This is a genomic window from Azospirillum sp. P4_B5 (assembly GCF_056402275.1).
In genome coordinates, this window is the sequence record NZ_JBFUHT010000031.1 from 1 (window position 1) to 56318 (window position 56318).

Consider the following 56318-nt stretch of genomic DNA (forward strand, 5'->3'; position numbering starts at 1 on the left):
GACCTGGTGGTCATGGCGAGGCTCCCAACACCCGATCCCATTCCGAACTCGGCCGTGAAACGCCTCAGCGCCGATGGTACTGCGTCTTAAGACGTGGGAGAGTAGGTCGCCGCCAGGTCACCACGGCACACGCCAMACCATCCAAGGACGTGGACGGAGCAGGGATCAAACACACTTGACAATCGGCTTCATGAACGGCAAGGCCGGCGCTTTCCCCTGTGGGAGGCGCCGGCTTTTCGTCGTGTCTGGCCGTCGCTGCGGGCCCCCTCCCTAACCCTCCCCCGCCGAAGGCGGGGGAGGGTTAGGGTTGCCGGAGCGGTGGTCGAGTTGGGTCAGGATCGTCTGGGCCTCGGTCAGCAGGGCGTCGCGGACGCGGATGTATTGGTCGAGGGAGGTCCCGGATCGTTGCCGCGCCTGCAAAGCGGCGATCTGGATGTCGAGCGCGTCGAGATCGCGGTCGATGCATTTCAGCGCGTTGCGCGCCCGTTGCTCTTCCTGCGCGTTCATGGCCACTCCTCCCGTGTCTGGTCTGGATTTCCGGCGAATCGCATCCGAACGAGGTACGGCTTTTTGTTTTGATCTCCCTGGCACTGCTTTTGCTGAACGAATTCCGTTCACGAGCGTCCGCTCGGCAAGCTGAGAGGGAGACTACGATGGCGTCACGCGGAATCAATGCCGGTTTGGTGATTACGGTCGCTCAGAGTGCCATCGACTTTCTGTGGTCGCATTGGGACGGCTCGTCCAAATCCGTCCGTTCGGCGCTGATGGCCTCGGAATTCTGGACGCTGCAAGCCTATGGCCGGCATGGCCAGTGGGTGCAGTCGGTCACCCGCGACGCGTTGGTCGAGTTTCTCGGCAATTACATCGACCGGCGCCTGGAGGTCGGCGACAGCGAGGACCGGGCGGTCGCCACCGCGGTTTACCGTCTCACGGGCAAGACGGTGGGTGCGGTCTGAGCGCAGGCTGAGGGCCGGGGTGCATGCTTTTTGTTCGGATGCCCATGGGGTGAGCAGTGCCTCCCATGGGCGTCCGGGAAGCGGATGTCACTCGGGGTCGGACCACAGCTTACCGCCGCTGGCCCAATCGCTCTTCTTCACGTCGTGGAAGATGACATCGACCGCTTCCGGGCTGCAGCCGAGCACCGCGACCGAGGCTTCGGTGAGCGCCTTGGCGTAGGCGCGCTTCTGCTCCGGCGTGCGGCCTTCGAAAAGCTGAACGTTGATCAACGGCATAGTCGTTCCATCCCCTTTGTTGCGGACCGCGGTCCGGAAAGCTCAGCTCCTGTAGTCCGGGCAGCGCCGGTCCAGGCGTCGCAGCAGCGCCGGCCATTCCAGTTCGCCTTCGGGCTCCGGATCGGCGGTGAGCTGCCGGTAGGTCTTGTCGCACAGCTCCGGCGCCGGCGACACCAGTTCCGCGCCGGCCGCCTGCGCGGCGAGCTGCATCCGGCACGCCTTGTCCAGCATGTCCATCAGGCAGAAGGCCTCCGCCACCGTGCGCCCGGTCACCAGACTGCCGTGGTTGTGAAGCAGCATCGCCCGGCAGGAGCCGAGATTGGCGACGAGGCGGACCTTCTCGCTGTCGGTCAGGGCCAGCCCCTCGTAGCGATGGTAGGCGAGGTCGCCATAAAAGCGCAAAGCGTGCTGGGACAGCGGGAGGAGCCCGTCCTTCAGCATCGACACCGCCACCGCCGCCTCGTTGTGGAGGTGCATGACGCAGCGCGCGTCCTCGCGCGCCGCATGGACGGCGCCATGGATGACGAAGCCGGTGGCGTTCACGAGGTGAGGGCTGTCGCCGACGATGGCGCCGTGGATGTCGATCTTGACGAGGTTGGAGGCGGTCACCTCGTCGAAGGTCAGGCCGAAGGGGTTGATGAGGAAGCGCTCCGGCTCCCCCGGAACGGCCAGCGAGATGTGGGTGTAGATCAGATCGTCCCAACCGCGCTCCGCGACTAGGCGGTAGGCGGCGGCGAGATCGACCCGCGCCCGCCACTCGGCGTCACTGATGCCGGTACCGGCGATGCGCGGTCCGGCATGGACGAATGATCCGCGGGTGTCGGTCACGGTCGGCTCCCGGTCTGTGCGATGAGCGGGGGAGCTTCGCATGGCGCGAGGTGGTTGTCCAAGCGTGGTGCTGGGACTATTCCGGATTTTGGAAATCACTGACCCGCCCCGGTTGCGGTCCCTTAGACTGTGGGGCTTTCCGCCGCCGAGTGCACACCGATGACCATGACCGCGCCAGTCTCCACCCCGTCCGACCGCAGCGCGCCGGAGGATGGCCGGATGGAGGACCAAGCGAAGCCCTCCATCCTCGTGGTGGACGACGAGGAGGGGATTTGCAGCTTCCTGTCGCGCGCGCTGGAGCGGCGCGGGTGGCGGGTCGAGGTGGCGGGCAGCGCTGAGGAGGGCGCCCGGACGCTGGAGCGCATCCACGCCGAGGTGATCATCCTAGACGTTGCCCTGCCGGGCCGCTCGGGGCTGGATTGGCTGAAAGAGTTGATGGCCGGCGGCTATGCTGGCGAAGTGATCCTGATCACCGCCTTCGCCGACATGGACACGGCCATCGACGCGCTGCGCTCGGGGGCCGCGGATTTCGTGCTGAAGCCCTTCCGGGTCGAGCAGATCCTGAATTCCATCGACCGCTGCGTCGAGCGCACCCGACTGACCCGCGAGAATTACGTGCTGCGCCGGCAGCTGTCGAAGAAGGACAGCGGGCGGGATGAGATCGTCGGGCGGTCGGACGCCATGGCGCGGCTGCGCTCCCTGGTGCAGCGGGTGGCGCCGACCCCGTCCACCGTGCTGATCCAGGGTGAGTCCGGCGTCGGCAAGGAACTGGTCGCCCGCGCGCGGCACGACCTGTCGCCGCGCGCCGACCGGCCCTTCGTGGCGGTGAACTGCGCGGCGATCTCCGCCGACCTGATCGAGGCGGAGCTGTTCGGCCACGCCCGCGGCGCCTTCACCGGGGCCAAGGATGCGCGCAAGGGCCTGTTCTACTACGCCCACGGCGGCACGCTGTTCCTGGACGAGATCGGCGAGCTGTCGCTGACCCTGCAATCCAAGCTGCTGCGCATTCTGGAGGAGCGGCGCATCCGCCCGGTCGGCAGCGAGCAGGAGGTACCGGTGGACGTCCGCGTGGTCACGGCCACCAACCGCGACCTGAAGGCGGAGGCCGCGGCGGGGCGCTTCCGCCCGGACCTGTTCTACCGGCTGGAGGTGATGACCCTGACCATCCCGCCGCTGCGTCAGCGCGCGGTGGACGTGCCGGAACTGGCCGCGCTGTTCATGCGCTTCCTGCCGGCGCGGCTGGCCGTCCCGCCGCTGACCCTGACGCCGGAGGTGACGCGGGCGCTGATGTGCCATTCCTGGCCCGGCAACGTGCGCGAGCTGCGCAATTTCGTGGAGCGGTCGCTGCTGCTCGGCGAATTCCCGCTCGACGATCTGGACACCGCCAACGCCACGGCGGTGGAGGCGGGACTGGCCGCGGACCCCAGCCTGTGCGCCGCGGCGGTGGCCGGCAACCCGCCCTGCGCCCCCTGTCCGGTCCGCCACGTTCGCATGGACGGCGACAGCGACGTGCTGCCTCTGGCCGAGGTGGAGAAGCGCCACATCCTGACCGTGCTGGCGCGCTGCGACGGCAGCAAGGCGCGCGCCGCCGACCTGCTGGGCGTGTCGCGCAAGACGCTGGACCGCAAGTGCGTGGAATGGGGGGTGTGACGCCCCAATCCCCGGCGCCCCGCTCCAATCCGCCCCGGCCCAACATGCTGAAGCGGCTGGCGGCGGCCTACGCGGAGTCGGTGCGGCTCAAGCTACTGGCGCCGCTGCTGGTCGGCGCGCCGGTTCTGCTGATGATCGTCTGGGCCTGGGGGACGCAGGGCTACGACCAGCTTCTGGTCAACAAGGTCAGCTCCGACCTGGGAACGGCGCGGCAGTTCTTCGACCGGGTGCAGATGTCGCTGCGCAACGGGTTGGAGGGGGTGGTGACCTCCCACCGGTTGGCCCTTTTGTTGGAGCGTGGGGTGCTGGAGCGCGGGACTCCCGCCGACCTGCGCCGGCTGCTCGACGAGGAGGCCGAGGAGCACGGGCTGGACTATCTGCTGCTGCTCGACGCCGGGGGCATGGTGCGGGCGGGCGGGGCCTTCGCCGTCCCGGCGGACCGCAGCGGCTGGTCGGTGGTGCGCGAGGCGCTGCACGGCTACGCGCAGCACGGGCTGGAGGTCTTCGCCCCGGCCGAGTTGGAGGCGCTGAACCCGGCGCTGCGCCGGGTCGCCCACACGCCGCTGGTACCGACCCGCGCCGCCCGGCCCGATCCGCGCAGCGTCGAGGATCGCGGGCTGGTGATCCAGGTTGCCATCCCCATTGGTGGGCCGGACGGGCGGCTGCTCGGGGTGCTGGAAGGCGGGGTGCTGCTGAACGGCAACCAGGGCATCGTCGACCGACTGAACACCATCGTCTATCAGGACGCCTCGCTGCCGCTGGGCAGCCAGGGCACCGCCACGCTGTTCCTGGGCGACACCCGCATCGCCACCAATGTCCGGCTGTTCGAAGGGCAGCGGGCGCTGGGCACCCGGGCGTCGCAGGCGGTGGCGGACAAGGTGCTGGACCGCGGCGAGCCGTGGCTGGGCTCGGCCTTCGTGGTCAACGACACCTATGTGTCGGGCTATCAGCCGCTGGCCGACACCGCCGGGCGGCGCATCGGCATGCTCTATGTCGGGTTCCTGGAATCGCCGCTGCGCGACACGCTGTACAAGGCGCTGGGCGGGCTGTTCCTGCTGTTCCTGCTGGTGTCGGGGCTGGGGACGCTGGTGGGTCTGCGCGGTGCGCGGGCGATTTTCCGCCCGTTGGAGCGCATGGCCGGCGTCATCGCCCGCATCGAGGGGGGCGAGGATTCCGCGCGCATCGGCCCCACCGCCAGCCGGGACGAGCTGGGGCGGCTGGCCCGCGCCTTCGACCATCTGCTGGATTCCGTGGCGGCGCGGCGGTGGGAGCTTCAGCGCTCCGCCGAGGAACTGGACCGCAAGGTGGCGCTGCGCACCGCCGCGCTGGAGGAGGCCAACGCCACCCTGCGCCGCGCCCAGCAGCAGCTGGTGATGAACGAGAAGCTGACCGCCATCGGCGAGCTGACCGCCGGGGTGGCGCACGAGATCAACAACCCGGTCGCGGTGATCCAGGGCAACCTCGACCTGCTGCGCGAGGTGCTTGGCGACGGGATCGAGCCGGTGCGCCAGGAGGTCCGGCTGATCGACGAGCAAACCCGGCGCATCCACGCCATCGTGACGAAGCTGCTGCAATTCGCCCGGCCCGGCGACTTCGCGGGCTACGCCGAGCCGACCGACGTGAACGGCGTGCTGTCCGACTGTCTGGTGCTGACCCGGCACAACCTGAACCGAGCGCGGGTCGTGGTGACGCTGAAGGCCCAGGCGGGAGGCCCGGTGGAGATGAACCGCGGCGAGCTTCAGCAGGTGCTGATCAACCTGATCGTCAACGCCATGCAAGCGATGCCCGTGCCCGAGGGCGGCCGCCTGACGCTGGACAGCCGCGACATCGGCCCGGACGAGCGTCTGCCCGGGGCGGAGCCCTTCGAAGGGGTGCTGGTGGGGGTCGAGGACACCGGCCACGGCATCGCGGCGGGCGATCTGGCCCGCATCTTCGACCCCTTCTTCACCACCAAGAAGCAGACCGGGACGGGGCTCGGCCTGTCGATCAGCTACGCCATCGTCCAGCGCTACGGCGGGCGGATCACGGTGGAGAGCGTTCCGGGGCGCGGCACCCGCTTCACCCTGTGGCTGCGGCGGCAGGCCGTCTATTCCGACCAGCCGACCGCGCCCTTCTTCGCCGCCCAGCGGATCACCGCGGGGGGCTGACCGGTCTTTTCCCCTTACCCCGCAACCGCCAGGAACGGGTTGACGCCGATGCGCCGGTACTCCTCCTCGCCAAGCAGCAGGTCGAGCGCCAGGGTGGCGAGGTCGTCGGCTACCGGGTCGAGGTCCGGCGCCTTCTCCAGGAACAGCAGCTTCAGATAGCTGTGGCAGGCGTCGCAGGTCTCCGCCCGCACCGCGCCGTTGGCCTCCGTGCCGTCCGCCCCTTCGACGAAGCGCTGGGACACGTCCTTGCCATCGCCGCAGGCCACGCAGGACGAGCGCACATGGTGCCAAGCGGTGTGGCAGATCCCGCAATGGAGATAGCGCAGGCCGCCGCTCTCCATGCCGACCTGCAGCACGCCGGCGACCGGCGCGCCGCCGCAGACCGGGCAGGCGGTGGCGGTGGCGTGGGTGGTCACCGATGCCGTGTCGAGCGCCGCGGCGTGGCGCGTCCAGGCGGTCTGGAAGGCCGCGGCGAGGAAGGGCGCGGCGGCGAGGTCGCCGTCCTCCAGCGCATCGCCGGCCCAGCGACCGGCCAGGGCATCCAGGGTGTTGGCGTCGGACGCGGCGAGCGCGGCCAGGGCCTCGCATGCGCCGCCGGGCAGGGTGTCGAGCTTGGTGGCCAGGGCGCGCAGGTCGGCGGCCCACTGCTCCTCCGGCGGCAGCGTGGCGGGGGTGGCGGCCACCGCCGCCTGGGCGTCGGCCAGCGTGGCGACGAAGCGCAGCCAGTCGCCCATGGCGTGCCCCTCCGCCAGCGCGCGCAGGCGCGCCGCCCGCCGGGCGAAGATCGCCACGTCGGGCAGGCGCAGCGGGGCCGGCGACTGGCCCGGGACCAGACCGGCAGCGGCCATGGCGGCGGCAGTCGCTTCGGACATCGCCGCTTCGGAAATCGGGGCGTCGGAGGAGGAGGCGGTCATGGTGGCTTTCCCGGTCACGGATCACGAACGATAAGAAGGGATAGCACAGCGCAAGAACGGTGCCAGGAGCGGAACCCATGTTCCTTCTCCCCTCTGGGGAGAAGGTCAGGATGAGAGGGCGCCCGTAAGGGCGGAGAAGCGCTGCATGATGGATGCGCCTACGGCCTGCGGCCGCCCCCTCACCCGGCCCTTCGGGCCACCCCTCTCCCCAGAGGGGCGAGGGGCTCCATTCACCCCCCGACAGATTGTCCTCCACACAAAGGTTGGGGACATTTTGTCCATCGCCGGCTGGACAAAATGTCCCTCGGTGGGGTGCGGGCATGGCCGGTCCGTCCGTCCGCCCCAGCAAATACCCTTCATTCCGCCCGTGGCTCCGGCTGGCACGGAATCTGCCCTTTGGGGGATGCGTCGTTCCGGCCGGGTCAACCCCGGACGGCGCGCGCGCCACCGGTTCCAGGCGCTCAAGCGCCGGGCCGGCATATCCGCACACCAGGGCCGACACCAGGGAGGTTTCATGCCCATCACACCCATGCAGGTATCACGGCGGCAGTTCTTGAAGGTCACGGCGGGCGGTCTCGCCGCCTCCAGCATGGGAGTTCTGGGCTTCCTGCCGTCCGAGGCGCTGGCCGAGGTGCGCCAGTTCCGCCTCGCCCGCGCCAAGGAGATCCGCAACACCTGCCCCTACTGTTCGGTCGGCTGCGGCCTGCTGATGTACAGCCTGGGCGACGGTGCCAAGAACGCCAAGGCCGAGATCATCCACATCGAGGGCGACCCCGACCACCCCGTCAGCCGCGGCTCGCTCTGCCCGAAGGGCGCCGGTCTGCTGGACTTCATCCACAGCCCGAACCGCCTGAAACACCCCGAGGTCCGCGAGGCCGGCTCCAACAGCTGGAAGCGCATCTCCTGGCATGAGGCGATCGAGCGCATCGCCCGCCACATCAAGGACGACCGCGACGCCAACTTCGTCACCAAGACCGCCGACGGCGTGACGGTGAACCGCTGGCTGTCCACGGCGATGCTGACCGCGTCCGCCTCCTCCAACGAGACGGGCATCCTGACGCAGAAGGTCATGCGCTCGCTGGGCATCGTCGGCACCGACGCGCAGGCCCGCGTCTGCCACGGCCCGACCGTGTCGGCGCTGGCCTCGACCTTCGGGCGCGGGGCGATGACCAACAGCTGGGTGGACATCTCCAACGCCGACTTCATCCTGATCATGGGCGGCAACCCGGCGGAGGCGCACCCGGTCGGCTTCAAGTGGGCGGTCGAGGCCAAGAAGCGCGGCGCGCGCATCGTGGTCGTCGACCCGCGCTACAACCGCTCCGCCGCGGTGGCCGACGAATACATGCCGATCCGCGCCGGCTCCGACATCGTGTTCCTGGGCGGCGTCATCAACTGGCTGGCCGCCAACGACAAGATCCAGTGGGAGTATGTCCGCGCCTACACCAACGCCGCCTACATCGTGAAGGAAGGCTACGGATTCGAGGACGGGCTGTTCAGCGGCTACGACGCGGCCAAGGGCCAGTACGACCGCTCGTCCTGGAACTACGAGGTCGAGGCGGACGGGAACACGGCGAAGACCGACCCGACGCTCCAGCATCCGCGCTGCGTGTGGAACCTGATGAAGGCCCACTACGCGCGCTACACGCCGGAGCTGGTGACCGACCTGACCGGCACGCCGAAGGACGCCTTCCTGCGCGTCTGCCAGCATCTCGGCTCCACGGCGGTGCGCGACCGGGTCGGAACGATCCTCTACGCGCTGGGCTGGACGCAGCACACGGTGGGCGCCCAGAACATCCGCACCATGGCGATGATCCAGCTCCTGCTGGGCAACATCGGCATGCCGGGCGGTGGCGTGAACGCGCTGCGCGGCCACTCCAACATCCAGGGCCTGTCCGACCTCGGCCTGCTGTCCACCAACCTGCCGGGCTATCTGACCCTGCCGTCGGAGAAGGCGCACCCGACCTTCGCCGACTACATCGCCAAGACCGCGCCGAAGGCGCAGGCGCCGGGCCAGCTCAACTTCTGGGCCAACACGCCGAAATTCTTCGTCAGCTTGCTGAAATGGTTCTGGGGCGACAAGGCGACGGCGGAGAACGACTGGGGCTACGACTGGCTGCCCAAGTGGGACAAGATGTACGACGTGCTGCAGGTCATGGACCTGATGCACAACGGCAAGGTCAACGGCTTCATCGTCCAGGGCTTCAACCCGCTGACCTCCTTCCCCGACGCGCGCAAGACGGCGGCGGACTTCGCCAAGCTGAAATACATGGTGGTGATCGACCCGATCGCCACGGAGACCGCTTCCTTCTGGCAGAACCACGGCGAGGTCAACGAGGTCGACACCGCGTCGATCAAGACCGAGGTGTTCCGCCTGCCCTCGACCTGCTTCGCCGAGGAGGACGGGGCAATCGTCAACTCCTCGCGCTGGCTGCAGTGGCACTGGAAGGGCGCCAACCCGCCGGGCGAGGCGAAGACCGACCAGGAGATCCTGGCCGAGCTGTTCATGGCCGTCCGCACCCTCTACGCCAAGGAGGGCGGCACCGCTCCGGAGCCGATCCTCAACCTCTCCTGGCCCTACAAGAACCCGCTGGAGCCGACGCCGGAGGAGCTGGCGAAGGAGCTGAACGGCCGCGCGCTGGCCGACATCCCTGACCCCAAGGATCCCACCAAGTTCCTCGCCCGCAAGGGAGAGCAGCTTCCCAACTTCGCCCTGCTGCGCGACGACGGCACGACGATGAGCGCCTGCTGGATCTTCGCCGGCAGCTGGACGCAGGCGGGCAATCAGATGGCCCGGCGCGACAACACCGACGCCGGCCTGGGCAACACGCCGGGCTGGGCCTGGGCGTGGCCGGCCAACCGCCGCATCATCTACAACCGCGCCTCCTGCGACCCGTCGGGCAAGCCCTGGGACCCCAAGCGCACCCTGATCGCGTGGAACGGCACCGCCTGGGCGGGCGCCGACGTGCCGGACTTCAAGGTGGATTCGCCGCCGGCCGACGGCATGAACCCCTTCATCATGAACCCGGAGGGCGTCGGGCGGCTGTTCTGCACCGACAAGCTGGTGGACGGCCCCTTCCCCGAGCATTACGAGCCGATGGAAACCCCGCTCGGCACCAACCCGCTGCACCCGAAGGTGGTCAGCAGCCCGGCGGTGCGCATCTTCAAGGCCGACCGCGAGCGTCTGGGCACCCATGACCAGTTCCCCTACGTCGGCACCACCTACCGCCTGACCGAGCATTTCCAGTTCTGGACCAAGAGCGTGCGGCTGAACGCCATCGCCCAGCCGGAGCAGTTCGTGGAGATCGGCGAGACGCTGGCGGCGGAGAAGGGGATCCAGGCCGGCGACTGGGTCCAGGTCTCCTCCAAGCGCGGCCACATCAAGGCCAAGGCGGTGGTGACCAAGCGCATCAAGGCCCTGAAGGTGGCGGGCCGCACCGTCCACCAGATCGGCATCCCCCTGCACTGGGGCTGGGAGACGGTGGCCAAGAAGGGCTTCCTGTCCAACACGCTGCCGCCCGCCGTCGGCGACTGCAACACCCAGACCCCGGAATACAAGGCGTTCCTCGTGAACGTCGAGAAGATCGGAGTGGCGTAAGTCATGGCACTGCAATCCCTCGATATCCTGCGCCGGTCCGCCACCCCGACGCCGCAGGCCCGCAACCCGCAGGAGGTGGCGAAGCTGATCGACACCACGGTCTGCATCGGCTGCAAGGCCTGCCAAGTCGCCTGCTCGGAATGGAACGAGCTGCGCGCCGAGGTCGGCACCTGCGTCGGCGTATACGACAACCCGACCGACCTGTCCTCGCAGGCCTGGACGGTCATGCGCTTCAACGAGGTGGAGGAGAAGGGCAAGCTGGAGTGGCTGATCCGCAAGGACGGCTGCATGCACTGCGCCGACCCCGGCTGCCTGAAGGCCTGCCCGTCGCCGGGCGCCATCGTGCAGTTCAAGAACGGCATCGTGGACTTCCACCAGGAGAACTGCATCGGCTGCGGCTACTGCATCTCCGGCTGCCCGTTCAACGTGCCGCACCTCAGCCCAGCCGACAGCAAGGCCTACAAGTGCAACCTGTGCTCCGACCGCGTCGCGGTGGGGCAGGAACCGGCCTGCGTCAAGACCTGCCCGACCGGCGCCATCCAGTTCGGCAGCAAGGAGGACATGATCGAGGTCGCGGCGACCCGCATCACCGACCTCCAGTCGCGCGGCTACGACCAGGCGGGCCTCTACGACCCCGCCGGGGTGGGCGGCACCCACGTCATGTACGTGCTGCATCATGCCGACAAGCCGGCGCTCTACTCCGGCCTGCCGGACAACCCGTCGATCAGCGCCGTCGTCGGCGTGTGGAAGGGCATGCTGAAGCCTCTGGCGACGCTGGGCGTCGCCGCCGCCGGCCTGTTCGGCTTCTTCCATTACATCACGGTCGGCCCGAACCGCGCCGATGACGAGGACGAGGCGGATCACGGCACGCCGCCGGTCCCGCCCGCCCAAGGAACCAAGCATAAGGAACGGGAGAACGCGCTGTGAAGACGTCGGAAAAGCTGATCCAACGCTACTGCGCCGCGGAGCGCATCAACCACTGGATGGTGGCGGTCTGCTTCGTTCTGCTGGCCATCTCCGGGCTGGCCTTCTTCTACCCGGCCTTCTTCTGGCTGACCGGCGTGTTCGGCACGCCGCAGCTCGCCCGCATCGTCCATCCCTTCGTCGGGGTGGTGATGGTCCTGGCCTTCGCCCGCCAGTTCTTCCGCTACGCCCAGCACAACCTCATCAACAAGGAGGATGTGACGTGGATGATGTCGGTGAGGGAGGTGATGAAGGGCAACGAGGTCGGCGACATCGGCCGCTACAACGGCGGCCAGAAGGGCATGTTCTGGGTCATGGTGCTGTGCATGATCCTGCTGCTGGTGTCGGGGGTGATCGCGTGGCGGCCCTATTTCGCGGGCTATTTCCCGATCCCGGTCATCCGCGTCGCGCTTCTGGTCCACGCCGCCAGCGCGCTGGTGCTGATCGCCAGCATCATCGTCCATGTCTACGCCGCGTTGTGGGTGCAGGGCACGATCCGCGCGATGGTCGAGGGCGTGGTCACCCACGCCTGGGCGCGCAAGCACCATCCGCGCTGGTTCCGTCAGGTGACCGGCAAGGAAACCGGGCATTCGTGACCGGCAAGTCCCTCTCCCCGGCGGGGCGAGGGCCAATCGCCCCGTCCGCCGCTTCTCCTCCACCGAGCAGGACACCGCCATGAGCCTCGCCACGGATTTCGCAGTGCCGTCCACCACCCACCGGATGACCGTCCTGCGGCTGGGTCCGGATGCCGCCCAGCTCTGCGACGACGCGGTGGTGGTGGAGGTGCCCGTCGCCATCGCCTACAACGGCATCGTCCATGCGGTGATGCTGACGACCCCCGACGACCTGGAGGAGTTCGGCCTCGGCTTCTCCCTGACGGAGGGGATCATTGCCGACGCGGAGGAGCTGGAAAGCCTGCGGGTGGTGGAGGGCTGCGACGGGATCGAGGTGCGCATGGAGATCCCGATGGAGCGCTTCATGGTGCTGAAGGGCAAGCGGCGCAGCATCGCCGGGCGGTCGGGCTGCGGCGTCTGCGGGGTGGAGAGCCTCCAGGCCATCGCCCGGTCAGGCCGCCCCGTTCCCTCGGGCGGGCGGCTGTCGGTCGGCGCGGTGGAGCGGGCGCTGGCCCGTTTCGCCGAGCGGCAGACCCTGCACCGCGCCACCGGGGCGGCCCACGGCGTCGCCTGGGTGGACGCGGCGGGGGAGATCCTGGCGGTGCGCGAGGATGTCGGCCGCCACAACGCGCTGGACAAGCTGATCGGCTGGCTGGTGCGCACGGGCGTGGACCGGCGGGGCGGCTTCGTCCTGACCTCCAGCCGCGCCAGCTACGAGCTGGTGCAGAAGGCCGCCCGGCTGGGCATCAGCGGGCTGGTCGCCATCTCCGCCCCCACCGGCATGGCCGTGCGCATGGCGGAGAGCTGCGGCGTGTCGCTGGCCGGCTTCGCCCGCGGCAACCGGCTGGTCGTCTACAGCCACGGCGACCGCTGGGTGTAGGCGGTTTCGGGACGGACGTCACGCAAAGGGGCGGCTTACTTCCCCTCGCCCTTTTCCCCACCCTTTTCCTCGCCCTCGCGCAGCCGCTCCAGGACTTGGCGCAGATCGCCGGGGTGGAGGGGCTTGTGCAGGAAGGAGCAGCCGCGGCGCTGGCCTTCCAGAAGCGCGCTCTGGGCCGTCTCGCCGCTGAGAACCACGGCCGGAATCTCCCGCCCGTACAGACGGCGCACCCGGTCGATCACGTCGAAGCCGGAAACCTTCCCAGGCAGCCGCAGGTCGGTCAGGATGACCGACGGCGGATCCGGCAGGGCGTCCAGCACCGCGAAGACCTCCCGCATGTCGCCCGCGGCGGCAACCGTGCAGCCCCAGCTTTCCAGGATCATCTGAAGGCCGGTCAGCACCATCGCCTCGTCGTCCACGGTCAGCACCGTCATCCCGGTCAGGGGTGGTGCCGTCGCGGTGGAGGGCGGCGGGGAAACGTGGCTGCACGGCGGCTCGGCAAGCGGGCTCGCGGCTTCCAGCGAGACGGAGAAGACGGTGCCGCGCCCGATGCGCGACCGCACCTCCACCTGAAGACCCAGAAGCTCCGCCAGCCGGCGCACGATGGCGAGGCCGAGGCCCAGCCCGCGGGTCGGATCGCGGTTGGGGTTCTGGAGCTGGTGGAACTCGTCGAAGATGGCGGTCAGCTGCTCTTCCGGGATGCCGAAGCCGGTGTCCCACACGTCGACGCGCCAGCGGTTGCCGCGCCGCCGCATGGCGAGCAGGAGGCCGCCGTGCCGGGTGTAGCGGATGGCGTTGGTCAGCAGGTTGCGCATCACCCGCCCGAACAGCACCGGGTCGGTTTCCACCGTGCCGGGGCACAGGCGGGCGCGCAGGCGCAGGCCCTTCTCCTCGCTCTGAGGACGGAACTCCTCCACGAGTTGGCCCAGAAGCTCGTCCAGGGCGACCGGCTGGGGGTCCGGCGTCACCGTGCCGGCGTCCAGCGTGGAGATGTCGAGCAGCGCGTTCAGCAGCCGCTCGCCCGCCGTCATGGCGTTGCCCAGCATCTCGGCGGTGCTCAAAGCCTTCTCATCGGTGATCTGGCTGCACAGCGCGTCGAGGAACAGGCGCATCGCCTGGAAGGGTTGGCGCAGGTCATGGCTGGCCGAGGCCAGGAAGCGGGAGCGCGCGGCGGTGGTCCGTTCGATCTCCGCGCGCATCGCCCGCTCCATACGGGCAACGACCCGGTCGTCGGGGGCCGCCTGGGTGGCCAGGGCCAGCACGGCAACCGTCTGTCCGCCCTCGATCAGCGGCACGCCCTGGAACGTCGCGGGATCGGCGTCGCCCACGGGCAGAAGCCCGATGCCGACCGGCTCCTCGGTGTCGCCGGAGAACAGTGGATCGACGGCGCCCAGCACCGCCGGCCAGACCGGTCCGAACCACGCCGGGGCCGGCAGCCCGCCCGCCGCCGGCTCCTTGCCGAGGAGGGCGCAGAGCGCGTCGTTGGCGAAGAGGGTGGCGGCGTGCGGCGGCCCGGTCAGCACGAAGGCCGGCAGCGCGGCGGCGCGGCAGATGCGCAGCGCGTTCTCCACGCACTCCGTCTCCGCTGGCGCGGCGTCGATGCTGGTGCTGTTCCTGTGCCGAGGCGTCACGTCGGTCTCTCTAACCGCTGGAGCTGAAGGTATAGCACCTTAACCTTTGGTGCACTGGGGATGAAAGCGCCTGAAAGCCCTATACGCTCCTATGCGGAAGGCATTGGGGGGGACAGGCGGGTGAGATGATCCTCCACCATGTATTTCCGGCGGAGCAGGGCCATCAGGCGGATCTTCAGGATGTCCATCGGCTGCGACTTGCCCACGAAGTCGTCGGCGCCGGCGGTCAGGCTGGCGGTCAGGCGGTCGTCGCCCTCCTGGCTGGTCAGGATGACGATCTGGAAGAACAGGCCGCGGCGCCGGCGGAAGCGGTCGAACCGCTCGCAGAGCTGGGTGCCGCTGGTGCCGGGCATCACGAGATCGAGGATCACGCAGTCCAGCCCGCCGTCTTCCAGCGCCGCCACCGCCTCGTCGGCGTTGCGCGCGGCGACGACGTGGCAGCCGTCCTCCTCCAGCTCGGCGCGCAGGAACTCGCGGTAGGTCGCGCTGTCGTCCACCACCAGGATGCGCGCCCGCTGCAGGATGTCGGACACGGTCGGTGGGGCGTTGCGCCGGTCGAGCAGCGCCATGGCCTGCTGCACCACGCCCTGGGAATCGGCGGGGTCCACCCGCTGCACGTCGGCGGGAACGCCGGCCTCCGTCGCCCGCTCCGCCGACCCCAGCAGCATCGCCGGGGCCGGGCAGCGCCGCCGCAGTTCCGTCAGGGTGCGGGCGGCCTCGCCGTCGGCCTCCACCATCAGCAGGTCGAAGGGACGGCGCGACAGCTCCGCGACGGCGGGTTCCACCGTTTCGACGCAGCTCGCCTCGATGCCCTGCTCCTCCAGCATCAGCTTCAGGAGAAGTCCCTGCGTCTGCGAGGCGATGACGATCAGCGCCCTGGGTCCACTCATGAGGGCTCCACTCCCGTCGAAACCAGTTCCAGCAAACGGGCCGCCACCTTGTCGATGGGCAGCTCCTCGGTAACGCCTCCCAGCCGGACCGCAGTCCCCGGCATGCTGTGGATGACCGCGGTGGAGGCGTGCTCTGCGATGGTGTAGGCGCCGGCCCGGCGCATGGCGGTGAGGCCGCGCGCCCCGTCCTCCCCCATGCCGGTCAGCAGCACGCCGATGGCGGCGGCGCCGAAGGCCGAGGCCAGGGAGGAGAACAGCACGTCCCCGGACGGCCTCTGGCCGCACACCGGATCGCCGTGGATGAGCCGCATCCCGCCGGGCTCGGCGGTCAGATGAAGCTCGCCGGGGGCGACATAGACGTGGCCGGGCCGGTGCTGTGTGTCGGAGGCCAGGGCCACCGGCAGCGGCGTGACCGACCCCAGCCAGGAGGCGAAGCCGGCCACGAAGGGGGCGCCGATGTGCTGCACGACGAAGACCGGCAGGGGGAAGTTGGTCGGCAGCCCGCGCAGCAGCTTCACCAGCGCCGCCGGTCCGCCCGTCGAGGCGGTGATCCCCAGAGCGCGGAACTGCCGCTTCGCCGTGGACGGCGGCAGGGGCGGGGGCGTCGGGACGGCGGCGCCCTTGCCGCGGCCGCCGTCGCCACGGGTTCCCTCGTCGCCGTTGCGCGGCCGCCCGCGCTGCCGGATCACCTTCACCTGGCTCATGATGGTGAGCTGCGTGCAGAGATGCCGGGCGACGGTCTGGTAGTCGGCGCGGGCCATGCTGCCGGGCTTCTCCACCACCGCCAGCGCCCCGGCCTGGAGCGCCCGCATGGGGATGTCCAGGTCGCGCACGTCGGAGGCGACGACGACGATGGGCACGGGATGGTCGCGCATCAGCCGCTGCGTCACCGCGAAGCCGTCAATGCCCGGCAGGCGGATGTCCAGAGACACCACGTCCGGCCGCAGCGAGTCGACCATGCGCAGCGCCTGTTCGCCGGACGCGGCGATGCCGGCCAGCTCCAGCCGCGGGTCCTCGCCGATGACGTGGGCGAGAAGCTGCTGGACGACCGGCGAGTCCTCGACCACCAGGACGCGGATCTTGCGGGCGCCGGTCACAGCAGCCGCCGGATGCCGGCCAGAAGCTCGTTCTGGTCGAAGCGGGTCTTGACGATGTAGGCGTCGGCGCCGAGGTCCAGCCCGCGTTCACGGTCCTCGTCGCTGGCGCGCGAGGTGACCAGGATCACCGGCAGGTCGGAGGTCATGGGGTTGCCCTTGACGGCCTGGAGCAGGGCGAACCCGTCCATCCTCGGCATCTCCACGTCGCTGATGATCAGGTCCACATCCTCCAGTTCGCCGAGCGTTTCGACCGCCTCGCGCCCATCCACGCACAGCGTGACCCGGTAACCATGGGCTTCCAGGATGCTCTTTTCCAGGGTTCGCGTGGTGATGGAGTCGTCCACAACCAAAATGTGCGGCCGCCGCCGCGCCGACTCGTCGACCGGGCGGACCAGCGGCGGCAGCGCCATGCCGGGGCGCGGCGACAGGGCAGCGGGATTCAGCACCAGGGCCGGCGATCCGTCATCCATCAGCACCGTGCCGAGGAAGCGGGCGGCGTCGATTCCCACCTCCTCCGCCGGGGTGACCACCGAGTCGCGGGTGGTCATCAGCGCGTCGACGACCAGCGCGACCCGCCGCCCGGCGGCGCGCAGGACGACCAGAGCCAGCGGCGTCCCGTTGCCGGGCGGCATGGCGCCGTCGTAGCCGAGCAAGGCGGCCAGCGGCGTCACCGGAACGTCCTCCTCCTCCAGCCGGATGGTCGGGGCGGCGAGGTCGGTGAACAGCGTGTCCGCCGGGACGCGCAGCACGCGCGCCACATCGTTGCTGGGAATCGCCAGGATGTCGTCCTGAACCGCCACGAAGACCAGCCGCTGGCTGAGCAGGCTGAGCGGCACCTCCACCGTGACGACGGTCCCGCCGCCCTCGCGCGCGGCCAGCGTCACCGAGCCCTGGAGCCGGGTCACCTCCCGCCGCACGATGGCGAGGCCCATGCCGCGCCCGGCGTATTCGTTCGCGGTGGGGGCGGTGGAAAAGCCCGGCTCGAAGATCAGGTCGAGCAGCCGTTCGTCCGGTGCCGCGTCCGCCTCGTCGGCGCCCAGCAGGCCGCGCTCGATGGCGTGGCGGGCGATGGCCTCGCGGTTCGGGCCGCGCCCGTCGTCCTCGACGCGCAGGACGAGGCGGCGCCCGACGACCGAGGCTTCGAAGCGGACGGTCGCCGCCGCGCGCTTGCCCGCCGCCACCCGCTCCTGCGGGGTTTCGACGCCATGGCTGACGGCGTTGCGCGCGATGTGCAGCACCGGGTCCTTCAGCCGTTGCAGGACCACCCGGTCGGCCTGGGTCTCCAGCCCGCGGATGTCCGCCTCGACCTCCTTGCCCTGGGCGCGGCTGATGTCGCGGATCATCCGCCCGAGGTTGCTGAACTGCGACTCCGCCGGCAGCATGCGCAGCTGCCGCACCTCGTCCTGGAAGCCGCTGCCCCAGCGTCGCAGCGACCAGAGATGGCGGTCATGGGCGCGGTGCGCCGCGTCCAGCGAAGCGCCGAGCGCGCGGAAGCGCCGCTCGAAGGAGGACAGCCGCAAGGCCGTCTCGTCGCCCGCGAAGCTGATGGGGCCGGCCCCCGCGGCGTCGTGGGAGCCGCCGCGGAGCAGGCGGGGCCGCATGGCGTGCCAGCTCCGTTCCAGCGCCCGCCATTCGCCGCGCAGTTCCCGCAACTCGGCGACCAGGGCGGACTGGTTCTCGATTTCCGGCAGGAGGCCGGCGGCGGCGGTGAACAGCCGTTCCAGCCCGGCGCTGCGGATGCGGACCAGGGCCGCGCTCTCGGCGGGACCGGCGGAGCGGCCCGGGCGCGGCGTGGCGGTCGGAGGGGCGGCCGGAGAGGTGCTCCGGGCGCCATCCGCGGCGGGAGAGGGGCGGCGCTGGACCGGTTCCGGGCCGCCGCCTTCGCCGCCCATGCGGGTCAGTTCGGCCAGAACCTCGGCGATGTCGACCTCGCCGCCGCCGCGGGTCGCCCAGGCCACGACATCCTCGATGGCGTCGAGCGCGCGGCGCACCACGTCGCGGGCCGCCGCGTCGAAGGGCACGGTGCCACGCTGGATGGCGATGAAGGCGGCCTCCAGCCAATGGGACAGCCGCTCGACCTCCGGCAGGTCCACGGCGCGGGCGGCGCCCTTCAGGCTGTGGGCGCGGCGGTGGATCTCCACCAGATCGGGGTGGTGCGTTGGGTCCTTTTCGACCGCGCGCAGGGCCTCGCGAATGGCCGCGAGATGCTCCTTGTGCTCCAGATCGAAGGCGGCGAGCAGGCGCGCGCGGATGTCGTTCATGCCGCCCGCGCCTTCCGTGCGTCCTTGTCCGTACCCTCGCCGCCGCGTGCCGTCGCCATGGTCACACGCGGTAGTTCCGCACGGCCTCGACCAGACCCTGGCCGAGATCGTTGAGGTTGGTGGCGGCCCCTTCGAGCTGGCGGGTGCCGGCGGCGGTCTGGCTGCTCGCCTCGCGGATGTTCTGGAGCGCCTGGATCACCTGCTCCAGGCCGATCTGCTGCTGGTTGGTGCCGGCGACGATCTGCTGGAAGGCGAGCACGCTCTCCTGCACGCTCTCGGCGAGGTCGCGGATGGTCGACTGGGTGGCGTCGGTCTGGCGTTTGCCGGCGCCGACGCGCTTCACCGCCTCCTCCGTCAGCATGACCGAGGCGTTGATGCCGTGCTGGATCTCGCTGAGGTTGGAACGGACCTGGGCGGTGGCCTCCTTCGACTGGTCGGCGAGGCTCTTGATCTCGCTCGCCACCACGGCGAAGGTCCGGCCGTGCTCGCCGGCGGCGGCGGCCTCGATGGCGGCGTTGAGCGCCAGCAGGTGGCAGCGCTCGGCGATGTCGTTGACGGTCAGGATGATCTCGCCGATCGCCTGGGTGCGCTCCGACAGGATGACGATGTTCTCGGCGACCGCTTCCGCCTGCTCGCGGATGGCGTCCATCGCCTGGTTGGTGTCCTCCACCGCCTTCAGGCCGGTCTCGGAGTTGGAGGCGGCGACCTGGGCGTTCTGCGCCACGTCCTGGGCGCGGCGGTTGATCTGCGCGCCGGACTCGGTGATCTCGCTGAGCGTCGCGGTCGTCTCCTCGACGGCGGCGAGCTGCTGGGCGACGCTGGCCGCCTGCTGCTGGGTGGAGGCGCGGATCTGCGCGGTGGCGGCGTGCATGCTCTCCGCCGTGGCGCGGGTGGTCTTGGCCATGCTGCGCAGGTTGCCGGTCATCTCGTTCAAGTGGGTGCCGAGTTCGGCCAGCTCGTCGTCGCCGGGCACGACCACCGTCTTGGTCAGGTCGCCCCTGCCGACCTGGGTGACGTAGCCGATGGCGGTGCCGAGCCGCTTGGTGACCGAGCTGCCGATCAGGATGGCGATGGCGACGGCCAGGGCCACCACGATGATCAGCGCCAGGATCGAGGAGCGCACGGCGTCGTCATAGAGGGCGCGGATGTTCTGGCGTCCGGCCTCCGACAGGCGGCTGATGTCGCTGTGCAGGCTGGCGAGTTGGTCCGCCATGGCCACCCGCATCTCCTCCACACGGGTCAGACGCGCCAGCGCCTCCGGCTCGGTCCCGGCGGCCACCCGGTCCATCAGCGTGTTGGCTTCCTCCAGCATGCGACGCGAATGCTGGTCGAAGCTGTTGATCTGGGCGACCAGCTCGCCCCAGATGCGGCGGCGGTCCTCCGTGGTGCCGTCCTCGGCCCGCGCGCCGGCGATCCTCTTGAGGTTGTCGATCTGCTCGAACATCACCGCCGAACCGTCACGATAGCGCTGGCGCAGCTGCGTGATGTCCGGCACGCCACCCTGGATCTGGGCCAGCGCCGCGGCGTGGGTTGCCGCCTCGCGGTAGCTGCGCAGATTGCTTTCGGTCACCTCGATCTCGCGCACCGCCTCCGACACCTGGATGTCGTAGGTGGCGATGCCCATCATGACCTTCATGCCGTCCGCGAAGCGCATCATCTGGAACGCCGCCAGCAGCCCGGTCAGCAGGCAGACGACCCCGAAGCTGAGCATCAGCTTGTGCTTGACCTTCAGTTTCATTCTTCTTTCATGCTCCTCAGCGTCTCCAGGATCGCCGGCACGTCCAGCACGGCGACGCGGCCCCGGGTGATGGCGGTGACGAAGGGGCCGGCTTCCGGCGGCGCCTTCAGGCTGCTTTCCAGCTCCGTCACCGTGTCCACGGTGCGCAGGCGCAGCGCCACCGGCCGTTCCCCGCCGCGCAGCACGACGGCAAAGCCGCCGCCCGCGGGGACCGCGTTGCGCCCGCACAGCCGGTCCACGTCGAACAAGCGCATCACCCGCCCGTCAATGGCGATCAGCCCCAGAAGCTCCGGCGTCGCGTGGGGGACGCGGGCCACCCGCGGCAGCGGCACGATGCGGGACAAATGGCGCAGGTCCAATCCGTACAGCCCGTCCGCCCCGCGCCCGACCAGCAGGGCGACCGGCGCCTCGGCCTCCGCCGCGGCGTCGGCCTCGTCGGCGGAGGGGACGCGCGCCAGATCCTCGGCGCGGCGGCGCAGGAGCGCGTCGGCCCAGGCGCCGCCCGGCGCCGCGGCCTCCTCCGCCTCCCGGCCCTGGCGGGCCAGACGCGTGCGGACGGCGGCCCAGTCGATGCCGCCCGTCTCCTTGGCGGCCTCCTTGGCCGATCCTCCGGCTTCGGTCCGGTCGTCCATCACGGCTCCTCACCCGAGAACCAGAGGTCGATCATGCTGCGCAGCTCGGCCACGGTCAGGCCGCCGCCTTCGGCCACCAGCTCCGTCGCGTCGTGGGCGGCGACGGTGGCGCGGGCGTTGCGGAAATGGCGCTGCGCCGGGGCCAGCTTGCCGCGCCGCCAATAGGCCAGCGCCAGATGATAATCGGCGAGAGCGAAGTCGGAATCCAGATACAGCGCCCGCTTGAAGGCGGCGATCGGGTCGCCGACGCCCAGCTCCTCCTCCAGCAGGCCCAGCCGGAAATGGACCACCGGGTCGAGGCGGTTGCGCTCCGCCAGGGCGATGCAGGCGTCCAGCGCCGCCGCCCGGTCGCCTTCGGAGGCGGCCACGGCGAGGGAAGGCGCCGGCTTCGCCGTGGTGGCGCGCAGCCGCGCCACGGGGGCCGTCGCCGCGCTCCGCTTCTTCACGGGCTTCGACTCGGTGAACTTCGGTTCGGCCGCGGGGGGCGGTTCGACGGCGAGGGTCGGCGTGAAAACGGGCAGGGCCGCCGCGGGGGCGCCGCCGGGGCGCGGCTTGCGGTAGATGGTGGCGCCCGGCACCGGCACGGGGGTGAACAGGCTATTGACCTGCTGCCCCGTCTCCGCGTGGCCGACCACCAGCCAGCCGTTGGGCACCAGCACCTCGTGCAGGTTGTCCAGCAGGCGGGTGCGCGTCGGCTCGTCGAAATAGATCATGACGTTGCGGCACAGCACGACGTCCAGCGCGCCCAGGCCCCGCGGGTAGTTGGGCAGCGGCCCGTCCACGAGGTTGAAGACCGAGAAGCTCGTCCATTCACGGAAGCGCGGCTTCACCGCCCACAGATCGCCCTTCCGGTCGAAGCATTCCGCCAGGACCGCCGGATCAAGGCCGCGCACCGCCCAGTTCCCGTAGACGCCGCGCCGCGCCGTCTCGATGAAGCTGGCGTTCAGGTCGGTGCCGACGATGCTGACCTGCCAGTCGCGGAGCTGGTCGGCGAAATGCCGCTTCAGCAGGATTTCGAGCGTGTAGGCCTCCGGCCCGATCGAGCAGCCGGCGCTCCAGATGCGCAGCAGGCGGCTCTCCCGGTTGCGGCGCAGACATTCCGGGATGGCGACGGCGCACAACGCCTCGAACTGCTCGGCGTAGCGGAAGAAGAAGGTCTCGCCGACCGTCAGCTCGTTGATGAGCGCCTGATACTCCGGCCCGGCCGGCCCTTCCGCAGCGAGCAGCGCCAGATAGGCGGCTAGGCCGAGAGTCGGCTTGTCCGACAGGCGGCGGTTGATGCGCTCCGCCAGGGCGGCGTCCTTGTCGGCGTAATAGGCGAGGCCGGTCGCCCCGATGACGGCGGCCTTGATGCGGAGAAAGACGGGGTCGTGCAGAATGGCGTCGATGCGGTTCATCGGACGGCCTCTCCGGCTTCATCCGCCGGATCGCCCGCCGATTCGGTGGCGCCGAGACGGGCCAGCCGCTCGCCGGCCATGGCTTGGAAGGCGGCCAGCAGCCGGCCCTCCGCCTCGGTCAGCAGGCGCGACGGGTCGATCACCGTGGCCGTTCCGGCGCCGTGGGGGATGGTCGCCACGGCGCAGCCGTTGAAAGTCAGGCCGGCGTCGGTCGGCGTCCTCTCCGCGTCGGGGATTGACAGGATGTCGAGCACCCGGTCGGCCAGCAGAGCCAGCGGACGGCCATCCCAGTCGGTCAGGAACAGCGGGGCGTACAGCTCCGGCGGCGCGGCGTCGAAGCCGAACAGCAGGTCGAGCCGCAGGACCGGGACGGCGCGGCCCTGGTAGCGGAAGAGGCCCGCAACCACGGCGGGCGCCGCGGGCGGGCGGTCGAGCCGGGGCAGCGGCAGAAACCGGCGCACGGCGTTCGCCGGCAGGGCCAAGGTCCTGCCGGAGACGGAAAAGATCACGTACCGTGTCGCGGATACTGTCGCAGCCATCGCGGGCGCACACCTTCCTATGTCGTCAGTCCGTTGCCGGGTCCGGGAAGCGCAGCCGGGCCCTGGACCCTATATCATCGGGTGGCGCCGGGGGGGCTTGAAACCGGCGCAGAACATGCCGCATCGCACCTGGGATGGAAATACCACCAAAGGCAAAAGCCTCAGCCCAAGGTGGCGGTATGACGCCGGTCATATCGCGGGCGCCGGTAGTGTCTCAGTTTGAATTTGGTTCGTAGGCGAACGCCGAGTGAAGGGCGTTCGCATCCGGCCGCGCCTTCCTATATGCTTAGCGGAAAGCAGGTATGGAGCTAGCGCATGTCTGGAATGAGTGAGTTCATCGAATGGTGCAAGAAGGAAGTTCAAGAGCTTCAGGCCCACCTAAAGTGGCTTGAGTCGGATGGCGTGATGCTGCGCACAAGGTCGGCGGATACCGGCTGGGAGGACGCAAAGCCAGATGCGATTGCGTCGACCAAGCGAAAGATCGGCGATTTGGAGCGCATCATCGCTCGGCACCCTGAGGTGGAATGAACATGCCCAAGGGACCCCAAGGTCAGAAGCGCCCTGGCGACGTAATCGGGGCGGCTATCATGGTGGCGAAGATCGCCACCGGGGAAATCACCGAGTCGGAGGCGACGGCGGCCGACGATGGTAAGGACCCGGCCGCGAAGGCACTAGGCGCGAAGGGCGGGAAGGCTCGCGCAGCGAGAATGACGCCAGAGCAGAGAGCGGAGATTGCGCGCAAGGCCGCGGCGAAGAGGTGGGGGAAGTAGGCTGATAGACATTCTGTCTGCCATTCACCTTGATCGACATAGCGTCGATCAAGGTCGTTGACAGGCGGAATGTCGATCAGCTATCTACATCGACACAATGTCGATGGAGATAGGCTATGTCAGGTATCGCAAACATACTCGAGCGCTCGGAAGCAATCCTTGCGGGCGAGCAAGTCCCTGCGCGGACAAACTCGTTCGCACGGTATGCCGTTTCGAATTTCCGTGGCGGTATTGGCAAAAGTACGCTTGCATTCAATCTTGCATACGAAGTGTCTAGGAAAAATAAGACGCTGCTTTTGGATACATGCTCACAGAGAAACTTCACGCAAAACCTGATGGGAGACGATATATTTAACGTAGATACGACAATTTACGATGCGCTAGTTAGCGCGGTGACTGGGGGCGAAATTCCAGATACAGATGATCTTATAGTATCTGTTCCGCCGCACTGCACTTCATTCAAATCTGGAAAGCCAACATATCTAATCCCTGGGTCAAGTGAATTGTTTTTGTTCCCGTCCCTTATGTACGGGCAGCTTGCGCAGTATGCACAGCTGCGCGGCGATCAAAAGGCAAAGGCCAGCAAGTCTATCCTCCAGTCTCTTGATAGGGTCGTCAAGCACGCGAGCACTAAAGCCAGCCCTGGAAAAATCCTCATCGATACAAGCCCGTTCTTCGGCGGAGCAACCCATTTGGCGTGGGAGGCTACTGATGCGCTGATTATCCCTGTGCGCGTTGATCAACATTCAGTTGAAGCCCTTCGCCTCACCCTCGAAATGCTTACGAAGCAAGAAATGGACTTTCATCGCTTCAATGAGCAGTCTCAGATACAGCACCAGCCGGTCGTTCACGCCATCGTTATGACGCACTGTGGATGGAATAGGCAGAAGGCTAATACGCCAGACTCGTCCACGCGCTTTTTCGTTGAGCGCGCCTTGGAAATAGCGAGGGAATTTTCAAGTGTATTCTCAGAAGCTGACCCAGCAGACTGCTTCTATCTGATGGATGACTTTCATTCTAGTGGTCGAATTAGCGGAAAGCAGAGAATTCCTCTTTCGGAACTCAAGGCTGGGAAAAAATTTATGGTCGACGGGCAGCGCCTTGAGGTTAACCCCGCGGTTGACCGCTACAAGAAGGAGATCGCCAATCTTGCCGCAGCGCTTTAGCGCGACAATATGCTTGACGCTAAGCGTAGAAGTTCATATTGTAAAGGCATCCACGCGGTGCCCTGAAGGATGAGCCTCTGCCATGAACAAGCTGCCCCTCGCCAAGCGCGTTCAAATCCTCTCCATGCTGTGCGAGGGCTCGTCCATGCGGTCGATCTCCCGCGTGACGGACGTGTCGATCAACACCGTGACCAAGCTGCTGGTGGATGCGGGGGAAACCTGCCTCGCCCTGCATGACGAGCTGGTGCGCGACGTGCGCGCCAGCCGCATCCAGTGCGATGAAATCTGGTCGTTCTGCTACGCCAAGGAGAAGAACGTCGAGAAGGCTAAGGCCGCTGGTGAGGATGCCGGCGACGTGTGGACTTGGACGGCGCTGGACGCCGACACGAAGCTGATCGTCTCCTACTTCGTCGGTGACCGTTCCGGCCAGTCAGCTATCGCCCTCATGGACGACCTGCGCGCCCGTCTGGAGAACCGGGTGCAGATCACCACGGACGGCCACAAGGCGTACCTCGAGGCCGTGGAAGGCGCCTTCGGCGGGGATGTGGACTATGCCCAGCTTATCAAGCTCTACGGCGACGTTCCGGAGGCCCACAAGGGCCGCTACAGCCCTGCCGATTGCACCGGCATCAAGAAGAACCGGGTGGAAGGCAGCCCCGACATGAAGCACGTTTCCACGTCCTACGTGGAGCGTCAAAACCTCAACATGCGCATGGGGATGCGCCGGTTCACCCGCCTGACAAATGCCTTCTCCAAGAAGCTGGAGAACCACATTCACGCCCTGGCGCTGTACTTCATGTTCTACAACTTCGTCCGCATCCACAAGACGCTGAAGGTCACTCCGGCCATGGCCGCGAAGGTCACCGACCGGCTGTGGAGCATGGAAGACATCGCCCTGGCCATCGACGCACGGACGGAGCCACCGAAGAAGCGTGGGCCGTACAAGAAGAAAGTGGCGGAGACGGCGGAGTGATCCGCCGCACTTCCTCCCAGCGCCAGAAGCCGAAGGGGTCGCCGTCACACCGACCGCGGCCCCTTCAGATTTTCTGCCCCGGAAAATTCAAAGTGAGACACTACCCGGGCGCCGGAAGGCTTGCTGTTTTCGCAGTTGCGGTTACAAACGTCTCCGGCCGCCGTCCGGCTCGCGGCCACCGACCGGAGGGGCGACATGATCAAGGTTGTTCGAGCGAAACTGCACTGCCTGCGCGTCACCGACGCCAACCTGAACTATCAGGGGTCGATCACGCTCGATCCGGAGCATTGCGAGGCGGTCGGGATCTACCCGCTGGAGTTCGTGGAGATCTGGAACAAGAATTCCGGCGCGCGGATCAGCACCTACGTCATCTATGGCGAGCGCGGGTCGCGCTGCTGCGTGCTGAACGGTTCGGCGGCGCGGAGTTGCCAGCCGGGGGACGAGGTCATCATCGCCGCCTCCTGGTATTGCCAGCCGACGGAGCTGGCGACTCTGCGGCCGCGCGTGCTGACCTTCAACGCCGACAACGGCATCGACCGCTCGCTGACCTACGACGTGACGGCGCTGGACGGCGGGCGCTTCGATTTCGCGATTCGCGAGGGCGCCTTTCTGGAGCCGGAACCGGCCTGACCCACGGGCGGCGAGTCCTCGCAAACAAAAGAAGCGGACCTGAGCGAGTCCGCGCGCAAAGCGAGCGCTTCGGCGACTTGCGCGTGTTTTGCGAGGAATAGGCCGTGAGTCCCACTTGAACGCGCGGCAATTTTTGCCTACTCTACCCGGGTGGGAGTGCGGACAGCGAGGAGTGCGTGTCATGGGCGTCAGCGGCATAGGGGGCTATCAGCAGCAGCCTTTCACGACACCGTTAAGCAGCGGGCCGGCGGCCCTGCAGCAGACACGGGGAACCGACGCGAACCAGCAGGCCCAGAAGGCCGAAGAGGATCGCCGTCAGCAGGTCCAGGCCCAGGACCAGCAGGCGCAGCAGAGCCAGCAGGCCCTGTCGTCGGGCGGCAACACCACCCCGACCCGCGGACAGAACCTCAACATCTCGGTCTGATCGCGCGTCGTCCAATCGGGGCCCGCCCGGCTGGTCCGGGGCCGGGCCCGCAGGGGAAAGGCGGCCAGCCATGGACATCCGAAGCGTTTCCGGCATCCAGGCGAACCGGCCGACTCCGGCATCGGCGGTCCCGACGCCGCCGTCCGTGGCCGATGCCGCGGCACAGACCTCACAAACCGCGTCCAGCGCTGCGGACCAATCCGGCCCGGCGGCGTCCCCGTCCGATCCCGTGGTGGTGGCCGGCGGCTACATCAGCCCGGTCCTGCGCTACGACCAGGGCGCCCGGCTGGCCGTGATCTATTTTCGCGACCGCTCGTCGGGCGAAACCCAGAACCAGATCCCGGCACAACAGGTGGTGGAGGAATACCGCCGCACCGCCAGCCGCCTGGGCGTCGTGACCGGTGCGGCGGCGGAAGGCCACGACACGGGCAAAGGGACCGCGGCATCCGGCGGTACCGCCACGCCGGGCGGCGCCGGACGGAGCGGCGGACCCGGATTCGGCGTCACCACCTCGAGCGGCGGCCCGTCCACCGGAACGCCGCCCGCGACGGGCGCCAGCCCGGCGGGAACCGCCCCGGCCGCCGTTCCCCGTGCCGCGGGGTCCTACGGCGCCGGTTCGCCGGGCGCCATCGTCTCCGTCACCGTCTGATCCGGCAGCTCGAAGCGGGCGACCAGCGGCGCGTGGTAGCTTTCCGGGGAGTGGCTGACCGTGGCGTGGGCGACCAGTTCGTCGCCCAGCGCCTCGTTGTGGATTTCGGCGGAGCGGAACCAGCCCAGCAGGGCGCGCGACACCAGCAGATGGTCCAGCATCACCGCGTCGCCGCCGTGCAGCACGGTGAAGCGCCGCTCCTCCGGGACGGAGCGTTCCAGCGGCACCAGCGACCGCCCGGCGAGATGGCCGTTGCCGGTCTCGTCCAGGTCGGCGCGGATGATGCGGACAGGGGTCTGCTCGATCTCGGCGTTGAGGTCGCCGGCCACCAGGATCAGCGCCTGCGGGTCGGCGTCGAACACCCGCTCCACCGCCAGCCGGGCCTCCAGCGCCTGCCCGGCCCGCTTGATCGAGGCCAGATAGAAGCCCTCCGCCCAGCCGCCGACGCTCTTCCAGGTGGAGGCGTTTTTCTTCTGCCCCGGCACCGGCGCGGCGATGGGCGCGCGCAGATGCAGGTTGAAGACGTGCAGCCGCCGCCCGCCGGGCAGCTCGATCTCGCCGTGCAGCACCGGGCGGTCCCAGGTTACGGCGTCGCCGCCGGGCTGGGCCGGGTCGGCGGTGACCATGCGGACCTGCGGGGACGGCACCAGATCGTGCCGGTACTGCCGCGCCGCCAGGATCGGCCAGCGGCTCACCAGCACGAGGTTGTGGCGGTCGGCCAGCCTGGTCCCCTCGCCGCCGGAGGTCCGGTGGAAATCGGCGTAGGGGCCGCCCTCCAGCAGCCGGTTCAGAGCGCGCAGGGTCCGCGGCTCCCCCTTCGCGTCGCGCTGGCCGTTGACCTCCTGAAGGCACAGGATGTCGGCGTCCAGCCGCTCCAGTTGCGGGCGCAGGACGGCGGCGCGCTCCTCGAAGGAGAGGTCGCCGGTGTCGTCCAGGCTTTCCAAGTTGAAGGTGGCGATGCGGATGCTGCTGCGGATGCTGCGGCTCATGACCCCTCCCCAGACGCCCGGCCCGCCGCGGCGCGCGGACGCGCCAGGAACAGGTGGTTGCGGTTGATGCGCCGCCGCCGCCGCCGGTGCGCGCTCAGCATCGCCGTGGAGGCGACGAGCGTGGCGTCCAGCCCGGCCTCGGCCATGCGCTGGGGGGTATCCGTACCATAAATCCGGTAGTGATAGGGATGGCCGAAGGCGGCCAGCCGCTTGGCCGGCGTGTCCATCGCCGGGTCCTCCCGCGTCGGCCCCTTGGGGTCGTAGGGGAACAGCAGGACGGCGCGGCCCGATGGTTTCAGCACGCGGGCGATCTCGCGCAGCGCGGCGCGGTCGTCGGGGACATGCTCCAGCACGTGGCTGGACAGCACGAGGTCGAAACGGCCGTCCGGGAAGGGCAGGTTGGTCAGGTCGGCCTGCACGTCGGCGGCCGGGTTGAAGCGGTCCAGCGTGACGTAGCGCCGGCCGTGCCGCGCCCGCAGCAGCGGTTCCAGGCAGGGTTCCGGTGCGGTGTGCAGGATGCGCAGCGAGCGGCGCAGCACGTCCGTCCGCTCCGCCAGGAAGCTCCACAGGAAGCGGTGGCGCTCCAGCGACCCACAGTCCGGGCAGCGGGCGTTGCGCCGGCCGCCCAGCCCGAAAGGCAGGAAGCGCGCGGCCTCCCGCCCGCAGAGCGGGCAGAGCAGGGGGCCGGCGGCGGGGATCAGGCCGCCGGTGCCCTCGTAGCGCGGACGCTCGTACAGCGATTCCCGCCGGTAGACGGCGGCCTCGTCGAGATTTTGGTCCGCGATGGCGGGCAGCAGGCGGGACAATCCATGGAGCATGGGGATCAGAACAGTTCCACGTCGCCATCGATCCCGGTCTTGCGCAGCCGGTCCATGAAGGAGGTCTCGGACCGCGCGATGTCGCGCACCGTCTCCTCCCCGATCAGGCGGCGCTGGGTGCGGCCCGTGGTGGGGTAGAAGCGCACCGCGCGGGCCGTCGTGCCGCCGACGTCCCAGCTCATCGTCGGGATGCCTTCCGCCGCCAGATACTCCATGACGAACTCGACGTTGCGCTGGCCGATGCCGGCGCTGCGCGGGGCGCCGTTCACGCTGGCCCCGCCGAAGATCTTGGCGCGCAGCCGGTCGCGCCGCCCCGTCGCCGCCAGCAGCCGATTGATGAGCTGCTCCATGGCCGCGCTGCCGTAGCGGGAGGAGATGGACAGCCGGTCGCCGTTGTGGTCGGGCAGCAGGAAGTGGTTCATCCCGCCGATCGCCGCGACGGGATCGAACAGGCAGGCGGCGATGCAGGAGCCCAGCGTGGTGGTGATGACGACGTTCGCGTCGTCGCTGACCACGCAGCCGCCGACCACGATGTTGACCACCTCCGCGCCCAATTGCCGGTCATGGTAGCGGTTGGCCGCGATATCCGGCGTGTCGGAACCCTGCTGATATCGGCGCGCGCGCGGGCTGATCGGCATCCAGAACCTCGGTGGGACATTCGGTCGCAGTGTACAACCGTCCCTCGCCCTCCGCCAAGCGTTGTGGTTGCGGACCCCTGCAATCGGCGGCTCTTACAAGCCGGCGATCCACAATTCCAGCAGATCGGCCTGGAGCTTGCGGGCGCGGGCCAGCCAGGCGCGGGCCTCCGCCGGGATCTCGGCGATGCGGCGGTCCATCGTCCGGTCCATGGCGGCGCGCTGCGGCTCGTCGGTGACGAAGAAGGCGAAGCCGAGCGTGCGCCCGCTCGCCGTGGTCAGCGTTCCGGCCAACGCCTTGGCGTAGGCCAGCGTGCCCGATTTGGCGCGCACGCCGGGGGGCAGGACCTTGCCCTCGTCCTCGCCGGGCAGAAGGGCCAAGGCCGCCGGCCCGGCGCCGCGGATCAGCGCCATGGTCTGGGCCGGGGTGATCCGTGATGCGCTGCTGAGGCCCGAATGGTTGAGCAGCCGCAGCCCCGTCCAGTCGGTGCGCGGAGCCGCCAGCATACCCGGCGCGGTCAGCACCGCCGCCGACTCCGGCAGCGTCCGCACCGCCGGGTCCAGCCGCCGGGCGGCGGCCAGCCCGATCAGCTCCGCCGACAGGTTGTTGGAGTAGCGCAGGACCTGACGGGCCAAGACTTCCAGCGGCTCGCTGCGGTGCAGGGCGGCGAGCGTGGCGGTCGGCGGCGCCGCGCCGGGGGCCGGGGCGGGCAGGGCGATCCCCGCCTCTGCGGCCAGCCGGCGGAAGACGTGCGCCGCCGCCAAGCCGGGGCGGGTGACCGGAAGCCACAGGCTGGCCGCCATGCGCGGTTGCGGGGCGAAGCGCCAGCGCTCGCCCTCAGGCTCGCCATCCGCGGCGGCGAGCGGGGTGAAGGCGGCCCCGGACCCGGCACCCAGCTGCACCGTCACGCTGTCCAGCGGCACGCGCCCCGCGTCGGACACCGACCATGCGCTGACCCGTACCGGCTGGCCGGCGGCGGCGGGGCGCGCCCAGTCGAAGCGGAAGCGGTTGAAGTTCAGCGACAGCGCCCCGACGCCGGTGTTGTAGCCGGCGGTCCAGGGCTGACCGGCGTCGATCTCCGGCAACTCGGGCAGGGCGGAGGTGTCATAGAGGAAGCGCCCGGTCACCCGCGCGACGCCCAGCGCGCCGAGGTCGCGCAGCAGTTCCGTCAGCCCTTCGGTGGACAGCGACGGGTCGCCGCCGCCCTTCAGGATCAGGTCGCCGTCGAGCACGCCGTTTCCCAGCCGCCCCGTTATGTGCAGCGTGGTCTCGAACCGGTGGTCCGGCCCCAGCACCGCCAGGGCGGCGGCCATCGCCGGCAGCTTGGCGACCGAAGCCGGGGCGAAGGGCTTGGCCGGCTGCCGCTCCGCCAGCACGGCGCCGCTGCCCGGATCGAACAGCACGTAACCGACGTCATCGGTGGAAAAGCCGTTGCGGGCGATCGCTTGGCGGTCGTCCGGACCGGTGGCGGCGGCGGGGGACGCGCAGGCCGACACCGCGGAGACGCAGGCCAGCAGCAGCAGGATGGAAAAGGTCGGAATCCGCATGGCGCACAGTCTAGCGCAACCTCCCGGTCCGCATCCGCGTCAATCGTGTGTCGGGCCTGGGGCGGGTCCGGAATCTTGCTGCGCAGATTATCAGCTTACCGTACGATGAAGGTCTAATAAGACGCCACGCCTTTGGGGAAAGAGTTGCCAAGCCCATGATGTCACGGCGCCGCAGCGTCACGTTCGAAGTGGTTGTCGAACAGGGCGGAAAACCCAACATCGATGGGGTCTTTCCCGACGAGGCCGCGGCCCGGGAACGCGCGGCGTATCTGCTTCGTCTTGCGAAATTTCCGGTTGTCCGAATTTTAAAGGTGAATCAGGCGGACAAGGAAGAGGTCATCTTCCAGAAGTCCACCGCCGGCGGTGGCAAGCCGACCACCATCTCCCCTATCGACGAGACCGACGTCGGCCCCGCCAATCTCTGCACCGACGCGCTCCAGCTCTTCTCCTTTGAGAGCCGGATGCTGCTGCTGCGCCTGCTGCGCGGCTATTGGGACGATCAGGCGGTGATCCCGGCCGAGCAACTCCACCGCTATTACCCGCTGCGCTATTTCGAGCGGGAGGCGCTGCTGTTCAACCCGGCGGTCAGCCGGCTCGCCACCCTTCAAGCGCCGCTGCTGGGCGTGAAGCCGTTCGACCGGCACGACCAGCTCATGCGGATGTTCACCACGCTGAAGGAGATGGCGCAGGCGTCGGACATGCTGGCGCCCTTCGACGCGGCGCTGGCCCGCGGCGGGGTGGGCGGCCTGCTGGCGGCGGCGGCGGAGCGCCCGCCGGAGGAGCGCGACCGGCTGGTCACCCACGCCTTCGCCGCGGTGCTGGAGCCCTGCCGCGACTGGCCCGGCAAGGTCAAGGCGCTGCTGCGCTTCCACCGCGAGGACGGGGAGGAGGAAGCGAACCGCCGCCTGCTCGACCAGATGCTGGCGGAAACGGTCGACGGGCGGGAGCCGGTGCGCGCGCTGATCGGCTACGCGCCCGACCTGGGGGCGGCGCTGCACAGCTTGGTGGCGGCGGTGCACGGCGACCTCGACGACCGGCTGCCCCACACGGATGAGTTGCTGGCCCTGTCCAACGCGCTGGGCGGCGGCGGCTTCGACGAGACGCGGCGGGCGCTGCTGCGCCGCATCCAGGGCGGTCTGGCCGGCCTGACCCCGCTGACCCGCACCGGCACCGCCGCGGAGGGCAAGGCCTTCGGCGTCATCGTCGACCGGCTGACCAACTTCGACGGCTTCCTGGGCGGTGCCGGCATGGCGGAGGCGCTGACCCGGCGCGCCAAGACGGTGTGGAGTTCCGGTGGGCAGGACGCCCCCTTCGACACGGCGGTGCAGCGTCTGGCAACCCGCCTGCCGGCACCGGCCCAGCGCATCGGCTATCTGCTGGACCTCGCCACCAGTCCCTTCGGACGGAACAAGCTCAGCGTCCTGATCCGGCAGGTCGCCACCGAGTTCGAGAGCATCACCTCGGCCCGCGAACTGGTCGCGCCCGGCGTCAGCACGGACGACGTGCGCAGCGGCCTGGGCCGCCGCCTGCGCGCCGCGGGCATTCCCCGCGCGCTGGCCGAGGGGCTGATCGCCAAGATCGCCGCGATTCCGGACGGCGAGCGGTCGCTCGGCCTGCCCTTGCTGGCCGCTCCGGCGGCCGCCGCCGTGACGCGGGCGACCCAGGAGACGATTCTGATCGACGTCCCGAAGGTGGCGGCGGAGCGGCTGGTGCTGTTCTGGCGCGGCCAGACGCGGGCGATCCCGGAGGACGGGACCCAGCTCGTCATCGGGCGCTCGTCGCAATGCCAGTTCGTCCTGGACATCGCCTCGGCCTCGCGACGGCACGCCGCGGTGTCGCGCCAGGACGGCGTCTTCATGGTGGAGGATCTCAGCCGCAACGGCACCCAGATCGCCGTTCCGGGGGTGGTGGAGCCGCGGCGGCTGAAGCCCGGCGAACCGCTGGCGCTGCCGCCGCGTGGCGAGATCGTCATCGGCTCCGCGGAGCTGGGCGAGGAACCGGCGCGCATCGCCTGGGAAATCGTCAAGCGCTGAACGCCTCGTCCAACGGCCGCAGCACGGGCCGCCAGCCGTCGCCGCGCACCGCCAGCGCGCCGACCAGTCCCGGCGCCGGGCGCAGGTCGAACAGCGACCACTCCGCCGCGTCACCGGCCTCCAGCGCGCCGTCCAGGCTGAGCAGGCGGGCGGGGCGACCCGGAGTCAGCTCCACCGCGAAGCGGTCGAGCGGTGTGGACAGCCCCTGGCCGGTCGCCTTGATGAAGGCCTCCTTGCGGGTCCAGCCGTTCAGGAACGCCTCGTCCCGCAGCGCGTCGGGCAGGGCGGCGAAGGCGTCGCGCTCCTCCGGTGCGAAGAAGCGCTCGGCGATTCCGGCGGCGTCCGGCAGGCGGCGCAGCCGTTCGACGTCCACGCCCAGCTCCACCGCTTCATGGGGAGCGATGGCGATCAGCACATGATCCTTGCAGTCGGCGAGGTTGAAGGCCGGGCCGCCGGGCAGGAAGGGCTTGCCCATCGGCCCATAGGCGAAGGCCAGAGTCGCCGGGTCGCGGCCCATCGCCTGCCCGAGCCGATGGCGCAGCAGCCCGCGCCGCAGCGCGCAGCGGGTGCGCAGCTCCTCGGTCGCGAAACGGGCGGCCCGCGCCGTCTCGTCGGGGGAGAGCAGGGCGCGGAACGCCTCCAGCCGGTGCGCCAGCCCGCGCAGGTCGGCATAGCAGAGCTGAATCTCTCCCGTTTTCCGCATCGGATGTCCCCATTCATCGGATTCGGGACTATAACCGCGCTGGCCCCGCGCGGCGATTGCGCTATCATGCGCCTCCCTTTTGCCGGATCTGGAACCATGGTCGATACCGCTCAGCTTGCTCCGCATCTGTCCAACGTCGTCAAGGACGCCGCCATTCCCGAGCTGCCCAACCACTACCGGGGCAAGGTGCGCGAGAATTACGACCTTCCCGACGGGCGGCGCGTCATCATCGCCACCGACCGGCTGTCGGCCTTCGACATCATCCTGACCGCCATCCCCTTCAAGGGGCAGGTGCTGACCCAGATCGCCCGCTACTGGTTCGAGGCGACGAAGGACCTCTGCCCGAACCACGTCCTGGAATATCCGGACCCCAACGTGGTGGTCGCCAAGCGGCTGACCATCATGCCGGTGGAGATCGTGGTCCGCGACTATCTGGCCGGCACCACCGGCACCTCGTTGTGGACGATGTACAAGAAGGGCCGGCGGGAGATGTACGGCCACGTCTTCCCCGACGGGCTGCGCGAAAACCAGAAGCTGCCGGAAACGATCATCACCCCGACCACCAAGGCGTTCGACGCCGGCCATGACGAGGAGCTGACCGCCGCCCAGATCGTGGAGCGCGGGCTGCTGACCCAGGCCCAGTGGGACGAGGTGACGGAGAAGGCGCTGGCCCTGTTCGCCCGCGGGCGCGAGATCGCGGCGGCGCGCGGCCTGATCCTGGTCGACACCAAGTACGAGTTCGGCTTCGACGAGGCCGGCAACATCATCCTGGCCGACGAGATCCACACGCCGGACAGCAGCCGCTACTGGTTCGCCGCCAGCTATCCCGAGCGGTACGAGGCCGGGCAGCGCCCGGAGAGCTTCGACAAGGACTTCGTGCGCAGTTGGGTGACCCAGCGCTGCGACCCTTACAAGGACGCCATCCCGGAAATCCCGGCGGAGGTCGTGCTCGAGGCCGCCCGCATCTACATCGAGGCGTTCGAGACGATCACCGGCCAGACCTTCCAGATTCCGCAGGCGGTGACGCCGGCGGTGGAGCGCATCCGGGCCAATCTGGCGCCCTATTTCGCGAAGCCGTGATGAAGATCGCCATCCTCGACGATTACCAGAACGTCGCGCGCGATCTGGCGGAATGGCATCGCCTGCCCAACGGCAGCGCGCTGACGGTCTTCGAACGGCCGATCCCGGCGGCGGAGCTGGCGGGGATGCTCGCCCCCTACAGCGTCCTGGTGATCATGCGGGAACGCACGCCGTTCCCCGCGTCGCTGATCGACGCGCTGCCGAACCTGCGGCTTCTCGTCACCACGGGCGGGCGCAACAACGCCATCGACCTGGAGGCCTGCAAGGCCCGCGGCATCACCGTCTGCGGCACCGGCATGGTCGGCACCCCGACGGCGGAGCTGACCTGGGGCCTGATCCTGGCGCTGACCAAGCGCATCCCGCAGGAGGAGCGCGGCCTGCGCGCCGGGCGCTGGCAGGCCGGCCTGACGCAGGGCCTGGCCGGCAAGCGCCTCGGCCTCGTCGGGCTGGGCCGGCTGGGCACCCAGGTGGCGCGTGTCGGTCAGGCCTTCGGGATGGAGGTCGCGGCCTGGAGCCCCAATCTGACCGACGAGCGGGCCGCGGCGGCGGGTGTCGCCCGGCTGGACAAGCGCGACCTGTTCGCCACCTCCGACATCGTCAGTGTCCATCTGGTGCTGGGCGAGCGGACGCGCGGCGTGGTCGGGGCGGAGGACATCGACGCGATGAAGCCCTCCGCCTTCTTCGTGAACACGTCGCGCGCCGGTCTGGTGGATGGGGACGCCCTGCTGGCGGCCCTGCACGAGCATCGCATCGCGGGCGCCGGGTTGGACGTCTTCCCCGTGGAGCCGCTGCCGGTGGACAGCCCCTGGCTGGAGGCGCCGAACACGGTGCTGACGCCGCATCTGGGCTATGTCACCCGCGAGAACTACGACGTCTTTTACCGCGACGCGCTGGACGACATCCTCGCTTGGCACGCCGGCGAGCCGGTGCGGATGCTCGCTTAAGGACGGGACGGTGTTGCCCCGCCCTTTCCCAATGGTTGGGGGAGGGCGGGGCCTTGCGCATGGGCGCAAGCCTCAGATAATTCCTAGGCCTCCGTGTCTTTCCCGGATCGGCCTTCCAGGCGGCGCCGTCCCGCCCCGCCCGTCCGCTTTTTCGCCCTCGCAGCACGGATCGTGGGATTACAGCCGCGGCCAAGACGTAGATGGAAGGCGACCCCGCCACTTGCGGGGCGCGATTCCATTCCCAAAATGGGTGTGGAGCCTGCGGCAGGGGCTGAGATGGACGAGGTCGTGTGTTGCGAGGCGCGGGCCTTACCGGGGCTGCGTGTCCGTGGGGTGGGGCAGCCACCGGTCCCGGCGGCGATTGGCGCTGTGGGTATTGGCACTGTGGACAAGGCGTGCCGAATTTGATTGGAAGTCTGTTGGTTCACGGCCATCCCGGCGCGGACCGCGGCTGGCCGGGACAGGAGACGGAAGGTTTGCCACCCATGGAGACAGGAATGAACATCTCGGACCTCTTGTCCGCACACAACGTCATTCTCGATGCAGGGCCGGCCAACAAAGGAACTCTGCTCGACCTTCTCGCCACCGAGGCGGCCAGCCGCATCGCGGCACCCAAGGAGGATATTCTCAAGGCCCTGCAGGCGCGGGAACACATCGGCTCAACGGCGCTGGGCAAGGGCGTGGCGCTTCCCCACACGGAGCTGCGTGGGACCGAGAGCCCGCTGGTGCTGTTCGCGCGGCTCCGCAAACCCATCGATTTCGAGGCCCGTGACGACGAGCCGGTCGACCTGTTCTTCCTCGTGCTCTGGCCGACCGCGACCCGCAAGGGCCTGCTCCCCGTCATGGGCGAGATCTGCCAAGCCCTGCGCGACCCGCAATCCCTGCGCAAGCTCCGGCAGGCGGAGACGCCCGACGCGGTGGTGGAACTCGTCCGGCAGGCGCTTCCCCCCAACGCCGAGCGGGAGCTTGACGACGAGGATTTTTGACCGAGCGATTTCTGACCTGACGACGTCCGGCCGGCGCGGCGAGGGACCTCCATCCTTCCTATATTCGTAAAGCCGACAGTTCTCAGCATTTTGGCCCCTCCGATTGCCCGAGACCCCCTTTGTCACAGACCATGTCCGACGCCCTGTTGCTCCTGGCCGCCACCGGCCTTCCGTTTGTTGGCGCGATCGTCGCTGGGATGCTGCCGACGCACGCGCGCAACACCGCGGCGTGGTTGGCCGGTGCGATCGCGATCATCGGGCTGGGGTTGGTGTGGGCCGCCTATCCGACGGTGGCGGCGGGCGGGGTGATCCGCCATTCGATGGCCTGGATGCCGTCGCTCGGCCTCGACCTCACGCTGCGGATGGACGGCTTCGCGTGGCTGTTTGCCGGGCTGGTCTTCGGGGTCGGCGCCCTCGTCGTGCTGTACGCGCGCTATTACATGTCGGCCGACGACCCGGTCCCGCGCTTCTTCGCGTTCCTGCTGGCCTTCATGGGGTCGATGACGGGGGTGGTGCTCTCCGGCAACCTGATCCAGCTCGCCTTCTTCTGGGAACTGACCAGCCTCTTCTCCTTCCTGCTGATCGGCTACTGGCACCACACGGCGGCGGCGCGCGACGGCGCGCGCATGGCGCTGACCATCACCGCGACGGGCGGGCTGTGCCTGTTCGCGGGGGTGCTGCTGCTCGGCCACATCGTCGGCAGCTACAACCTCGACGTCGTTCTGGCCTCGGGCGACAAGATTCGCGGGCACGCGCTCTACCTGCCGGCGCTGGTCCTCATCCTGATGGGCGCCCTGACCAAGAGCGCGCAGTTCCCGTTCCATTTCTGGCTGCCGCACGCCATGGCGGCGCCCACCCCCGTCTCGGCCTATTTGCATTCGGCGACCCTGGTGAAGGCCGGCGTCTTCCTGATGGCCCGCCTGTGGCCGGTGCTGGCGGGAACGGAGGCGTGGTTCTGGATCGTTGGCAGCGCCGGTCTGGCCACCCTGCTGATCGGCGCCTATGTGGCGATCTTCCAGAACGACCTGAAAGGACTTCTGGCCTATTCGACCATCAGCCATCTCGGGCTGATCACGCTGCTGCTCGGGCTCAACAGCGAACTCGCCATGGTCGCGGCGATCTTCCACATCCTCAACCACGCCGCCTTCAAGGCGTCGCTGTTCATGGCCGCCGGCATCATCGACCATGAGACGGGAACCCGCGACCTCCGGCGCCTGTCCGGCCTGAACCGCTTCATGCCCTTCACGACGCGGCTGGCGATGGTGGCGGCGGCGGCCATGGCGGGCGTGCCGCTGATGAACGGCTTCATCTCGAAGGAGATGTTCTTCGCCGAGACGCTGACGGCCCAGGGGTCCGTGACCTTCCTCCTCGACATCCTGCCCTTCGCGGCCATGGTGGCCAGCGCCTTCGCCGTGGCCTACTCGTTGCGCTTCATCCACGGCGCCTTCTTCGGCCCCGACCCGGTCGACCTGCCGCACCTGCCGCACGAGCCGCCGGCCTGGATGCGGCTGCCCGTCGAGATCCTGGCGCTGGCCTGCATCATCATCGGTCTGCTGCCCGCGGCCACCGTGGGGCCGTATCTGAACATGGCGGCCCACGCCGCGCTCGGCGCCGCGACGCCCGAATACAGCCTGGCGGTCTGGCACGGCTTCAACACGCCGCTGGTGATGAGCCTGCTCGCCCTGGCGGCCGGCGTGACGCTCTACTTCCTGCTGCAGCCGCTGTTCCGGCGGAACATCGACGGCCCGCCCTTCATCAGCCGTCTGGAAGGCCGCCGCATGTTCGAGCGCAGCATGGTCTTCCTGTCCTGGCGCCTCGCCCGGTCGCTGGAAGGGCTGCTGGGCACCCGGCGCCTGCAGCCCCAGCTGCGGCTGGTCGTCTGCGTCGCCATCCTGGCCGCGGGCTGGGCGGTCTACCGGCGCGGGCTCGGCCCCGGCAATCTGGTGCCGCAGGGCATCGACCCCGTGCTCGCCCTGATCTGGGTGATCGGCGCGGCCTGCGCCCTGGGGGCCGCGTGGCAGGCCAAGTTCCACCGCCTCGCCGCGTTGATCCTGCTCGGCGGCACCGGGCTGGTCACCTGCGTCACCTTCGTCTGGTTCTCCGCCCCCGACCTCGCGCTGACCCAGCTGCTGGTCGAGATCGTCACCACGATCCTGCTGCTGCTCGGCCTGCGCTGGCTGCCCAAGCGGCTTCCCGGCACCGGCACGTCGGAAGTGATGCGGACGGGCCGCCGCCTGCGCGACCTCGCCATCGCCATCACCGCCGGGCTCGGCATGGCCGGGCTGGCCTTCGGCGTGATGACCCGCTTCCCGCCGGAAATCCTGGCGCAGCATTTCCTGGAGCGCGCCTACACCGAGGGCGGCGGCACCAACGTCGTCAACGTGATCCTGGTCGACTTCCGCGGCTTCGACACGCTGGGCGAGATCGCCGTGCTGGGCGTGGTGGCGCTGACCGCCTACGCGCTGCTGCGCCGCTTCCGCCCAGCCCCCGACAGCGTGGACGTGCCGGAGCAGCAGCGCGACCAGAGCGCCTACGACATCGCTCGGCCGGAGCGGCGGGAGGGCGACACGGTGGCCGACTGGCTGCTGATCCCGTCGGTGATCGCGCGGCTGCTCTTTCCGGTGGTCGCGGTGGTTGCGCTGTTCCTGCTGCTGCGCGGCCACGACCTCCCCGGCGGCGGCTTCGCCGCGGGTCTGATGGCGTCGATCGCGATGATCCTGCAATATATGCTGGGTGGGACTCAGTGGATCGAGGCGCGGCTGCGCGTGCTGCCGCTGCGCTGGATGGGGCTCGGGCTTCTGCTGGCCGCCGGTACCGGACTTGCCGCCCTGCTGTTCGGCCGGCCCTTCCTGACCACTTACTTCACCTACGCCGATCTGCCGCTCATCGGGGAGATCCCGACGGCGAGCGCGCTCCTGTTCGACATCGGTGTGTTCGCGCTGGTCATCGGCGCCGTCATGCTGACGCTGATCGCGCTGGCCCGCCAGTCGGTCCGCGGCCATCGCGCCGCGGCGCCGCGCGCCCCGGTGGTGAATGCTCCCGCGGTGCCCGGCCCGACGCTGAGCGGCGCCCCCGTCGCCACCACGACCAATGCCCCGACCGCCGCAACCGGAGACGATTGATGGAACTTATCCTCGCCCTCGGGATCGGGGTGCTGACGGGCTCCGGAGTCTGGCTGCTGCTGCGTCCCCGCACCTTCCAGGTCATCATCGGCCTGTCGCTGCTCTCCTACGCCGTCAACCTCTTCATCTTCTCGACCGGTGGCCTGCGCACGGGGGCGGCCCCGGTGCTGGAGCGCGGCATGGCCGGCAGCCTCGCCACCCACGCCGACCCGGTGCCGCAGGCCCTGGTCCTCACGGCCATCGTCATCAGCTTCGCGACGACGGCGCTGTTCCTCGTCCTGCTCCTCGCCGCGCGAGGCCTGACGGGAACCGACCATGTGGACGGTAAGGAGAAGTCCCGGTGAACGGGTGGATGGATCATCTGGTGATCGCGCCGATCGTCATCCCGCTGCTGGTCGGCGCGCTGCTGATGCTGATCGACGAGCGGCGGCGGGCGCTGAAGGCCACGCTCGGCGTGGCGTCGGCGTCGGCGCTGCTGGCTCTGGCGGTGCTGCTGCTCTATCTGACGGACCACACCGCCACCGGGGCGGACGCCACCGTGCGCGTCTACCGGCTGGGCGACTGGCCGTCGCTGTTCGGCATCGTCCTGGTGCTCGACCGGCTGTCGGCGATGATGCTGGTGCTGACCGGCATCCTCGGGCTGTCCGCCCTGGTCTTCGCGCTGGCGCGCTGGCAGAAGGCGGGGGCGCATTTCCATTCGCTGTTCCAGTTCCAGCTGATGGGGCTGAACGGCGCCTTCCTGACCGGCGACCTGTTCAACCTCTTCGTCTTCTTCGAGATCATGCTGGCCGCCTCCTACGGGCTGGCGCTGCACGGCTCCGGCCTCGCCCGCGTCCGCGCCGGGCTGCATTACATCGCCATCAACCTGGCGGCGTCCCTGCTCTTCCTGATCGGGGTGAGCATGATCTACGGCGTGTCCGGCACGCTGAACATGGCCGAGCTGGCCGTGCGCATCGCCGGGATCGCGCCGGAAGACCGCGGGCTGCTGGAGGCCGGGGCGGCGATCCTCGGCGTCGCCTTCCTGATCAAGGCGGGCATGTGGCCGCTGGGCTTCTGGCTGCCCAACACCTACACCACGGTCGGTGCGCCGTCCGCCGCGATCATCTCGATCCTCAGCAAGGTCGGCATCTACGCCATCATCCGGATTTGGCTGCTGGTCTTCGGCGACAGCGCCGGCACCTCGGCCGGGTTCGGCGGGCACTGGCTGCTGATTGGCGGGGTGCTGACCATCGCCTTCGGTTCCATCGCGGTGCTGGCGACGCAGAATCTGGCGCGGCTGGCCGGGGCCAGCGTGCTGGTGTCCTCCGGCACGCTGCTGGCCGCCATCGGCGCCGGGCAGGCGGCGGTGACCGGCGGCGCGCTGTTCTACATGACCAGCTCCGTCCTGGCGATCGCCGGGCTGTTCCTGCTGATCGAGCTGGTCGAGCGCGGGCGCATGGTCGGCGCCGACGTGCTGGCCGTGACGCGCGAGGCCTTCGGCGAGGGCGAGGACGAGGAGTCGGACGACGACGACGCCATCGGCGTGTCGATCCCGGCGATCATGGCGATCCTCGGCATCGCCTTCATGGCCTGCGCGCTGCTGCTCGCCGGCTTGCCGCCGCTGTCCGGCTTCCTCGCCAAATTCGCCATCCTGGCGCCGATGCTGGCGCAGGGGGCGGAGGGGCTTCCCTTCACCACTTGGGCGCTGATGGCCGCGCTGATCCTGTCCGGCCTGGCGACGGTGGTCGCGATGAGCCGCACCGGCATCGACGTCTTCTGGGCGTCGCCCGCCGGCGACCTGCCGCGCGTGCGCCTCGTCGAACTCGGTCCGGTGATGATGCTCCTGGCGCTCTGCGTGGCGCTGACCGTCCAGGCCGGGCCGGTGATGCGCTACATGGAGGACACCGCCCGCTCCCTTCACGGGCCGGAACGCTACGTCCAGGGGGTGATGACCACCGCCGCGCCGGGAACCGGCAAGGGGGTCGCGCCATGAAGCGCTGGTGGCCGTACCCGCTGCTGACCGCCGCGCTTGTGGCGATGTGGCTGCTGCTGACCGAGAGCGTGGCGCTGGGCTCCATCCTGATGGGCGGCATCCTGGCGACCGTCGCGCTCTGGGGCTTCCGGGCGCTCGACCCGCCGGGCGGGCGGCTGAAGCGGCCGCGCGCCGCCTTCACGCTGGCCGCGCTGGTGATCGCCGACATCGCCCGCTCCAACCTCGCGGTCGTCAAGATCATCCTCAACCCGCGGAAGACGGAGCGGGTGTCCGGCTTCCTCCACATCCCGTTGGACATGCGCGCGCCCTACGGTCTGGCGACGCTGGCCTGCATCATCACCGGAACGCCGGGGACGATCTGGGTGGAGTACAACTCCGCGAACAACACGATCCTGCTCCACATCCTCGATCTGGTCGACGAGAGCACCTGGATCGACACCATCAAGGGACGGTACGAGAAGCGCCTGATGGAGATCTTCGAATGACCGCCACGCTGCTGCTCTGGTCAATCTTTCTGGCGCAGATCATGCTGGTCGCCGCGATGGCCTGCGCGACCTTCCGCGTGCTGCGCGGGCCGCGGGCGCAGGACCGGGTGCTGGGGCTCGACACGCTCTACGTCAACGCCACGATGCTGCTGCTGACCTTCGGCATCCGCACCGGCAGCACGCTCTATTTCGAGGCGGCGCTGATCATCGCGCTGCTCGGCTTCGTCGCGACGGCGGCGCTGGCGAAGTTCCTCATGCGCGGAGAGGTGATCGAATGACGCATCTGGCCGACCTGCCGGTCTGGGCGGCGATCCCGGTGGCGCTGTTCCTGCTGCTCGGCTCCGCGCTGGCGCTGATCGGGTCCATCGGGTTCGTGCGGCTGCGCAGCTTCTACGAGCGCGTCCACGCCCCGACGCTGGGCACCAGCATGGGCATCGGCTTCGTGCTGCTGGCCTCGATGCTGTGCTTCACCGTGCTGCAGTCGCGACTGGTGCTGCACGAGATTCTGATCGCGGTCTCCATGCTCGTGACCACACCGATCACGCTGATGCTGCTCGCCCGCGCCGCCCTCTACCGCGACCGCAGCGAGGGCAGCGGCGACGTGCCAGCGGCCCCGCCGGCCCCGCCGGTCCAGACCGTCGCTCCGCCGGCCCCGGACGCCGCTCCGCCGGTGTAGACTTTCCTTCAGTACGTCAGGTCGCCTCGACCTTTGGCGATCAGGTCGCCTCGACCTGGGCGAACATGCCGGAGTCGTTGGTGAAGCTCTTGAACTCCAGCCCGTTTCCGGAGGGATCGAGGACGAAGAAGGTCCCTTGCTCCGACGGCTTGCCGGGGTAGCGGATCTGCGGCTCCAGAAGGAAGGTCGCCCCGGCGGCCTCCAGCCGTTCCCTCAGCGCATCCCACACCGGGCGCGGCAGCACCGCCCCGAAATGATGCAGGGGCACCGCCTTGCCGTCGACCATGCTGGTCTCGGTCGAGCGCGGCTCGGACGAGCGGTGGGCGGAGATCTGGTTGCCGAAGAAGTCGAAATCGATCCACCGCTCGGTGGAGCGCCCTTCGCGGCAGCCCAGGACATCGACGTAGAAACGGCGGGTTTCCTCGATGTCCCGGATGGGAAAGGCGAGATGGAACGCGAACACCGGCGCACCCTTTTGACGTTGGTTCGGGTGGCCAGGGTAGACCGCGCTCCGTGGTGCCAACAAACGATTTAAGCGCGGGTCGATTGCGCGAAAACGCTGCGACCCCGTCAGGAACAGGGGCCGCAGCGGTTCCCGTTGTCAGAAGGCCAGACGGGTGTCGAGCATCACGATGTGCGCGCGGTCCTTCAGGTCGCCGCCGTCGGGGCGGCCCGCCTGCAGGGTGGACCGCACGTAGTCGTACTCCAGCCCGGCGGTGAAGCCGGGGGCGACGGTCCAGGTGACGCCGCCCTGCCAGATGTCCGCCTTGCTCGGCGTGGACATGGTCGCGCTGTCGTTGCCCAGCGCCCGCAGGTAGTTGGCGGCGAACAGCAGCGGCCCGGCGCTGTACTGCGCGCCGAAGATCCAGTTCTGCTGCGCCCGCGTCTGGGCAAGGCCCTCGGCGTAGCCGCTGTCGCCGCTGTAGGCGTAGCTGGCGCCGACCTTCACGGGGCCGTAGCCGACGTTGGCGCCGACATGGACGGAGTTCAGATCCTCGAAGGACTGGCTGACGACGCCGTCGGTCTGGCGCACCGCTTGGCCGGTCGCGTAGAAGGCGCTGCCCTCGACGCTGAAATCTCCCACCGCCGTCTGGAAGGCGGCGCCGGCCTCGACCACGTCGCGGAAGGACAGCAGGTCGCCCAGCGCGTCGGTCGTGCGGCGGTTGACCGATGTGTTGGAGTCGCCGCTGCGCGGCATGTAGGACACCGCCGCCGACAGGCCGCCGAAGCTCGGCGTGATGTAGACGAACTTGGTCCCGGTGTCGTAGGCGATCAGCGTGCGCATACTGGTGGCGGCCAGCGGCAGCGCGGCGAAGGTGGTGGAGCCGTTCAGGAACAGGATGCCGTTGCTGTCCGGGCTGCCGGCCACGCCCTCGACGTTCGGGCCGATCATCCCGTATTCATCCGACAGGCCGTTGATGACGCCGGCCTGGATCGTGCCGAAGGCGCCGTTGGCGAAGAGGAAGGCGCGGTCGTTCTCGATGTTGCGGGTCGAGACGGTCGGGTCGCCGTTGCCCGCCACGATGCGCAGCCGCGCGCCGTAGGTCAGGCCGTTGTCGGCGGTGGCCGTCGGGGTGACGACCAGGCGGTAGCGGTTGGCGAACTCGCGCGAGCGCAGGCCGTCGTCCTGTTGCTGGCGGATGTAGGCGCCCTGGAAATAGGCGTCGCCGCCGAGGATCAGGTCGAAGCTCGGCTCGGCCAGGGCCGGAGCCGACGTCAGGGCGGCGAAGGCGGTGCCGGCGAGAGCGGCGGCGCGAAGGGAGAAGGTGTTCATGGGCGTCGTCATTCCAGGGTCGAGGCTTGCGGGGCGATGTTTTGGTATCCCCTCTCCCCTCCGGGGACAGGGTTGGTACAGAACCAGCGGCGGCCGAAGGCGGTGAGGTTGTCGTCCTGCAGCCGGGCGAGGCAGAGGACTTCCACGCTGTCGGCCCAGCGCGGGTTGATGCGGCGGAACTGGGCGACGGCCGGGCTGTCCAGCTTGGCCTCGCTGATGGCGCGGGCTTCCTCGGTCAGGCCGTAGCCCTGCCACTGCCAGTCCACGGTGCCGGTGTCGGCGTCGTAGTACTGGGCGAAGCACTCCCGCCCGATGTGGTCGCGGAACGCCCGGTCGAGGGCGTCGAGGGGCTGGTCCGGATGCGGCGTGTGGCGGACGAACAGCATCGGCATGTAGCGGTAGGAGCGGTAGCCGACCGCGCTGTAGCTCCAGTACCACAGCCGCCCCGAACGGTCGGCGCGGGCACGGGCGACCATCTCGGCGACCATCGAGCGCACCAGCTCGTTCGACCCCCAGAAGCGGCGCTCCAGGATGCAATGGGCGGTGTGGAAGGCGCCGACGGCGGTGCCGCCGATCTCCGTCGCCTGCCGGTAGACGGTGGCGAAGCCGACCAGTTCTCCGGTCCCGGCGTCCTCCTGCACCACGCAGTGGTCGAGGTCTTCCAGCTCCTCGTTGAAATAGTCCTCGCCATAGCCTTCGAACCAGACGCTGAGCAGGGCGAACATCGCCGCCCGGCGCTCCGGCGTCAGGGCCGCCGGCGCGACGAAGCTGGTCCGCAGGGGAGGACGCGCCGCGGGCGTGGTCATTCCCCTGCTCCGGCCTCGGCCCCGGCCCCGGCACCGGTCAGATAGAGCGCCGCCCCGGCCTCGCGCACGTCGGCGCAGATGTCCTCATAGTTGCAGGTGATCTCCTCCCCGGCGGCGATGTCGCGGCGGGCGACGAAGCGCCGCCAGTCGCCGGGATCGGCCCGCCCGATGGACGGACCATCGGCGTGGTTGAGGAACCGGGCGTCGTCCCCCGGCAGAAGGACGCCGACCCCCTCGATCACGCAGCCGTGAAAGTCGATCAGCCGGGCGACCTGCGGAAACTCGGCCAGCACGGCGTCGTCGGGCTCCAGCAGGCGGTCGATGCGGGCGTCGAACGCCCACACCGGCGTGCCGGCGGCGACCGCCTCCTCGGCGAAGAGCCCCAACCCGTGGATCGGGCTGGAGGCGAGGCGGGTGGCGATGAGGAGCGGCATGGCGTCCTTCTCCGGCGATGGGGCTCAGGCGGCGGCGGTGGCCGGCGACCCGGCCGGAGCCTCGGCGTTGGACGACAGCAATTCGTCGAACTCGAAGCTGGCGGCGTCGTCCACGAACTGCTCGGCGATGGTCGTGCCGGGGTTCGTCAGGCAGACGCCGATGTAGTCGGCGAAGCGCGGCGGCGGGGTGAAGCCCTCGGCGAGCAGGCGGCTGTTGTCGAAGGCGATGTCCTGCGCGGTGAAACGGTGGTACTTGCGCCCGCCCGCCATCATCGTGCGGTGCAGGATGTCGCGCTGCGGGAAGGCCAGGCGGAAGGCGCGGTCGAAGGGCTTCCAGCCTTCCGGACCCTTCGGGTCGAAGAAGCTGTAGGGGCGGGTGCCCTCATGGCCGTGCGAGGCGAAGGCGGCCTGGAAGTCGCTCCAGGTCGTCCGGCTGCCGAGGCCGGCGGAGAGGTGGTAGAGGTTGTGCTTCAGCTCGGGCTTGCGCAGCAGGTCGTGCAGCCGGGCGGAGGCCCAGTCCACCGGAACGATGTCGATGAAGCCGTCCGGCGAGCAGGGCAGGACGCCGGTGCGGTCGACCAGCCGGAAGAACCAGAAGATGCTGGCGCTCGGGCGCACGCCCATCGCGGTGTGGCCGACGACGATGGACGGGCGGCAGACGACGATCGGCAGGTCGGGGAAGCCGGCGGCGAGCGCGCGTTCCGCCGCGGCCTTGCTGCGAGTGTATTCGACGATGTGCGGCGTGTCGTGGCCGGGCGCCGGGGCCTCCTCGACCATCTCCAGCCACGGCGTCTCGCCGCAGCAGAAGGCGGTGCCGATGTGCAGGAAGCGCTGGAGATGCTTCATGCGGCGGGCGCGGGCGGCCAGCGCCAGCGTGCCGTCGACGTTGATCTGCCAGACCGAGTGGCGGCTGTCGAAGGAGGTGTCGGCGGCGACGTGGACGATGTGGGTCACCGCGTCCAGCCGCGGGTCGGCGCTGGTCGCCAGCGACTGCAGGTCGCCCGGAAGGATCTGGCAGAGATCGGCGTAGGCCTGGGCCGTGGCGCGGTCGACGCAACGCATCAGGTTGGTGGCGAGACGGGCGCGGCAGGCGGCCTCGTCGGCGCCGCGGATCAGCAGCAGGCAATCCGCCGCGGTCCCGTTCTTGATGGCGTCGAGGTAGAAGGAACCACCGAGAAAGCCGGTGCCGCCGGTGAGAAGGATCATGGTGTGCCTCGGTCTCGCGTCTGGGGGAGGGGAGGGTTCGGTTGGTGGCCCCGATCCGCTGGTCTGGATCAGGCGGGCAGCAGGTCGGGGGCCGGAAGGGCGGGGGTGTCGAGCCGGCGGATACCGCCCTGCTCCACCTGGATCTGCACGTCGGCGGCGTCGAAATACGCGTCGTCGTGGGTCACGGCGATCACGGTGATGCCGCGCGCCTTCATCCAGGGAATGATCTCGCGGTAGAATTTCCGCCGGAAATAGGGGGACTGGTCGGCGGCCCATTCGTCGAGCACCAGCACGGGCTTGCGCTCCAGCAGAGCGGCGGCCAGCGCGAGGCGCTTCTTCTGCCCCTGCGACAGGTCCACCGTCGTGAAGGCGCGGTCCTCGACCGCCACCTTGTCGGACATCTCCAGCAGGTCGAGCAGCTCGTCGGCGAAGCCGTCCTCCAGCGACACCGCGCCGTAGAGCTGGCGGGTGACGTGGTTGTCGGAGAAGACGACCGAGAACAGGTCGCGGTAGGAGCCCAGCGTGTCCGCCGTCACCACCGCGCCGTCCACCGTCAGGCTGCCGCGCTGCGCCGGGTAGAGGCCGAGCAGCAGGTGGATCAGCGTGCTCTTGCCGGCGCCGTTGTGGCCGGTGACGAAGACGACGTCGCCGCGCTCCACCGTCAGGTCGATGGGACCGACGGTGAAGGAGCCGGTGCCGTCGCGCCCGGGGTGGCGGTACGACGCGCCGTCGAGCGCGATGGTGGCGAAGTCGACGAAGCCGGTCGGCGGCGCGTCCTTGACCCGGCGCTGCGCGGGACGGGGCGGCGCCTTCAGCTCCGCCTCCACCGCCAGATAGGAGCGGGCGGCGGTCTCGGCGCTGATGTAGGAGGGGTAGGAGGCGACGATGGTGATGACCGGGTAGGCGATGAAGGCGGCGGCGTGACCGGCCAGCACGACGGTCGTGATGTCGGTGTTGGTCACCGCCGGCAGCAGGAAGATGATCCCGGCCAGCGCCGCGTAGTAGGTCAGCTCGCTGAGCGTGAAGTAGTGGCTGTACTCGGCGCCGAAGCGATGGCGCTCCGTCCGCAGCGCCTCGGCGCAGGCGGTGGCGTCGGACAGCGCGTTGGCGGCGCGGCGGCGGTTCAGCTTGCACTCGCGCAGGGTCTGCAGGATGTGGTCCGACCGTTCGGACAGCGCGCCCTCGGCCTCGTGGATCGTCTCCGACAGCCGCTCCAGCCGCAGGACCGAGCGTGTGATCAGGATGCCGCCAACCGTCAGGAAGGCCAGCACGATCAGCACCGCGGCGTTCGACAGCGAGGCGAGGTAGAGCAGGCACAGCACGATGGCCGCGACCGACTGGAAGCTGATGACCAGCGTCGGCACCGCCTGGGCGAGAAGCTGCAACTCCGGCCCGGCGACCTGGGCGAGGCGGGTGGAGCCGACCGCCATGGCGTCGGGCAGGTCGGCGGCCACCGCGCGGCGCAGCAGGTCGACGCGCAGGATCGCCAGCGCCGCCTGCATCCGCTTGGACGCCGCGCTCATCATCCAGCCCTGCGCGAACCGCCAGGAGAAGGCGGACAGCAGGAAGATGAACAGCAGACGCTGCAACCCCTCCGGATCGTCCATGATGACCAGCGCGCTGTTCAGCGAGGTCAGCAGGGCGAGGTTGAGGGCCGCCGCCAGCACCGCCAGCAGCATCAGCGGCTGCATGTTGCGCAGGGCGTCGCGTCTCAGGATGCGCCAGAGGTCCATCGCCGGCTCACTTGGACTGGATGAGGTCGAGCAGGCGGGACGGCGACATGGTCGACAGGATGGGGGCCGAGGCGGCCTTTCCGTCCTTTGCCGGTCCTGCGGCAGCCCCCGCCGGCTCGGGCTTGACGCCGGGAACCGGCGCGGTCGGTGAGCGGGGGGCGGCGGGTTCGGCCCCGGCGGTGTTCAGGCTGGGCATCTGGCCGACCGGCACCTGTCCGGGCGTGCCGTCGCCGCTCAGCGAGGGAAGCTGCGCGGCGGGCGGCACGGGGAGGCTGCTCGGCGGCAGGGCCATGACGCTCGGCGCACCCGCATGCGGCGCGCCGGGGGCGGGGGCGCCCGGCATCGGGAGGGTGGCGCCCTGGCCCGAGGCCGCGTCGAGGATCAGCGGCAGCCCGCCGCTGGCGGCGTTGCCGATGACGACGATCTTGGCGTTGGGCGAATGGGCCAGCTCCAGCGTCGCCTCGATGCCGCGCCAGCGCAGGTAGTTTTCGGTCAGGTTGGCCTGGACCGTCTCCTGGAAGGCGCGGATGCCCTGGCCTTCGAGCTGCTTGCGCTGGCTCTCGAACAGCTCGCGCTGCAGGCGGAACTGGTATTCCTGGGCGGCCTGGTCCTGCTGGATCTTGCGCTCGATCGACACCATGATCGCTTCGGGCAGCGAGACGTTGCGGATCAGGATGTCCTGGATCAGCAGGTAGCCGGTCTTGGTCCGCCCGTCCGGCTTCGGCGTGTCCTCGGCCCCGATGATCTGGGCGTACATCACGCGGTCGGCGACCTGCTCAAAGGTCTCGGTCTGAACGCGCAGGCGGCGGTGGGCGTAGAGTTCGTCGGCCTTGAAGCGCGACACGATCTCGCGCGAGACCGACCCGACCTCCGGCACCAGCAGCACTTCCAGATAGTTCGGCCCGACGTTCTTGTGCAGGGCGGCCAGCATCTCCGCGTAGGGGCGGTAGCGCACCGTGATCTCGATGCTGACGTTCAGGCCGTCGTTGGCGATCGCCGAGTAGGAGCGGGTGTCCTCCTGCAGGCGCAGGTCGTAGACCTCGATCTTGTCCCAGGGGAAGATGACGTGCACGCCCTCGGCCAGGGCCGGAGCCATCTGGGTACCCTGGTGGAAGCGCTTCCACAACACGCCGCCGTGGCCGGCGGGGATGAAGACGACGATCGACGGCGCGAAGTAGAGGAAGATCAGAATGCCGACCAGCAGCGTGCACAGCAGCGACCGGCGGTGCTCCTCGTACCAGTTGCCGAGCAGCGCGCGCAGGCGCGACTTCGGCTGCGGCGTCGCGTCGGCGTCGTCGTAGGTGAAGGCCTGGTCAGCCATGTCACGCGGTCTCCTGGAGCAAAGCCGTGGCGGGGCGGGACGCGGACTTTTCGGCCGGCATGTCCATCTGCCCGTTTGTCATGTGAATGGTCACGTCGCAGACCGACGAGGCGTTGCCGTCGTGCGACACGAAGATCACGGTGCGGCCGAGCGCCCGCAGCTTGCCGATGATCTCGTTGGTGAAGCGGGTGCGGAACTCGGCGTCCTGGTCGGACGTCCATTCGTCGAGGATGATGATTGGACGCCCCTCCGCGACGGCGACGGCCAGGGCGACGCGGCGGCGCTGGCCCTTGGACAGATCGCGGTTCAGCAGGCCGTCGCCGGTCTCCGGAACCAGATGGTCGATCTTCAGATAGGCCAGCATCTCGCGGAACAGCTCCGCGTCGAAGGTCGGCCCCTGCGGCAGGCGGGTGAACAGGTGGTGGTCCTGGAACACCGCGCAGAACAGGTCGCGGTAGGATTCCAGCCGGTCGCCCTCCACCGCCTGCCCGTCGAGCAGCACCTGCCCCTCGTCCGGGCGGAACAGCAGCGGGATGACGCGCAGCAGGGTGGATTTGCCCGACCCGTTGGCGCCGACGATGCCGACGACGCTGCCCGCCGGGATGGTCATGTCGATGGGACCGATCACGAAGGGCTCGGGCCGCAGGCCGGCGCGGTAGGCGAAGCGCACGCCGCGCAGCTCGATGGCGGAGAAGCGGCGCGGCGCGCGGGCCAGCTTCGACGGCGCGTACTCCGCCGCCGGCATGGCGGCGAGGAGGGTGGTGAGCTGGTTCGCCGCATCCTCCGCCGCGATGTAGTCGGGCACGGCGTTGAGGAACTTCGACAGCGGCCGGGCAAGGAACAGAATGACCGAGGTCACCAGTGGAAGCTCCGCCGCCGACAGCGCGCCCATGCGCGGGAAGATGAAGACGAAGACCGCGGAAAAGCCGATGACGATGGTGGCGATCCAGGAGAACAGCTCCCCCAGATTGCGCCCGTGGCGCCGCTTCAGATCCTCCCATTGGGCGACGTCGGCCTCGACCGCTTGGGCCAGCTCGTCGCGCCGCGCCTTGCCCAGCTTGATCTCGGCGTTGCCGCCGACGATCTCGGAGAAGCCCTGGAGCATCCGCACCTCGGACTCCTTGGCTTGGCCCAGCAGGGCGCGGGTGCGCTGCGCCTCGCGCACGTACCAGCCGCCGATCATCGCGCCGGCCACCAGGAGCAGCGTGGCGCCCACCGTGGTCAGCGTCCACAGGTAGAGGTAGGCTACGACCGCCACCAGCATCATGTTGGCGGCGATCGACAGGTTGGGCAGCAGCGCCGCGATGCGCTCCAGATGGTGGTTGCCGAGGTCGAAGGAGCGCCGGGACTGCATGTCGAGGATGTCGGCGTGGTTGCCCAGAGTGACGGTCTGCAGGAAGCGCCGCCGCACCCCGGCCAGCGCGCTGAAGCCGGTGGTCAGCACCAGCCCGACGAAGCGCTTGCTGAAGGCGTAGGAGACCAGCAGCGACAGGCAGAAGATCAGGAAGGGCGTGTCCAGCACCTCGCCGCGCATCCAGCCGTTCAGCTCGGCGCTGAGGCTCATCAGGCTGATGAGGTTGGCGGTGGCGGCGACGCAGCCGGTCATCACCAGCCGGGTCAGGATCTCACGGTCGGCCAGCCCGATCAGGGGCAGCAGGGCCGAGACGGGCCGGCTGGGGGCGACGCGCTTGGTTGTCTTGCTTTTGCTCATCGCTCCGCCTCACTCCGCCAGCCAGGAGTCGAGGATGCGGGTGATCGTGCCGTTGTCGCGCAGCTTGACGAAGGCGGCCTGCAACCGCTCGGCCTTCTCCTTGCGCGCCTTGGGCATGGCGATGTAGCGGGGGATCAGGCCCAGCGGCTTGGGCAGGACGCGCACGTCCTTCAGCCGTCCGTCCTGCTTGGCCATGTGGTTCAGCACATGCAGGTCGCCGACGATCACGTCCACCCGGCCCAGGATCAGGCGGCGGAAGTTGACCACGTTGCTGCTCGACGGGACCTTTTCCAGATAGGTCGCGGCGTCGAAGTCCGGCGCGTAGGCGAAGCCGTCGACCACGCCGATGCGGTGGGGGGTCAGGTCCTCCAGCCGCTCGAAGGCGATGGGGGAGTCCTTGCGCACCATGAAGACGGTCGTGCCGGTGCGGAACGGGCCGATCATGTTGTACTGCGCGAAACGGGCGGGCGAGGCGATGAACTGGAACCCGACGTCGGCGGTGTTCTCGTCCATCGACCGGACGACCTCGGTCCAGGACAACGGCCGGTGCACCGGGGTGATGCTCAGCTCCTTCAGCAGGGCGACGACGATCTCGGTGTCGATCCCCGTGCGGGTGCCGTTGAAGGAGTAGTTGTAGGGCGGGAAATGGTCTTCTGACGCGATGGTCCAGTATTCGGCGCGCGCCGGGAGGATCGCGGCGAACAGCGCCAGCAGGACCGGCAGCAGGAACCGCAGGACCGGGCGGAGGATGGACGCCGTCGCCGCCGTCATGCCTTCGCCCGTTTCTTGCTGCGGGTGGTCAGCAGGATCATGACGAGAAGGGCGCCGGGCGGTGTCAGAACCACCGCCAGGAAGGCGTAAAGCAGGAAGCCGCCGCGGCGGCCGATCCCCAGAAACCCGACCAGCAGGCAGAGACCGATGTAGATCAGCTCGAACACGGCGATGCTTCCTTCTTTGCCCGGCGCCCCGGCGTCGTGCCCTTAGCCGGCCTTCTGGACCGGCTGCTCTTCCATCTGCGGCGCCGCGGCGGGAGCCTCGCCAGCGTCGCCCTTGGCGGCCTCGAACTCCTTGCGGAAATGCTCGCGCATCGTCTCCACGTCGAAGTCCAGCAGCGTGCCGCCGGTCTCGAAGTGCTGCGCGAACACGCGGCCGAGCGCCTGGGTGGCGGCCAGCGACAGGGCCGGCATGACGGCGACGCCCAGCGCCGTGCCGATGAACGGAACGGCCTTCACGGCGGAGCCGAGCACGCTGGAGCTCAGCGCGCCGGGCATGACGCCGCCCATCAGCGCGCCGATGATCGCGCGGGTGCGCTCCTGCGCGAACTCAATCTCATAGAGCTTGGCGAGCTTATGGATCAGGTTGAGCTGGGCCACGCTGACCGCGGCGACGTCCGCGCCGGGAACGGGGATGAGTCCGAAGGCGCCCGAGGCGTAGCTGTGATACTTGATCAGTTCCTGGGCGCGCTTCTTACGGTCTACCATGATCCGAAACCTTTCGAGGGTCAGGTGGGGTTGATTTTAGGTGGAAACGATAAGCTCAGACACACGTCATTGGACGTTATGCGTCGCAAATTTGGCATTCCGAAAGAAACAAAGCATCGCCAATCAACCGCTACCTAAGCGATTGGTAAAAGAATACCCCTATTACCGCTGGTAAATTAGAGAGTGGTTCTCGGGACTGTCGTTGGGCAAAGAATGACTGCCCAACGATCCAATCTGTCCCAATGACTTGATACATTTTTAGTGCTTAACAACGCATTAAATGCCTATGACCGTTGTCAGGGTTTTTGTCGGAACGTGCGTCATCTTTCTGCTAATTGTAACAAAGTTCATCATGAGCTTTTCTTTGTGCATCATAAATCTCTACCTTTGCGGGAAGCGAATCGGCAGATCGAGAGCGCGCGCCGGAAGCTCGTTGCGCGTGCCGGCGATGACCGCCGCCCCCAGGACCAGGACGGTGTCGCGCACCGGCTGTCCGTCGATGGTCTGCGTGGGCAGGGCGACGCGCAGCAGCAGGCCGTCCCGCGACGACGACGGAGCGTGGCCTTTCAGCAGGCGCAGCAGCGCCCACGGTCCGCGCTCGGCCAGGGTGATGGTGTCGCCGGTCGCCGCGGCGGTTCCGCCCGCCGGCGCACCCTTCGGACGGAAGGGCGACCCGGCGGCCCAGCGGGCGCTCAGCAGGACCGGCTGGCCCGGCGTCCAGGCGAGCGTCCCGCCGTTGGCCGAAGCCCCCACCGCGCTGGCGCCGGAACGCACCGACCAGTCGATGATGTGCTCCGCCCCGACCTCCTGCGCGCGGTTTGCGCCGTAGGTGAGGCGGACGCTGACGGGGGCCGGGCGCGCGATGGCCTCCAGCAGCGGGCGGGCGGCTTCCATCCGCTCCATGAAGGCGGCGACCTCGGGGGTCGCGGTCCGCATCACCGCGGCCCGGTGCTCGTCCAACTGCCGGTAGAAGCGGCGGACGTCCTGCGGGTCGGCGTCCGGCGCGCCGCGCGCCTGTTCGGAGCCGACGAAGGGGAAGCGCCCGGCGAGGGTTTGCGCGAAGGCGCTGGACAGCTTCGACAGGGCGACGTCGCTGTCCGGAATCGGGGCTTCCACCGGCATTCTGGGCGGGATCGGCAGATGCGCGACGACGGCAGCAGGCTCCTCCACGACGGCGGGCGGCGGAGCCGCGGGCTCGGGCAGCGGCGCCGGGCGCGGGGGAGGCGGGGGGGCTGCCGCGACCGGCTTGGCCGGCTCTGGTTTTGGCGGTTCCGGCTTTGGCTCAGCGGGCTTCGGCGGCTCCGGCTTCGGCTCGGCCGGCTTGGCGGCTTCGGCGGGCGGAGTGTCGGGAACCGGGGCGGGCAGGGCGGCGGCCAGGGCGTCCGGCAGCGCGGTCACCGCCGGGTTGAGAACCAACGCCCCGCCGTCACCCACCGCGAACAGGGCTCCGGTCTGCGGCGCGTCCAGCGCCAGGACGGCGGCGCGGGCGCCGGTCGCGGCGGTGGACAGGGCCTCGGTGATGCGGTCGGTGGTGTCGCGGCCCGGCAGATCGGCGATGGCGGCCTTCTGGAGCATCACGCGGATCGCGTCGGGCAAGCCGCGGGCGGGCTCCTGCAGGGCGCCGGCGATGGGCCAGGCGACGGCCTCGGCGACGGCGCCGGTCAGGCGGCGGGCGTCGTCCACATCCTCGGCGGTCGGCGTCTCCGGCAGGCCGCGCAGCCGCTCGGCCAGGGCCTCGGCGCGCTGGCGGAGCGGGTTGCGGCCGTACAGCTCCTCGGCCAGCGGGGCGGCGAGCTGGACCGACTCCGCGCGCACCGCCGCGGCGATGGTCCGGGCGTCCAGGTTGGGCAGGTCTGCGCCGGCGGCGATGCGCGTGATGTAGCCGTCCGTCGCCGTCATCGGCGAGCGGGGGACGGCGCCGTAGACGCTTTCGGCCAGCGCGTTCAGCTCGTCGAAGCCGCTGTTGCGGCGGAAGCGGTCGTAGCGCTCCAGCGCGTCGCGCCGCCCGCCGATGCGGTCGAGCTGCTCGGCGAGCCGGCGGAAGGCGGGCAGGTCCTCCACCCGCTGCGGGTTGGCGACCGGCGGCAGGTCGGCCATGGTGGCGCTGGGCAGCAGGGCGTCGCGGATCGGCCGCAGCACCGAGCGGCGCAGCGTGACCGAGGCGAGCCGCTTCTTGTCCTCGTCGAAGGTGCTGACCAGCGAAGTCGGCAGCAGCGGCGTGGCGAGGGAACTACGCTCCAT

51 protein-coding genes, 1 rRNA gene and 1 pseudogene (1 of these 53 running past the window's edge) are annotated in these 56318 nt (G+C 69.4%); 24 read left to right on the forward strand and 29 right to left on the reverse strand.

The features are described from left to right. Window positions 1–2 precede the first annotated feature (2 nt). Window positions 3–118 (forward strand): 5S ribosomal RNA (rrf, locus tag AC1DVI_RS21695). 152 nt (window positions 119–270) lie between these two features. Here the strand turns inward: rrf and AC1DVI_RS21700 are convergent. Further along, window positions 271–507 (reverse strand): hypothetical protein, encoded by a 237-nt coding sequence (locus AC1DVI_RS21700; protein ID WP_476959735.1) that lies wholly within the window; start codon window positions 505–507, stop codon window positions 271–273. A gap of 146 nt (window positions 508–653) precedes the next feature. Here AC1DVI_RS21700 and AC1DVI_RS21705 point away from each other — a divergent pair, with 146 nt between their 5' ends. Then, window positions 654–956: a hypothetical protein gene (locus AC1DVI_RS21705; RefSeq protein WP_149166081.1), complete on the forward strand. Its 303-nt coding sequence runs from the start codon at window positions 654–656 to the stop codon at window positions 954–956. Between the two features lie 87 nt (window positions 957–1043). Here AC1DVI_RS21705 and AC1DVI_RS21710 read toward each other — a convergent pair whose 3' ends face one another. Further along, a complete protein-coding gene (locus AC1DVI_RS21710) occupies window positions 1044–1232 on the reverse strand; it encodes a 4-oxalocrotonate tautomerase (RefSeq protein ID WP_476959736.1) in 189 nt (62 codons plus the stop codon). A gap of 42 nt (window positions 1233–1274) precedes the next feature. Further along, the gene (locus tag AC1DVI_RS21715) at window positions 1275–2060 is read right to left on the reverse strand and encodes a class II aldolase/adducin family protein (RefSeq protein ID WP_476959737.1); all 786 of its coding nucleotides are present in this window, start codon (window positions 2058–2060) and stop codon (window positions 1275–1277) included. Between the two features lie 159 nt (window positions 2061–2219). Here AC1DVI_RS21715 and AC1DVI_RS21720 point away from each other — a divergent pair, with 159 nt between their 5' ends. After that, window positions 2220–3710: a sigma 54-interacting transcriptional regulator gene (locus AC1DVI_RS21720; protein WP_476959738.1), complete on the forward strand. Its 1491-nt coding sequence runs from the start codon at window positions 2220–2222 to the stop codon at window positions 3708–3710. Further along, window positions 3707–5857 carry a cache domain-containing protein gene (locus AC1DVI_RS21725; RefSeq protein WP_476959739.1) on the forward strand — a complete coding sequence of 717 codons (2151 nt, stop codon included), beginning with the start codon at window positions 3707–3709 and terminating at the stop codon, window positions 5855–5857. Before AC1DVI_RS21720 ends, AC1DVI_RS21725 begins: the two co-directional genes overlap by 4 nt. Before the next feature lie 14 nt (window positions 5858–5871). Here AC1DVI_RS21725 and fdhE read toward each other — a convergent pair whose 3' ends face one another. Continuing rightward, window positions 5872–6771, reverse strand: coding sequence for a formate dehydrogenase accessory protein FdhE (gene fdhE, locus AC1DVI_RS21730; protein ID WP_476959740.1), 900 nt, complete (start codon window positions 6769–6771; stop codon window positions 5872–5874). A 514-nt stretch (window positions 6772–7285) separates the two neighbouring features. Here fdhE and fdnG point away from each other — a divergent pair. The 4 genes from fdnG to fdhD all read left to right on the forward strand — a co-directional run bounded on the left by fdnG (window position 7286) and on the right by fdhD (window position 12823). Continuing rightward, window positions 7286–10366, forward strand: coding sequence for a formate dehydrogenase-N subunit alpha (fdnG, locus tag AC1DVI_RS21735; RefSeq protein WP_476959741.1), 3081 nt, complete (start codon window positions 7286–7288; stop codon window positions 10364–10366). A 3-nt stretch (window positions 10367–10369) separates the two neighbouring features. Continuing rightward, entirely contained in the window at window positions 10370–11293 is a 924-nt protein-coding gene (gene fdxH / locus AC1DVI_RS21740) for a formate dehydrogenase subunit beta (protein ID WP_476959742.1), read from the forward strand. Then, complete coding sequence (locus AC1DVI_RS21745) at window positions 11290–11925, forward strand: formate dehydrogenase subunit gamma (RefSeq protein ID WP_476959743.1); 636 nt, start codon at window positions 11290–11292, stop codon at window positions 11923–11925. Before fdxH ends, AC1DVI_RS21745 begins: the two co-directional genes overlap by 4 nt. Before the next feature lie 79 nt (window positions 11926–12004). Next, a complete protein-coding gene (fdhD, locus tag AC1DVI_RS21750; protein ID WP_476959744.1) occupies window positions 12005–12823 on the forward strand; it encodes a formate dehydrogenase accessory sulfurtransferase FdhD in 819 nt (272 codons plus the stop codon). 35 nt (window positions 12824–12858) lie between these two features. Here fdhD and AC1DVI_RS21755 read toward each other — a convergent pair whose 3' ends face one another. The 8 genes from AC1DVI_RS21755 to AC1DVI_RS21790 form a co-directional block, all read right to left on the reverse strand. Beyond that, entirely contained in the window at window positions 12859–14454 is a 1596-nt protein-coding gene (locus tag AC1DVI_RS21755; RefSeq protein WP_476959745.1) for a hybrid sensor histidine kinase/response regulator, read from the reverse strand. A gap of 89 nt (window positions 14455–14543) precedes the next feature. Further along, entirely contained in the window at window positions 14544–15344 is an 801-nt protein-coding gene (locus tag AC1DVI_RS21760; RefSeq protein WP_476959746.1) for a response regulator, read from the reverse strand. Further along, window positions 15341–16441 carry a chemotaxis protein CheB gene (locus AC1DVI_RS21765; protein WP_476959747.1) on the reverse strand — a complete coding sequence of 367 codons (1101 nt, stop codon included), beginning with the start codon at window positions 16439–16441 and terminating at the stop codon, window positions 15341–15343. The genes AC1DVI_RS21760 and AC1DVI_RS21765 overlap by 4 nt, the downstream gene beginning before the upstream one ends. After that, on the reverse strand, window positions 16438–18702 hold the full coding sequence (locus AC1DVI_RS21770; RefSeq protein ID WP_476959748.1) for a hybrid sensor histidine kinase/response regulator: 2265 nt from the start codon (window positions 18700–18702) through the stop codon (window positions 16438–16440). The genes AC1DVI_RS21765 and AC1DVI_RS21770 overlap by 4 nt, the downstream gene beginning before the upstream one ends. 61 nt (window positions 18703–18763) lie before the next feature. After that, window positions 18764–20440: a methyl-accepting chemotaxis protein gene (locus AC1DVI_RS21775; RefSeq protein ID WP_476959749.1), complete on the reverse strand. Its 1677-nt coding sequence runs from the start codon at window positions 20438–20440 to the stop codon at window positions 18764–18766. Next, window positions 20437–21072, reverse strand: a complete 636-nt coding sequence (locus tag AC1DVI_RS21780) for a chemotaxis protein CheW (protein WP_476959750.1) — start codon at window positions 21070–21072, stop codon at window positions 20437–20439. Before AC1DVI_RS21780 ends, AC1DVI_RS21775 begins: the two co-directional genes overlap by 4 nt. Next, entirely contained in the window at window positions 21072–22469 is a 1398-nt protein-coding gene (locus tag AC1DVI_RS21785; protein WP_476959751.1) for a CheR family methyltransferase, read from the reverse strand. Before AC1DVI_RS21785 ends, AC1DVI_RS21780 begins: the two co-directional genes overlap by 1 nt. Next, window positions 22466–22978 carry a chemotaxis protein CheW gene (locus AC1DVI_RS21790; RefSeq protein WP_476959752.1) on the reverse strand — a complete coding sequence of 171 codons (513 nt, stop codon included), beginning with the start codon at window positions 22976–22978 and terminating at the stop codon, window positions 22466–22468. Before AC1DVI_RS21790 ends, AC1DVI_RS21785 begins: the two co-directional genes overlap by 4 nt. Window positions 22979–23332: 354 nt before the next feature. Between AC1DVI_RS21790 and AC1DVI_RS21795 the strand changes: the two genes are divergently transcribed. The 6 genes and pseudogenes from AC1DVI_RS21795 to AC1DVI_RS21820 all read left to right on the forward strand — a co-directional run bounded on the left by AC1DVI_RS21795 (window position 23333) and on the right by AC1DVI_RS21820 (window position 27620). Next, the gene (locus tag AC1DVI_RS21795; protein ID WP_476959753.1) at window positions 23333–23536 is read left to right on the forward strand and encodes a hypothetical protein; all 204 of its coding nucleotides are present in this window, start codon (window positions 23333–23335) and stop codon (window positions 23534–23536) included. Between the two features lie 358 nt (window positions 23537–23894). Next, window positions 23895–24944 (forward strand): ParA family protein, encoded by a 1050-nt coding sequence (locus tag AC1DVI_RS21800; RefSeq protein WP_476959754.1) that lies wholly within the window; start codon window positions 23895–23897, stop codon window positions 24942–24944. Between the two features lie 82 nt (window positions 24945–25026). After that, window positions 25027–25917 (forward strand): IS1 family transposase, encoded by an 891-nt coding sequence (locus AC1DVI_RS21805; protein ID WP_476959755.1) that lies wholly within the window; start codon window positions 25027–25029, stop codon window positions 25915–25917. A gap of 195 nt (window positions 25918–26112) precedes the next feature. Next, window positions 26113–26511 (forward strand): annotated as a pseudogene (panD, locus tag AC1DVI_RS21810) (aspartate 1-decarboxylase); the annotation flags it as partial. Window positions 26512–26728: 217 nt separating this feature from the next. Beyond that, on the forward strand, window positions 26729–26971 hold the full coding sequence (locus tag AC1DVI_RS21815; protein WP_149166095.1) for a hypothetical protein: 243 nt from the start codon (window positions 26729–26731) through the stop codon (window positions 26969–26971). A 70-nt stretch (window positions 26972–27041) separates the two neighbouring features. Then, window positions 27042–27620, forward strand: a complete 579-nt coding sequence (locus tag AC1DVI_RS21820; RefSeq protein WP_476959756.1) for a hypothetical protein — start codon at window positions 27042–27044, stop codon at window positions 27618–27620. Here the strand turns inward: AC1DVI_RS21820 and AC1DVI_RS21825 are convergent. From AC1DVI_RS21825 to dacB, 4 genes are all read right to left on the reverse strand, one after another. Further along, window positions 27575–28609 carry an endonuclease/exonuclease/phosphatase family protein gene (locus AC1DVI_RS21825; protein WP_476959757.1) on the reverse strand — a complete coding sequence of 345 codons (1035 nt, stop codon included), beginning with the start codon at window positions 28607–28609 and terminating at the stop codon, window positions 27575–27577. The two genes, AC1DVI_RS21820 and AC1DVI_RS21825, sit on opposite strands and share 46 nt — an antisense overlap. Continuing rightward, on the reverse strand, window positions 28606–29427 hold the full coding sequence (locus tag AC1DVI_RS21830; RefSeq protein WP_476959758.1) for a class I SAM-dependent methyltransferase: 822 nt from the start codon (window positions 29425–29427) through the stop codon (window positions 28606–28608). The genes AC1DVI_RS21825 and AC1DVI_RS21830 overlap by 4 nt, the downstream gene beginning before the upstream one ends. A gap of 5 nt (window positions 29428–29432) precedes the next feature. Then, window positions 29433–30065 carry a chemotaxis protein gene (locus tag AC1DVI_RS21835; protein WP_476959759.1) on the reverse strand — a complete coding sequence of 211 codons (633 nt, stop codon included), beginning with the start codon at window positions 30063–30065 and terminating at the stop codon, window positions 29433–29435. Between the two features lie 93 nt (window positions 30066–30158). After that, the gene (gene dacB / locus AC1DVI_RS21840; RefSeq protein ID WP_476959760.1) at window positions 30159–31610 is read right to left on the reverse strand and encodes a D-alanyl-D-alanine carboxypeptidase/D-alanyl-D-alanine endopeptidase; all 1452 of its coding nucleotides are present in this window, start codon (window positions 31608–31610) and stop codon (window positions 30159–30161) included. Between the two features lie 311 nt (window positions 31611–31921). On the opposite strand from dacB, the gene AC1DVI_RS21845 reads away from it, so the two are divergent. Then, a complete protein-coding gene (locus AC1DVI_RS21845; RefSeq protein ID WP_476959761.1) occupies window positions 31922–33643 on the forward strand; it encodes an FHA domain-containing protein in 1722 nt (573 codons plus the stop codon). Here the strand turns inward: AC1DVI_RS21845 and AC1DVI_RS21850 are convergent. Next, window positions 33633–34346 (reverse strand): 4'-phosphopantetheinyl transferase family protein, encoded by a 714-nt coding sequence (locus tag AC1DVI_RS21850; RefSeq protein WP_476959762.1) that lies wholly within the window; start codon window positions 34344–34346, stop codon window positions 33633–33635. The two genes, AC1DVI_RS21845 and AC1DVI_RS21850, sit on opposite strands and share 11 nt — an antisense overlap. A 96-nt stretch (window positions 34347–34442) precedes the next feature. Here AC1DVI_RS21850 and AC1DVI_RS21855 point away from each other — a divergent pair, with 96 nt between their 5' ends. The 9 genes from AC1DVI_RS21855 (at window position 34443) to mnhG (ending at window position 43611) form a co-directional block, all read left to right on the forward strand. After that, a complete protein-coding gene (locus tag AC1DVI_RS21855; RefSeq protein ID WP_476959763.1) occupies window positions 34443–35426 on the forward strand; it encodes a phosphoribosylaminoimidazolesuccinocarboxamide synthase in 984 nt (327 codons plus the stop codon). Then, the gene (locus AC1DVI_RS21860) at window positions 35426–36370 is read left to right on the forward strand and encodes a D-2-hydroxyacid dehydrogenase family protein (protein WP_476959764.1); all 945 of its coding nucleotides are present in this window, start codon (window positions 35426–35428) and stop codon (window positions 36368–36370) included. Before AC1DVI_RS21855 ends, AC1DVI_RS21860 begins: the two co-directional genes overlap by 1 nt. Window positions 36371–36867: 497 nt before the next feature. Then, window positions 36868–37356 carry a PTS sugar transporter subunit IIA gene (locus AC1DVI_RS21865; protein ID WP_476959765.1) on the forward strand — a complete coding sequence of 163 codons (489 nt, stop codon included), beginning with the start codon at window positions 36868–36870 and terminating at the stop codon, window positions 37354–37356. A gap of 131 nt (window positions 37357–37487) precedes the next feature. Next, on the forward strand, window positions 37488–40478 hold the full coding sequence (locus AC1DVI_RS21870; protein WP_476959766.1) for a monovalent cation/H+ antiporter subunit A: 2991 nt from the start codon (window positions 37488–37490) through the stop codon (window positions 40476–40478). Next, a complete protein-coding gene (locus AC1DVI_RS21875) occupies window positions 40478–40822 on the forward strand; it encodes a Na+/H+ antiporter subunit C (RefSeq protein ID WP_014197933.1) in 345 nt (114 codons plus the stop codon). Before AC1DVI_RS21870 ends, AC1DVI_RS21875 begins: the two co-directional genes overlap by 1 nt. After that, the gene (locus AC1DVI_RS21880) at window positions 40819–42450 is read left to right on the forward strand and encodes a monovalent cation/H+ antiporter subunit D (RefSeq protein WP_476959767.1); all 1632 of its coding nucleotides are present in this window, start codon (window positions 40819–40821) and stop codon (window positions 42448–42450) included. The genes AC1DVI_RS21875 and AC1DVI_RS21880 overlap by 4 nt, the downstream gene beginning before the upstream one ends. Next, a complete protein-coding gene (locus AC1DVI_RS21885; protein WP_476959768.1) occupies window positions 42447–42935 on the forward strand; it encodes a Na+/H+ antiporter subunit E in 489 nt (162 codons plus the stop codon). The genes AC1DVI_RS21880 and AC1DVI_RS21885 overlap by 4 nt, the downstream gene beginning before the upstream one ends. Next, window positions 42932–43213, forward strand: a complete 282-nt coding sequence (locus AC1DVI_RS21890; protein ID WP_174441421.1) for a K+/H+ antiporter subunit F — start codon at window positions 42932–42934, stop codon at window positions 43211–43213. The genes AC1DVI_RS21885 and AC1DVI_RS21890 overlap by 4 nt, the downstream gene beginning before the upstream one ends. Beyond that, a complete protein-coding gene (gene mnhG, locus AC1DVI_RS21895; RefSeq protein WP_476959769.1) occupies window positions 43210–43611 on the forward strand; it encodes a monovalent cation/H(+) antiporter subunit G in 402 nt (133 codons plus the stop codon). The genes AC1DVI_RS21890 and mnhG overlap by 4 nt, the downstream gene beginning before the upstream one ends. 40 nt (window positions 43612–43651) lie before the next feature. On the opposite strand, the gene AC1DVI_RS21900 is transcribed toward mnhG, so the two are convergent. The 12 genes from AC1DVI_RS21900 to AC1DVI_RS21955 all read right to left on the reverse strand — a co-directional run. After that, window positions 43652–44074 (reverse strand): VOC family protein, encoded by a 423-nt coding sequence (locus AC1DVI_RS21900; protein WP_476959770.1) that lies wholly within the window; start codon window positions 44072–44074, stop codon window positions 43652–43654. Window positions 44075–44212: 138 nt separating this feature from the next. Then, window positions 44213–45385, reverse strand: a complete 1173-nt coding sequence (locus AC1DVI_RS21905) for a porin (protein ID WP_476959771.1) — start codon at window positions 45383–45385, stop codon at window positions 44213–44215. Window positions 45386–45393: 8 nt separating this feature from the next. After that, on the reverse strand, window positions 45394–46191 hold the full coding sequence (locus AC1DVI_RS21910; protein WP_476959772.1) for a hypothetical protein: 798 nt from the start codon (window positions 46189–46191) through the stop codon (window positions 45394–45396). Further along, window positions 46188–46625 (reverse strand): SET domain-containing protein, encoded by a 438-nt coding sequence (locus AC1DVI_RS21915; protein WP_476959773.1) that lies wholly within the window; start codon window positions 46623–46625, stop codon window positions 46188–46190. The genes AC1DVI_RS21910 and AC1DVI_RS21915 overlap by 4 nt, the downstream gene beginning before the upstream one ends. Window positions 46626–46649: 24 nt before the next feature. Then, complete coding sequence (locus AC1DVI_RS21920; protein WP_476959774.1) at window positions 46650–47831, reverse strand: SDR family oxidoreductase; 1182 nt, start codon at window positions 47829–47831, stop codon at window positions 46650–46652. 68 nt (window positions 47832–47899) lie between these two features. Then, window positions 47900–49564, reverse strand: a complete 1665-nt coding sequence (locus AC1DVI_RS21925) for an ATP-binding cassette domain-containing protein (RefSeq protein WP_476959775.1) — start codon at window positions 49562–49564, stop codon at window positions 47900–47902. 7 nt (window positions 49565–49571) lie between these two features. Beyond that, on the reverse strand, window positions 49572–50885 hold the full coding sequence (locus AC1DVI_RS21930; RefSeq protein WP_476959776.1) for a prohibitin family protein: 1314 nt from the start codon (window positions 50883–50885) through the stop codon (window positions 49572–49574). Window position 50886: 1 nt separating this feature from the next. Next, the gene (locus tag AC1DVI_RS21935) at window positions 50887–52596 is read right to left on the reverse strand and encodes an ATP-binding cassette domain-containing protein (protein ID WP_476959777.1); all 1710 of its coding nucleotides are present in this window, start codon (window positions 52594–52596) and stop codon (window positions 50887–50889) included. A 9-nt stretch (window positions 52597–52605) separates the two neighbouring features. Then, window positions 52606–53367 carry a substrate-binding periplasmic protein gene (locus tag AC1DVI_RS21940; RefSeq protein ID WP_476959778.1) on the reverse strand — a complete coding sequence of 254 codons (762 nt, stop codon included), beginning with the start codon at window positions 53365–53367 and terminating at the stop codon, window positions 52606–52608. Next, the gene (locus AC1DVI_RS21945) at window positions 53364–53534 is read right to left on the reverse strand and encodes a hypothetical protein (protein WP_172428501.1); all 171 of its coding nucleotides are present in this window, start codon (window positions 53532–53534) and stop codon (window positions 53364–53366) included. Before AC1DVI_RS21945 ends, AC1DVI_RS21940 begins: the two co-directional genes overlap by 4 nt. A gap of 42 nt (window positions 53535–53576) precedes the next feature. Next, window positions 53577–54077, reverse strand: coding sequence for a YcjF family protein (locus tag AC1DVI_RS21950; protein ID WP_476959779.1), 501 nt, complete (start codon window positions 54075–54077; stop codon window positions 53577–53579). 381 nt (window positions 54078–54458) lie between these two features. Continuing rightward, on the reverse strand, window positions 54459–56318 hold part of the coding region annotated (locus tag AC1DVI_RS21955) for a type VI secretion protein IcmF/TssM N-terminal domain-containing protein (protein ID WP_476959780.1) (this coding region is incomplete at its 5' end). The annotated region continues 1216 nt past the right edge of the window; 1860 of 3076 annotated nt are visible.

Excerpts from the sequence above, each read along its gene's own strand:
- AC1DVI_RS21815 (WP_149166095.1), top strand. The coding sequence starts at position 26,729 with ATGGGCGTCAGCGGCATAGGGGGCTATCAGCAGCAGCCTTTCACGACA.
- AC1DVI_RS21885 (WP_476959768.1), top strand. The coding sequence starts at position 42,447 with ATGAAGCGCTGGTGGCCGTACCCGCTGCTGACCGCCGCGCTTGTGGCG.
- AC1DVI_RS21805 (WP_476959755.1), top strand. The coding sequence starts at position 25,027 with ATGAACAAGCTGCCCCTCGCCAAGCGCGTTCAAATCCTCTCCATGCTG.
- AC1DVI_RS21825 (WP_476959757.1), bottom strand. The coding sequence starts at position 28,609 with ATGAGCCGCAGCATCCGCAGCAGCATCCGCATCGCCACCTTCAACTTG.
- AC1DVI_RS21785 (WP_476959751.1), bottom strand. The coding sequence starts at position 22,469 with ATGAACCGCATCGACGCCATTCTGCACGACCCCGTCTTTCTCCGCATC.
- AC1DVI_RS21940 (WP_476959778.1), bottom strand. The coding sequence starts at position 53,367 with ATGACGGCGGCGACGGCGTCCATCCTCCGCCCGGTCCTGCGGTTCCTG.
- fdnG (WP_476959741.1), top strand. The coding sequence starts at position 7,286 with ATGCCCATCACACCCATGCAGGTATCACGGCGGCAGTTCTTGAAGGTC.
- AC1DVI_RS21795 (WP_476959753.1), top strand. The coding sequence starts at position 23,333 with ATGAGTGAGTTCATCGAATGGTGCAAGAAGGAAGTTCAAGAGCTTCAG.
- AC1DVI_RS21820 (WP_476959756.1), top strand. The coding sequence starts at position 27,042 with ATGGACATCCGAAGCGTTTCCGGCATCCAGGCGAACCGGCCGACTCCG.
- AC1DVI_RS21835 (WP_476959759.1), bottom strand. The coding sequence starts at position 30,065 with ATGCCGATCAGCCCGCGCGCGCGCCGATATCAGCAGGGTTCCGACACG.
- AC1DVI_RS21775 (WP_476959749.1), bottom strand. The coding sequence starts at position 20,440 with ATGAAACTGAAGGTCAAGCACAAGCTGATGCTCAGCTTCGGGGTCGTC.
- AC1DVI_RS21710 (WP_476959736.1), bottom strand. The coding sequence starts at position 1,232 with ATGCCGTTGATCAACGTTCAGCTTTTCGAAGGCCGCACGCCGGAGCAG.
- AC1DVI_RS21855 (WP_476959763.1), top strand. The coding sequence starts at position 34,443 with ATGGTCGATACCGCTCAGCTTGCTCCGCATCTGTCCAACGTCGTCAAG.
- AC1DVI_RS21950 (WP_476959779.1), bottom strand. The coding sequence starts at position 54,077 with ATGGTAGACCGTAAGAAGCGCGCCCAGGAACTGATCAAGTATCACAGC.
- AC1DVI_RS21770 (WP_476959748.1), bottom strand. The coding sequence starts at position 18,702 with ATGAACGACATCCGCGCGCGCCTGCTCGCCGCCTTCGATCTGGAGCAC.
- AC1DVI_RS21865 (WP_476959765.1), top strand. The coding sequence starts at position 36,868 with ATGAACATCTCGGACCTCTTGTCCGCACACAACGTCATTCTCGATGCA.
- AC1DVI_RS21720 (WP_476959738.1), top strand. The coding sequence starts at position 2,220 with ATGACCATGACCGCGCCAGTCTCCACCCCGTCCGACCGCAGCGCGCCG.
- AC1DVI_RS21930 (WP_476959776.1), bottom strand. The coding sequence starts at position 50,885 with ATGGCTGACCAGGCCTTCACCTACGACGACGCCGACGCGACGCCGCAG.
- AC1DVI_RS21910 (WP_476959772.1), bottom strand. The coding sequence starts at position 46,191 with ATGACCACGCCCGCGGCGCGTCCTCCCCTGCGGACCAGCTTCGTCGCG.
- AC1DVI_RS21860 (WP_476959764.1), top strand. The coding sequence starts at position 35,426 with ATGAAGATCGCCATCCTCGACGATTACCAGAACGTCGCGCGCGATCTG.
- AC1DVI_RS21875 (WP_014197933.1), top strand. The coding sequence starts at position 40,478 with ATGGAACTTATCCTCGCCCTCGGGATCGGGGTGCTGACGGGCTCCGGA.
- fdhE (WP_476959740.1), bottom strand. The coding sequence starts at position 6,771 with ATGACCGCCTCCTCCTCCGACGCCCCGATTTCCGAAGCGGCGATGTCC.
- AC1DVI_RS21700 (WP_476959735.1), bottom strand. The coding sequence starts at position 507 with ATGAACGCGCAGGAAGAGCAACGGGCGCGCAACGCGCTGAAATGCATC.
- AC1DVI_RS21890 (WP_174441421.1), top strand. The coding sequence starts at position 42,932 with ATGACCGCCACGCTGCTGCTCTGGTCAATCTTTCTGGCGCAGATCATG.
- mnhG (WP_476959769.1), top strand. The coding sequence starts at position 43,210 with ATGACGCATCTGGCCGACCTGCCGGTCTGGGCGGCGATCCCGGTGGCG.
- AC1DVI_RS21780 (WP_476959750.1), bottom strand. The coding sequence starts at position 21,072 with ATGGACGACCGGACCGAAGCCGGAGGATCGGCCAAGGAGGCCGCCAAG.
- AC1DVI_RS21905 (WP_476959771.1), bottom strand. The coding sequence starts at position 45,385 with ATGAACACCTTCTCCCTTCGCGCCGCCGCTCTCGCCGGCACCGCCTTC.
- AC1DVI_RS21705 (WP_149166081.1), top strand. The coding sequence starts at position 654 with ATGGCGTCACGCGGAATCAATGCCGGTTTGGTGATTACGGTCGCTCAG.
- AC1DVI_RS21830 (WP_476959758.1), bottom strand. The coding sequence starts at position 29,427 with ATGCTCCATGGATTGTCCCGCCTGCTGCCCGCCATCGCGGACCAAAAT.
- dacB (WP_476959760.1), bottom strand. The coding sequence starts at position 31,610 with ATGCGGATTCCGACCTTTTCCATCCTGCTGCTGCTGGCCTGCGTCTCC.
- AC1DVI_RS21915 (WP_476959773.1), bottom strand. The coding sequence starts at position 46,625 with ATGCCGCTCCTCATCGCCACCCGCCTCGCCTCCAGCCCGATCCACGGG.
- fdxH (WP_476959742.1), top strand. The coding sequence starts at position 10,370 with ATGGCACTGCAATCCCTCGATATCCTGCGCCGGTCCGCCACCCCGACG.
- AC1DVI_RS21925 (WP_476959775.1), bottom strand. The coding sequence starts at position 49,564 with ATGGACCTCTGGCGCATCCTGAGACGCGACGCCCTGCGCAACATGCAG.
- AC1DVI_RS21760 (WP_476959746.1), bottom strand. The coding sequence starts at position 15,344 with ATGAGTGGACCCAGGGCGCTGATCGTCATCGCCTCGCAGACGCAGGGA.
- AC1DVI_RS21800 (WP_476959754.1), top strand. The coding sequence starts at position 23,895 with ATGTCAGGTATCGCAAACATACTCGAGCGCTCGGAAGCAATCCTTGCG.
- AC1DVI_RS21850 (WP_476959762.1), bottom strand. The coding sequence starts at position 34,346 with ATGCGGAAAACGGGAGAGATTCAGCTCTGCTATGCCGACCTGCGCGGG.
- AC1DVI_RS21935 (WP_476959777.1), bottom strand. The coding sequence starts at position 52,596 with ATGAGCAAAAGCAAGACAACCAAGCGCGTCGCCCCCAGCCGGCCCGTC.
- AC1DVI_RS21870 (WP_476959766.1), top strand. The coding sequence starts at position 37,488 with ATGTCCGACGCCCTGTTGCTCCTGGCCGCCACCGGCCTTCCGTTTGTT.
- AC1DVI_RS21920 (WP_476959774.1), bottom strand. The coding sequence starts at position 47,831 with ATGATCCTTCTCACCGGCGGCACCGGCTTTCTCGGTGGTTCCTTCTAC.
- fdhD (WP_476959744.1), top strand. The coding sequence starts at position 12,005 with ATGAGCCTCGCCACGGATTTCGCAGTGCCGTCCACCACCCACCGGATG.